Raw genomic sequence first — 45,008 nt, 5'->3', positions numbered from 1 at the left:
CCTCTCGGTTGTCGGTGCAGTTGTGGTAACCACACCGATACCGGAGGTCCTCACCTATCTGTCGCTGCCACGCCGTCCACAACGTCCCTGCTCATTACAGCTAGCGCTCGCAGGCGACGCCGTCGCTGTTGCCGTCGAGTTCCGGGCGGTATCCGGGTTCGCCAATATTGATATTGAACGCGCCCGCGGCTTTCGCAGCTGTGCAGTTTTTGTAGTAGACGCTCTCCGGCACCGCTGCCAACGGCGCGGGAACGGTGTAGACGGGCTCGGGTGTGTATACCGGCTCCGGGATGTAGACAGGTTCGGGAATGTAGACGGGCTCGGGATCGGGGATGTACTCCGACGTCGTCGGTATTTCCACGATCGCAACGACGGGCTCTGTTGTGGGTGCGGCCGTGGTCGTCGTGGTCGGTGCCGGTGTGGTGGTCGTCGGACGTGCGGAGGTCGTCGTCACGGTGGGTAGCGCGGGCACGGCCGCGACCGGGGTGACGGCCACCTTCTCGGGTTCGGTCGATCCCGTCATTCCCATGACGATCAATGCCGGAAGAACAGCGATCGCCGGTACGGCCCAACCCTTGCGTCCACGCTCGGGGGACAACCGCAGATACGCGATGCCCGAGGCGACCATCAACGCTCCGACGAGTACTGCACCGAATTCGAACGATGCGATCGCTCCGATCAAGAAGACGGCACCGAAAATGATTGCGCCACAGGCAATGATCACACCGATGAGAGGGCGTCGAGAAGGAGCTGGCTCGGGTGCGGGGCGCTGGAACGGTGGTGGGTAGGCACTGGTCATGTCGGATCGTCCTCGGGTCACGGGGTGTCGGCCTCGCGGCGAAGGGTGTCCGCGAGACGGGAGCAACCCCACGTTCTTCCGAACCGGGCGGTCGCATTTCCTTCCACCATGTCGCACCGCGTGCGAGCGTCGTTACACCTCGAGCCGAGACGGCACGCCCCGGCTCAGTAGTGCTCGCGAAAACCGCCGATAGCGGTGATGGAATTGCCGTCGAGATCCGTGGCCGTGGACAGCCGAACGCCCTTGTTCGCTTCGACGATGTCGGCGAAGTCGATTCCGCGCGAGTGGGCAGCCGACACGAACGATTCGAGGTCGTCGACCGCCACATTGAACAGCGACGAGCCTGCACGCTCGGAATCCACGGTCACCTGCACCCATGCTCCGGGAGCGGCCTGCCACTCCACCAGTGTCGACATCGGATTGTTGTCCGCCGGACGGTCGAACAACTTCTCGTACCAAGCGTTCGCGATATCGATATCCCGGACCGCCACGACCGCGAAAATGTATCTGAACATGCCGTTCTCCTCCGTTGCTGTCGGGTTCTGCACATACGGACCGGTGCCGAGGGCTCGACTCACCGGACAGAACTTGTCGGTGGCTCGAGTAGGGTCGTCACCAGTCCGAATTCGGGCGTTCTCAGACGAGCAGGCAGGGGACTTCGACCGTGTTGACGCTCCACCGCGCCGAACGTGCAGGAACGCTCGCTGCAGCCCTCGCCGATGTACTGTCCGAGCCGCTGCCCGATGCCTTCGTACCCGAAATCGTGTCGGTGCCGGCGAGAGGTGTCGAGCGGTGGCTCACCCAGCGTCTGTCGAGCGTCCTGGGTGCTCCGGACGGTGATGGAATAGCTGCGAACATCGAGTTTCCGAGCCCGGCGAGGTTGGTCGCGCGCACCATCTCCGAGGTCGACGGCATCGATCCCGACGACGACCCGTGGTCTCACAGTCGAGTGCTGTGGACCGCGCTGTCGGTGATCGACGACTGCCGCACCGAACCGTGGGCCGCGGTGCTCTCCAAGCATCTGGGTTCGGGGTCTGACGATCATCGGGTAGGGCGCCGCTGGTCGACGGCCGCGCACATCGCGGAGCTGTTCCGCGCCTACGGATCTCAGCGACCCCAGATGCTGCGCGACTGGCGCGCCGGACGATTCACCGACGGGCTCGGCCAGGAACTGGACGACGACCTGACGTGGCAACCGCGGATATGGAGCCTGGTACGCGAGCGGATCGGCAGTCCGAGTCCCGCCGAGCGCCTTCCCGATACGTGTTCGACACTGCGATCGGAACCGAACGCGGTGGACCTACCTTCCCGGTTGTCGGTGTTCGGTCCGACTCGGCTGACCGCCGACCAACTCGACATCCTGCACGCGCTCGCGCACCACCGCGACGTCCACATCTGGATCCCACACCCCAGCCCGTCGATGTGGGCCACACTCGCCGACATCCCAGCAGCCACCCGACGACGAGACGACGTGACCGCTCTGGCCGTCGAGCACCCGCTGCTGGCGAGTCTGTCGCGCGACGTGCGGGAACTGCAGGCAACCATCGGCTCGATCGCCGATCACACCGTGCACCACGAAGGGCCCGAACCAACGCGGACCTTGCTCGGAACGATCCAATCCGACATCGCCGGCGACGAAGTGCCCTCTCGCGCAACGACGGTCGGCGATCCGGCGCTCGCCGACGGCACCGTACAGATTCACGCATGTCATGGGCCTGCTCGCCAGGTCGAGGTGCTGCGCGAGTCTCTGCTGCATCTGTTCACCGACGACCCGACTCTCGAACCCCGTGACGTGCTCGTCATGTGCCCGGACGTCGAGACCTATGCGCCGCTGATCCGTGCCAATTTCGGCCAGGCCACATTGGTGCATCCCGGTCATCGACTGCGGGTCCGGCTTGCCGATCGGGGCCTGCGTCGCACCAATCCGGTACTGGATGTGGTGGCGACGGTGCTCGACTTTTCCGAGGGGCGAGTGACGGCCAGCGAACTACTCGATTTCGCGGCGAGCGGCCCGGTGCGGCAGAAGTTCTCGTTCACCGACGACGACCTCGAACGCCTCCGCGAATGGGTCGCCACGTCCGGAGCCCGCTGGGGCTTGACGGTGCGACAACGAGAATCCTTCGGTTTGAACAACTTTCGGCAGAACACCTTCAAGTCCGCACTCGACCGTATTCTCCTCGGGGTAGCGGCGGACGAGAGTGGGAACGACTATCTCGACCTCGCGCTGCCCCTCGACGACGTGGACAGTAACGACATCGGGCTTGCGGGCCGATTCGCCGAGCTGGTCGACCGGCTCGCCTCGGTACTACGGGCGCTGTCCGGGCGCGCCCCGGTGACCGAATGGACGCGGCAGCTCGGCCGCACCCTCGATCTGCTTGCCGACGTGCCCACCGCCGACGAATGGCAATTGGCGCAAGCGCATCGCGAGATCGCCGAGGCCACCGAACACGGCGACACCGCCGAGCTGCGGCTGGCGGACGTGCGCGCCATGCTCGGTGGCCGGCTGACCGGCCGCCCCACCCGAGCGAACTTTCGCACCGGAGAGCTCACCGTGTGCACGATGGTGCCGATGCGATCGGTCCCGCACCGCGTCGTGATCCTTCTCGGTCTCGACGACGAGGTGTTCCCCCGTGTCGGCAGCCTCGACGGAGACGACGTCCTCGCACGCGACCCGGCCGTCGGCGAACGCGACACCCGCAGCGAGGACCGACAGCTACTGCTCGACGCCGTGATGTCCGCCGAAGAAAAGCTACTGCTCTTCTACACCGGTGCCGACCCCGTCGACGGATCGACCAAGCCGCCCGCGATCCCACTGCGCGAGTTGATGGACGTCCTCGACGTGACCGCCGGCCGTAGCGTCGAACACCGGCATCCACTGCAGCCCTTCGATCCTCGGAATTTCGAGGCCCGACACCCGTTCAGCTTCGACACGGTGGCGTTGGCGGGCGCCGTGTCTCAGCAGCGACCGTCCGTACCGGTGCCGTTGTTCTTGCCAGATGCACTGCCCCCAGCGAATTCGGGCGACGTGGAACTCGCGGACGTGATCGCGTTCGTGGAGAATCCGGTTCAGGCGTTTCTGCGTCAACGTCTCGGGTTTCGAGTTCCCGAGCTCGAAGACAATCTGGCGGACAGTCTCGACATCGAACTGGATCCGTTGTCTCGGTGGAACATCGGCGATCGGATGTTGGCAGCGGTGCTGGCCGGCACGGACATCGGCGAATTCGCCGACGCCGAGTGGCGGCGAGGCACGTTGCCTCCGTTTCATCAAGGTCGACGCGAGATGTCCGACATCCGCCGAGTCGTCGGAATCATCGCCGACGCGGCCGCGCCGTTTCACGACGGCCCGGCCGAGACCACCGACATCGTGGTCGATCTCGGTGATGGGCGACGTCTGACCGGTACCGTCATCGGCATTCACGACCGGACACTCGTGCGTTCGTCCTATTCACGGCTGGCGGCCAAGCACAGGCTCGCGGCGTGGGTGCGTCTGCTGGCGGTGGCAGCGTCCGAGCCGGGGGAGTGGAGCGCGGTCACCATCGGGCGCGCCAGCGGAATGCGTCCGCCTCGCCGGTCCCGCCTGACGACCCCTCCGAATCCCCTCGCGGTACTCCGTGACGTGGTGGACCTGCGGGATCGCGGATTGGTTGCGCCGCTGCCGATCTCGACCGGGACGGCAGCTGCCTACGCGGAGAAGCGGTTCGGCGGCGGATCGATCGAGGACGGTTACGAATCTGCCGGTTGGGCGTGGCGCGGCGATTTCGGTGACGGCACCGACCGATCGTTGCGATACGTGCACGGCCCGTCGCTCTCGTTCGGAACGTTGCTCGATCCGAGCCCTCTCGACGACGAGACCGACCCCGCGAACGAGCAGAGCCGCTTCGGAGTTCTCTCCCGCCGGTTGTGGGATCCATTGCTGACCGCAGAGAACATGGGGAACGCATGACCGCCGCACGCGGATTCGACCTCCTCGGTCCGATGCCGACCGGGACGACCGTGCTCGAGGCCAGCGCCGGAACGGGCAAGACGTACGCGATCGTCGGACTTGCGGCGCGGTACATTGCCGAAGGACTGGCCGAGATCTCGGATCTACTGCTGGTGACGTTCAGTCGGGCCGCGACCCAGGAACTGCGCGATCGCACCCGCAGCCGGTTCGCGTCGATCGCCCGAGACCTCGGGGATCCGGACGCTGCGCGTGGTGCGCGCGACCCTCTCGTCGCCTTTCTCGCCGCGGCAGACGACGAGGAAGTGGACAGGCGGCGCCGGCGACTGCGTAAAGCGCTGTCGGACTTCGACGCCGGGACGATCGTCACCACGCACAGCTTCTGTCAACGCATGCTCGACGGGCTGGGTATCGCGGGTGAGCGCGAACCCGAATCCACGTTCGTCGAGTCGGTGTCGGATCTGCTCGAGCAGGTGGTCGACGATCTGTATCTGCAGATGTTCAGCGGCGATGACGAGGCACCACCGTTCGGGCGACGCGACGCCCAACAACTGGCCGCGGCTGCCGTCGGAGATCAACAGTCGATCCTGTACCCCGACATCGACGACCTCGACGGTGACGACGGCAACCGGGAAGCCGCCCTGCGGGTGCAGTTCGCTCGGGAGGCCCGCCGTGAGGTCGAGCGTCGCAAACGTCTTCTCGGCATCCGCGACTACAACGATCTACTCGGACTGCTGCACTCGGTGTTGTCCGATCCCGTGCACGGGGAGGCAGCATGCGCGCGCGTGCGAGACCGGTTCCGTGTCGTGTTGATCGACGAATTCCAGGACACCGACCCCATGCAGTGGGACATCTTGCGCCGGGCCTTTCACGGCTACACGACATTGATCCTCGTCGGAGATCCGAAGCAGGCCATCTACGCTTTCCGCGGTGCCGAAGTGCTGAGTTATCTGGATGCGGTGCAGTCGGCCGATCATCTGTACGAGCTGACGGCGAACTGGCGTAGCGACTCCGGGCTCCTCGACGCGTTGGACCATCTCTACGGAGGTGCCGCTCTCGGACACGACGATATCGTCGTCCATCGCGTCGAAGCGCGGAACCCGTTCTCGCGCATGGCAGGACATCCTCCGCTGCGGCTGCGCTATCTCCCGCGCACCGGAGCAGGGCCGTTACGTTCGGGATTTCCGGCGGTGGATCGACTTCGCTCTCGGGTGGCTGCGGATGTGGCGGCCGAGATCGTGACGCTCCTGTCAGGGAACGCCGTCATGGACCGGCCGGACGGGCCGAGGACGGTCGAACCGCGGGACATTGCGGTGTTGACTCGCACGACCAAACAGGTTGCGCTGATTCGAGATGCACTCGACGCAGTGGGTGTGCCGTCGGTGGTGTCGAGCAGCACCAGCGTCTTCGGCACCGACAGTGCTCGACACTGGTTGTGGCTACTGCAAGCGATCGAACAACCGCACCGCACCGACCGCGTCAGACTCGCAGCCCTGACACCTTTGCTCGGTTGGACTGCCGCCCAACTCGATTCCGGAGCCGAGGACGCTCTGTCGCAGGTGAGCAGCCGGCTGCGTGAGTACTCCGTGCTGTTCGACGAGGCGGGTTTCGCGGCAGTGTTCGAGCGGGTGTCGGCGCAGTCGGGTCTCGATGCTCGGTTGCTCGCGGTCGAGGCAGGGGAGCGCACGATGACCGACCTGCGGCACATCGCCCAACTACTCAATCGTGCAGCGGTATCCGAATCGTACGGAATCACCGCTCTCACTCGGTGGCTCACCGATCGAATCAAGGAACCGGCAGCCGGCGGGTCCACCGATCGCAGCCGCCGACTCGACAGTGACTCGGCGGCAGTGCAGATCATGACAACGCACGGGAGCAAGGGGCTGGAATTTCCCGTCGTCTACCTTCCGTACGCCTGGGACACGCTCTACTTCAGCTCACCGTCGACCCTGCTGCTGCACGAGGACGGCCACCGCATCCGGGACGTCGGCGGTCCCTCCGGGGCCGGCTACGCAGCACGGAAGCTCGTCAACGATCGTGAAGAAGCCGGAGAAGAACTACGGCTGCTGTACGTGGGACTCACCAGAGCCCAGTGTCAGGTGGTGTTGTGGTGGGCACCGGGACGCAACACTGCTACGTCGTCGTTGCACCGCATGCTGTTCGGCCGCATTCCGGGGATTGCGCAGCCGGAGCCGTCGTACAAGGTGCTCGACGACGCCACCACCGCCAACCGCTTGCAGTCCTGGGTCGGTCCGTCAGCGGATCTGATCTCGATCGAGGCAGTCGGCCCCACACCACCCTCGGATCAGCAGTGGGTGCGCCCCGAGGAGGAACACCGCGACGTCACTGCCGCTCGCTTCGGGCGTGCTCTGGATCTGCTGTGGCGTCGAACGTCGTACTCGGCCTTGACCGCTCACGCGCACGATGCGTCGCCCGTCGAGCCGGAGGTGGGGGTGACCAGTGAGGCCGAGCGGCCCGAGAAAGCGGATGAGCCTGTCGAACCTCCGCTGGGAAGCGCGAACCCGGACGAGCCCGTGGACGGGATCGCGTCACCGATGAACGGCATGCCGGCCGGTGCCGCATTCGGAACCCTGGTGCACGAGGCCCTCGAGCACGTCGATACCTCCGCAGCCGATCTACTGTCCGAACTCGAGCAGCGCTGCAGAGCTGCCGTTGCCTCACGAATGGCAGATGTCGATCCGACGGCTCTGGCAGCCGCCCTGTTGCCGGTGATGCAGACACCGCTGGGCTTCGGGACGCTGGGCGACATCGCGCCGAACGACCACCTGGCCGAGCTGGATTTCGAGCTACCCTTGGCCGGAGGCGACGACCCGGTGGACTCGAGCGTGACTCTGACATCGGTTGCGCAGCTGCTGCGTCGACATCTCGACCCGGCGGATGTCCTCGCGGACTACGCCGATCTGCTCGATGCAGTGGAAGTCACCCCACTGCGCGGCTTTCTCACCGGAAGTATCGACTCCGTTCTTCGGGTACCCGGCCCTCGCTACATCGTGGTCGACTACAAGACCAACCGCCTGGCCCGAGGCGATCTGACGACCGGCAATTTCACGCGCGAGAAGATGGCGCAGGAGATGATGCGGTCGCACTATCCGCTGCAGGCCATTCTGTATGCCGTTGCGTTGCACAGGTATTTGCGATGGCGGCAACCGAACTACCGGCCGGAGACGCATCTCGGCGGAGTACGGTACCTGTTCGTTCGGGGCATGGTGGGGCCGCAGACTCCGGCCGGCTGCGGTGTGTTCGACTGGGATCCGCCTGCGGCACTGGTGGTCGAGTTGTCGGATCTGCTCGCCGGAAAGGTACAACGATGACGAGTGTCTCGACGGCGCTGCGAGGCAGCGGAATTCTGCGGTCCTTCAACGACGCCGGTGTACTGACAGCGGCCGACGTGCACGTGGCGTTGCGGCTCGGTGCCCTGGCCGGGGAAGCCTCCGAACCGGTGCTGCTCGCCACGGCTCTGACAGTGCGCGCAGTGCGATCCGGATCGATATGTCTCGACCTGCAGCGCCTGCGGGATGTCACGGTGGACGAGGAATCGGACGTGGATCCAAGCCTTCTTCCCTGGCCCGATCTGTCCGACGTTCTCGACGGGTTGGCGGTCAGCCCGCTCGTGGTCGGCAGCGCCAACGGGCCGCTGACGCCGCTGAAGCTGGTGCGCACCGACCTGGGTGAACTGCTGTACCTGGATCGATATCACCTGCAGGAGAACACAGTTCGAGGCATACTCGACGCTCGATCGCAGTCGCACCCCGTCGTCGACGGTGCAAAGATCGACCGTGCGTTGGCCGAATTGTTCATCGACGAATCCGGCGCACCCACCACCCCTCCCGATCGACAGCGGATTGCAGCAGCCCTCGCGGCGACGCACTGGACCACGGTCATAGCGGGCGGGCCGGGCACCGGTAAGACCCACACGGTGGCTCGAATTCTCGCGCTGTTGGTTCGAGAACACGGCAGCGATGTGAGAATCGGTCTTGCCGCCCCCACCGGCAAGGCTGCCGCTCGTCTGCAGGAGTCGGTGGCCGAGCAAGCGGGACTGCTGGGTCTCCCGGCAGAACTGAAAGCAATGACTCTGCATCGCCTGCTCGGGTGGAAACCGGGCAGCAAGACCAGGTTTCGTCATGACTCCCACAATCGACTGCCCTACGACGTGGTGGTGGTCGACGAGACGTCGATGGTGTCGTTGACGATGATGTGCCGCCTGCTCGAAGCAGTTCGACCGGAATCGCGGTTGATACTGGTGGGCGATCCCGATCAGTTGACGTCCGTCGACGCCGGAGCAGTGTTGGCCGACCTCGTCGCACGGCCGGTCACTGGCACCGAGAACCCTGTGTTGGCGCACCTGGTCGACGCGGATTTCGACGCAGCCGAGGATCCGGACGAGGCGGCGCTCAGTGCATTCGAGCGAGACAGGTTGCGCGGCGGAGTGGTTCGGCTCAGCCGCGGTCGACGATTCGGTGGCGCGATCGCCCGTCTGGCCGTCGCAGTTCGAGACGGCCGCGGTGACGAGGTGATGAAACTACTCGAATCCGGTGACGACCAGATCTCGTTCCATGCACCCGAGGACACCGACGCATTGCGGGCCGACGTGGTCGACACCGCCGCCGAGGTCACAGCGGCGGCAACCCGCGGTGACGCCGCCGCGGCGCTGCTGGGACTGGAGAAGCATCGACTTCTGTGCGCGCACCGTGAGGGGCGGTGGGGCGTTGCGCTGTGGGATCGGCTAGCACTCGAGTGGGTGGGAGAAGCGAACAAGACCTTCCTCGACCCCGCCTACTGGTACCCCGGTCAGCCGCTGCTGGTGACGGCCAACGATCACGAAGCGCGAATCTACAACGGAGACACGGGTGTTGTGGTGTCGGGTGAGAACGGAACTCCGATGGCTGCCTTCGCGCGGGGTCGCGCCCACGTTCTCATTCACCCGAACGTCCTCTCTGCCGTCCAGACCGTGTACGCGATGACGATTCACCGGAGCCAGGGAAGTCAGTACGACACCGTGTCGGTTCTGTTGCCCGCCGAGGCATCGACTCTGCTCACTCGCGAGTTGCTCTACACCGCGATCACCCGTGCGCGGTCGCATGTACGGGTGATCGGCACCGAGGAGGCCATCCGAGCCGGAGTCGAACGTCAGGTCCTGCGGGCCAGCGGATTGCGGCGAAGGATTCTGTAGCAGTTCAGCGACAGGCGTGCCGGTCCGATCCGGCTGCAGCTGCGATACTGCGGGCAACCAACAGCCAGGTTCGGGCCAGTCCTGTCCACACCGCGATCGAGGTGCCTGTTCCCTCGGCTGCGCTGCGGTTCGAGTGTGCGGCAGCCGAGCGATGCAGGGCGAGCGCGTGTACACCGAGTTCGTCGATGTCCGCCCCCACGCACACCGAGTGCACTGTTTGCGCGTCGAGTTTGCGACCGGTCAATTGGCACAGGGTGTGCAGTGATCGCAGTTCGTCGGGAACGTCGGTGATGTCGAACGGGGGATCGGTCGGTGTCGAGTCGACACGGCTGTCCCAGGCAGTGCTGGACCGGACGCCGACGATTCCGCGCTGGAGGTCGATCGGCCCCGAGGCGGCTCCGTCTGCGGCGACGCCCCACACGCTGAGAAACGACGGATGGGGAACGTTCCACAGCTCGCGGAACGCCCGGGTCACCATCTCGGCGACGAGAGCAGCGTCGGCCCTCGAATCCGTTCGCGTGAGATCGATGACCGACCCGTCTGCGACGGGCTTGCCTCGGTCCAGCCACCCGAAGTCGAGCAATTGAACGTCGAGGGTGACCGACTCGGGTGCCTCTGGATACAGCAGCGAGGGCAGCGACGCGATCGACACCAGAGCCCCGTCTCGAGTTGCTGCGATGTCGATGTACGGCCGGAGCCCGCGCTCGCCCGGGCTGGCCTGCGCGGCCGTCACAGTGATGTAGTCCCGCATCGGCAGCGACCGCAGGTGCGCGTGCAGATTCTCGGTGAACGTGCCCCATGCACGCGCGGTGGTGGAGTCGAAATGGTCGTTCTGCACTGCGTTCACGGTGCACACCCTCTACTCGGACGAGAACTTCATTGCTGTGCCCGTGACGGTAGCGAGGGGGTCCGACAAGAACGGCCCGTCAGTAGACGTCGCGCAGATAGCGCTTGGCGCGCTTGAGGTCGTTCACGTAGTCCTCCGCGGCGTCGGAGGAGCGCCCACCGTGTTCGGCGACGACCTCGTGGAGTGCCTCGTCGACTCCCTGCGCCATGCGTGACGCGTCTCCACAGACGTAGATCTGTGCGCCTTCTTCGAGCCAGCCGTACAGCTGTTTTCCGGCCTCGCGCATGCGGTGCTGTACATAGATCTTCTCGAACTGGTCGCGCGAGAACGCCAGATCCAGCCTGGTCAACAGACCGTCACGCTCGAAGTCCGTGAGTTCGTCCTCGTAGAGGAAGTCGCTCGCTCGATGTTGGTCTCCGAAGAACAGCCAGTTTCGGCCCGAGGCACCGCGAGCCCGACGTTCATGCAGAAACGCACGGAACGGTGCTACTCCGGTGCCCGGACCGATCATGATGATCGGAGTGTCGTCGGAAGGAAGTCGGAACGACTTGTTGGCCGAAAGAAACACTCCCGCTTCCTGCGCGTCGCCGACACGATCTGCCAAGTACGTCGAGCACACCCCGCCGCGATCTCGCTCGGCCGATCGATATCTCACGGTCGACACGGTCAGGTGAACGCTTCCCTCGTGCGCTGTCGGCGACGACGAGATCGAATAGACGCGGTGCTGCAGGGGACGGAGCAAGCCCAGGAATTCAGCGGGGTCGAGAGCACCCGACCGATCGAGGTCGAGAACGTCGACGACGTCGCGTCCCCATGTCCACGCGTCGAACGACGCCCGGTCGCCGTTCTGCAGCACGTGGTCGAGTTCGGCGTCACCGGCCCGCTCGGCGATGGCTTCTATCAGGTCCATCGAGGGTATGCCGATTTCGTATTCGGTGGTCAGGGCCTGGGCGAGGCTGATTTCTCCGGACTTGGTGTGGACGGCCGTGTCTGCGGGGACACCGAGACGGTCGATGACGGCCGAGACCAGTGCGGCGTCGTTGACGGGTTTGACGCCGAATCCGTCTCCCGCCTCGTAGGTGATTCCGCTGTCACCGAGGTCGATCGAGAAGTGTCGTACTTCTTTTGCAGAGGTGGGACCGGACAGCAATCGGTTGCTCGACACCTGCGCGCGGTACGGATTCTTCCGATTCCACGGTGACCGCTTCGATGCTGTTCGGGTGGTGCCGAGGTCGCCGGTTCGAGCGTCGATGTCCTGTACCTGCCTTGCCGTAGCTGTCGTGATCGGTCGAATGTCGAGAGTTCGAGAACCCCGTGGTATCGAAATGCCCGAACTGATCGAAACCTTAGTAGGGACCGCTCAGTTGCGGTGCAGCACCTCGATACCGTCCACGGAGTAGACGACGTCGTATCCGGTGGTCAGTGCCCGGTCGATCGCCTGCCGATCGCCGCGTTCGTCGGTCGGCCAACCCGCGGGCCGTTCTCGGTTGACGACGATCCAGTCCGGGACGGTCGAGTCGGTCGGTCGCTGCGGAAACACCGAGACGTCGTGGTCGGCGACGAGTTGTGCCACGAGGTTGTTCGACGCTGCAACGCGGTCACCGGCCGGGATCCACGCCGAGATGTCGCGGGCAGTGGCTGCTTGTGGATCGACACGCCACTCCTCGGCGTGCACCATCCGCGACATGGGCAGGAACGGTAGCGCCACCAGTGCGAACGCAGCGACGAAGGCGACGATCGCTCGTCGACCTCGTTCGGTCAGCTGGGCGTGGCGCTCGCTGCGTGCCAAGGCGTCGATCAGGGCGACGAAGACGATCACCATCAGAATGGCGTTGTAGTGGTAGATCGGTTTCCAGAAGTTGGTGTTGTCGCTGAGGAAACGCCAGGCAACCGTCGGTACCGCGACCAACAGAAGTGGGGATCGCAGCGCGAAGAACCCCGTGACGGCAAGCAGCAGGAACGCCGTCGCGGCCCGGGAGTCCCCGGCAACCAGGCCGTGCGCGGTATCGGCGATCCCTTCGCCGATGGGCGGCAATTTCGAGCCCTGGCCGTACGAGTCGTCGGAGCTCAGCGCGGGAACGATCACCTTGACGGTCACTATCACCCAGGTCAGCCCCCACACCGCGGTCATCGCTCCCAGGATGCGCGGACGGCCGGTGGTGAACAGGGCAACCAGCGCGCCGATGACGACGACCGTCAAACCCATGTCCTCTTTGACGAACACCAGCGGAAGAGCCCAGGCCAGAGCGGGCACCCAGCGTTCGCGAACGAGAGCCACCAGGGACATTGCCAGTAACGGCATCGCGAAGGCCACTTCGTGGAAGTCGAAGTTCAGCGCGGCTTGTACGCCCCACGACAGGCCGAACGCGCCGGCAATCACTGTTCCGACGACAGTGCCGAATTTCTGCACCGCCAATCGACTGATCGGAATCACCGCGAGCGCGAACAGAACCGCCTGAGCGACGAGCAGCGTCTCGGCATGAGGGAAGACGCGGTACACCGGACCCAGCAGGGCCGTGATCGGCGAGAAGTGATCACCGAGGGTGTTGTAGCCGGTGCCCAGCAGATCTGAGGTCGGAGCCCGAAACTGCGAGTACGACGCGACCTGCTGCACGAATATTCCGAGGTCGAAGCCCGATGTGCGCAGTTGACGGTGGCCGAGAACGGACATCGTCGAGTACAGCGATGCAAGGAGTACGAACGCGACGGTCGGGACCATCACATCGGGAGACCGGAGTCTCCTGCGCAGACGGCCGATGACACGTGTGCCGGTCGTAGTTGCGGCGACGCTATCGCCGTCGGTGACGACCTGGGATTGCTCGGTAGTGGTCACGAGATGGCATGTCTACCGGACCGACGTGAGATCTTCCTGAGAAACGCCGGTCAGCGCTTGCGTTTCTTTCCTTGCGTGCGCCGCGGCGGCTGCGAGGTCAGGTGGTAGTACAGCGCGTCCTCGGAGTCTTCCACGACGACGTCGATGTAGTCGCCCACCTCGAGGTAATCGTTGACTGCGATGCGATCGGTCGAGCCGATCACGGCTTTGACCGACCGTGCGGGGACGAGCCCACGGCGCCCGTCCGGACCGACGGCCAGGGCGTAGCGGGGGCCGGTGCGCGTGACGCGTGCCCGGATGAAATCGGGGTCCTTGGGGATCGGGTCGGGTGCCACCACGCTGCCGTCCTTCGAGGCGGCGGTCAGCGAGTCGAGCTGCGCGGCGAGATCGTCGGCCATGGCGTCGACTTGATCGAGCAGGTGCGCCATGTGCGCGGCGTAATCGGTGTGCTTCTTGGTCGGTTTGAGTGCTTCACCGGGCTTGTACATGTCCTCGTGGGTCAGCTCGCCCCACGCGTCCTGCAGCCGAGTCTTGACCTGAACCTCCACCTTCACGTCGAGGTCGCCCTGATGAGTGGCCACTCGTACGACAAGCACAGCGTGATATGCCCGGTATCCGCTCGGCTTGGGAAACGAGACGTAGTCGGTGGGAGGCTGCGCGAACCGCACCGAGCATTTCGGATCGGTACACGCGCGCTCGAGTGCGGTGACGAACGAGAGCTGGTCCCGTGGGGTCTTGCACAGCACCTTGATGCCGACCAGATCGGGCAGTGCGTCGGCCACGGCGTCGGCGTCGTGGGGCTCGCTGATGCGTCCCTCGGACAGATAGCGACGGAGTTTGTCGGCAGATCTGCCGGGGTCCTTGATCCGCGCAGTCTGGGCATTGAGTCTGTCTCGGTCGACATCTTCGAGTATCTCGTCGGCGATGGTTTCGAGAAAATTCTGTGCGGTGACGAGTGCGGCTTCCCACGCGCGACGACGATGCAGATACAGCTCTTCTACCAAGTCGTCGATGCTGCTGAGCGATGTCACGAGCCGAGGTTAACCCAGAGGCCCGACCAATCCCGGCGGTGGCGCGCGATCGGCCGTCGATGCGACCGAACCCGGTTTAAGCTCTTCCGCATGACCGTGGCATCTGTGCAGAACGACGACTTCGTCGCGCAGTTCGATCCGTTCCGTCGCGAGCTGTTGGCGCACTGTTACCGCATGACCGGGTCCATCCACGACGCCGAGGACATGCTCCAGGAGACCTACATCCGGGCCTGGCGGGGGTACGCCAAGTACGAGGGCCGATCGTCGCTGCGCACCTGGCTGTATCGAATCGCAACGAACACGTGCCTCACCGCCCTCGAGGGGCGAGCCAAGCGTCCGCTTCCTACCGGGCTGGGCGCGCCGAGTTCGGGCCCGACCGACGAACTCGTGCAGAACAACGAGGTGCCGTGGCTCGAACCGATTGCCGACTCGGATCTGGCCGACTCGAACGACCCGGCCACGTTAGTGGTGGGGAGGGAGTCGGTTCGCCTCGCGTTCGTCGCGTCGCTGCAGCATCTGTCGTCGAGACAACGCGCAGTGCTGTTGATGCGCGAGGTGTTGCAGTGGAAGGCCTCCGAGGTCGCCGAGGTTCTCGCCACGACGACCACTGCGGTCAACAGCCTCCTGCAGCGGGCCCGCGAGCGACTGGAGGAGATCGCTCCGGAACTGGACAACGTGGAACCCATCGAATCTGCCGAACTGCGCCAGCTCCTGGCCCAATACGTGGAGTGCTTCGAGCGTTACGACATCGACCGGCTGGTCACACTCTTCACCTCGGACGCGGTGTGGGAGATGCCCCCGTTCGTCGGCTGGTATCAGGGAGCCGAGACGATCGGATCTCTCATCCGAAACAATTGCCCCGCACAGGGAGCGGGCGACATGCGGATGGTGGCGACATCAGCGAACGGCCAACCTGCGTACGGGCTCTACATGGTGGGCGAGGACGGAATACATCGACCGTTCCAACTACACGTTCTCGACGTCGACGCTCGAGGCGTCGGGCATGTCGCCTGCTTCTTCGATCTGTCGCTGTTCGATCGATTCGGACTGCCCGACCGCCTCTGAGCGACGTCAGCTCGTCGGAACGGCCGAGGGGTCCATCCACATCACTTCCCACACGTGATCGTCCAGACTGCGGAATGCTCGGCCGTACATGAACCCATGATCCTGCGGTTCCATCCACTTCGATCCACCCGCAGCGATGGCCGCGTCCGTGAGTGAGTCGACCTCGGCGCGGCTGTCGGCCGAAATACACATCAGTACCTCACGAGCCGACGTCGTGTCGCAGATCGAATCGGAGATGAAATCCCCGAACCTCGATGTGGCCAGAAACATCACCGTCGCCTGGTCGCTAACGATCATCGAGGCGGTGTTCTCGTCGCTGAAAATGTCGTTGAACTCGAAGCCGAGACCCTCGAAGAATGCGCGGGTGGCCACGACATCGCGGACAGGCATATTGGCGAACAGCAAACGGGACATGGATGACACCTATTCGTCGGGTACCGGCACTGTCAGTTTCAGAAGACGACTGCACTAGTTCAGAAGACGACTGCACTTACCCACCACACGGGAGCACCGGTCAGTAGCATTCATCCCGCCGAGCTACGCGTACAACCACCATATAGAACAGCTTCTGTGATCGAAAAGTCCTCGATCTACCAGTGAACATGATTGCCCTCGACACGTCGTGTGTGTTCCCTTGGAGTCTTTGACTTTGACGTAGCTCGTCACCGGTATGTTGAGTGCGCTTGTGCGCCAGACGTTCTATGCGTTCGATTCGAAGTATCCCGATTCACTCTCGACCTACTGCAGTGGGGTTAAATTGGGTGGCGCAGTTCATGTTCGAGTGTGGTCTAGTCGACTGCGTGTCGATGCGGCGTGGCAATGAACCTCGGTTCCGAGCCTGGTGCCCGCTCTGAGTTCGACGACAATGCTGTGTTCGGCGAAATGTTCAGCGTCTTGGTGACGCCGTGTGCCACGTACCCGTGTTGAGAAGATCGCGGTGGTCGGCGGATCGGGAATACCGGGCTTGATACGCGAACACAGGTGTCCAATCCGACCCGTTGCACGGCCGGTGCCGTCGTGGCCGGTGCCGTCGTGGCCGTTAGTCGAGCTCAACAACCGGGTTCGGTTGTTGAGCTGCAGCGCTGGCACATAGACACCTCGGCCTGCTGACCGAGAATCTCGAACGTACATCGGATCTGCTTGGGTCGATCCCTGGTCAGGCTATAGTGGTGTCCGGCGATGGATCTCCGCCGAGACCGCCCCGTAGGGGGTTGTCTGAACCGCCCCAACCCTGGGGCTGATGGCTCCTTTCCCTGAGTGGAAGGAGTCTGTCCATGAACGGCCATCACGACCCGAATCCGACCCTACCGGTCGATCCCGACAGTGCGCCCCCAAGCCCGCTGCATGCGCGAGCGTCCGCGATCGCCGCCGTCGGTGTCGGTGGATTGGTCGGGGCCCCGCTCCGATACCAACTCGGACTGTGGTGTTCCTCTGCCGCGAGTGGCTGGCCGGTGACGACCTTCGCTATCAACATCGTCGGGGCGTTCCTGCTCGGAATGCTGCTGGAGGGATTGGCTCGCCTGGGCCCGGACACAGGGTGGCGGCAGCGGGTCCGGCTGTTGGTGGGCACCGGGATGCTCGGTTCGTTCACTACCTACAGCACACTGGCCGTCGATACCGATCTGTTTCTGCGCAGCCATCAGTGGTGGGCCGCCGGCAGCTACGCGGCCGGCACCGTACTGGTGGGTCTGGTCGCCACCACCGCCGGAATCGCGATCGCCGCGCGACTGCGGACACGGCCCGCGGAGGCAACACAATGACGACACTCTGGATCGCCTGCGCGGGCAGTGCAGGGGCGATCGTCCGTTTTGTGCTCGACGGGGCCATCAGGCACCGCCGGGCGTCGGATTTTCCCTGGGCGACAGCGATCATCAACGTGACCGGATCACTGCTCCTCGGATTCGTCACCGGACTGATCCTTTTCCACGGACTACCCCAGGAACTTCAGCTGATCGTGGGCATCGGTTTCTGCGGCGGGTACACCACCTTCAGCACCGCCAGTTTCGAGACGGTGCGGCTGATCCAACGTCAGAAGTACATCGCTGGCGTGTTGAACGCGGTCGGCACCCTGCTGGTGACTGTCGTCGCCGGCGGTGCCGGTCTCGTCCTGGCTTCCGTATGAGGAGAAAACAATATGAGGAGAAAACAATGACCGAGGACGATCCCAGCCACGCCTCCTGCGACGACCTAGGGGACTGGCGCGCTCCGCTACAGGTGGACGGCCCCGCCGCCTCGGTAGAACCGGTGTGCCACCTGGTCGTGGGGTTCGACCGGCACCCAGCAAGCCACGCTGCCTTGACCTACGCGATGGACCTTGCCGGTCGACTGAACGCGTTCCTGCATGTAGCGCACATCGTCGACACCGATGACCTGCCGATCGACCCGGACAGCGACGACTGGGAACAACGCATCGCCGACGCTGTCGAACAAGAGCGCCGCGAGGCATGCGCGATGCTGGCCGCCATCCCCGGGAACTGGGCGTTCTACTCGAGGCGGGGCAACCCGGCTCGACTGTTGACCACGATCGCCGACGCCAACGACGCCCTGATGATCATCATCGGTACCACCCGCGGCGGGATGATGTCACTGGTGGAGAGGGCCGTCGGCGAATCGGTGTCCGCGACACTCGCCCGCCACGCCCACCGCCCGGTCCTCCTCGTCCCCGCTACCGATAGGCAGCATAGTGACGCAGCCCAAACACGCCGGTGACCCATCCGCCGCACCGGGTTCCCGCCGCGCGCTTCCAGAAAGAAATCCACCGAACCGCCACGACCATCGATGGGGGGCGTGTCGGTTCGTTGTCGCGTTCGGGACGGTCAGCATGCTCGCGGACTTCGTCTACGAAGGTGCCCGCTCGATCACCGGCCCCCTCGCCTCGCGGGGGGCTACCGCCTTCGTCGTCGGGGTGTGGTCACCGCATCCGACGAGGTCGCAGCGCTGATGGTGCGCTCGGTCTCCGGCCCGGTGGCATACACCAAGCCGCCGCTTCTGGGCGTCGACGTTTCCGGTTACGCCCACCCCGTCATCGCCGTGCACTTCCTCTGGATCGCCGGCGCACTGGCGCGTCTGCGTTCTCGTGATCGACGAACGGAGCGGCAAAGCCATCCGTTCCCCAGCCGAAAACCGATCTGCTCTACGACATTCGATTCCCGCGTCGCTCACCGTCGTTCCCGCAATCCAGGTCATCGCAGTGGCCGCCCTACTCGCCACCGGTCGTCGCCGCACCTGGCACCCCACCGTCCATCCCACGCAACCCAACCAAGGAAAGTCACCTATGTTTCCTGCTCGTCCGTGGATTCGGCCGTTTGCCGCCGCTCTGCTCGCATTTGCCGCACTGCTCGCCGCCGGCACTCTCGCCTCCACCACTGCTGTGACAGAGGCGGGTCTGCGGTTCCACGACCGTATCGCCCTTCATCGCGCCGGCTGGGCCACTGCCCTCGCCGAATTTGTCACGGACTGCGCACAACCGGTCGTCGGAATCGTGGTGGCGATCGGTATCGCCGCATGGCTCACGTGGAGAGGCCGACGGGTCGACGCGGCATGGGCCCTGGCAGTGATGGCATCTACCCTCGTCGTGTCGACAATCGCGAAATACAGCATCCGCGAACCCCGTCCCCCGCAACGGTTCTGGCTGATTCCTCCCGACACCGTGTGGTCGTTCCCGTCTGGACATACAGCGGTGGCTGCGGCCATGATCGGGCTTGTGGTCCTGCTCACCGCTCGGGCGCACGTAATTGTCCGGCGGTTGGCCCGCACGACATCAGTGCTGTTCGCGCTCGCCGTCGCTGCCTCCCGGCTGTACCTCGGCGTACATTTCCCGCTCGACGTCGCCGCGAGCATTCTTGCCGCCAGCACTGCGCTCCTCGCACTGTGGACCATGTGGTCGATCCCTCCGGTCCGACACTGGGTCAATGTCCGGCTCGGACCGACCCCTCAGGCAGCCTCACCCGACTGATCGCGGACCCACTCCGACTCCGAGCACTACGTGACGGGAAGGTGAATTCGAGTCCTTCATCGACGCGCCGGCGGCTGGTAGCGCAGGTGAGGATCGTTGCCCACAACTCGATACCCTCAGGTTGGTCAGCCGTTGAGAGCGTGCATGCAGACGGGGCCTTCATCTCGCTGAGAGGCGTCAGGTCTAGACGGATGAGCGCCCGGACGTCCGGGCGCGGTCTCGCTGGGAACATGGCCCGACGTTAGGCCCAGTAGCTGGGTGGAAGGTCAAGGATTTGACCTTCCACCCGACTCGAAGGTTTATCCTCGGCGCATGTCTGCTCTGCGCATTTCACAGCTGTCGTCGGTGACCGGCGTCCCGGCGACAACGCTACGGTTCTACGAAAGCGAGGGCCTGCTCCCGGCGGACCGTTCGGCGAACGGCTACCGCGTTTACGACGACCGCGCTCAGCAACGTTTGGCGTTCATTACCGCCGCCAAGAGCCTGAACTTGTCGCTGCCGGAGATCAAACTTCTCCTTCGTGTTTGGGAGAAAGACTCCTGCGCCGCAGTCAAAGCCGAACTCGGCCCCGCCATCGAATCGCACATCGCTCACGCGAACGAATCGATCGCTCAATTGACCGCACTGCGTGACAGTTTGACCGATGCACTGTCCCTCCTTGGGGACACACCCGACGCGTCGACGCCATGCAATCCGGAGTGCACCTGGCTGATCTCTGCGAACACCGCGGTGGGCACCTCGTGAACACATCGAGCGCCACCTCGGTGGTGGCCTGGATGGAGAAGTTCCAGATCCCGCTCTACCTGCTGGCCCTGCTCATCGGTGCCGTTGTCGGCTTGGGTGCGCCGTCGTCGGCGCATTCGTTCGAGATCGCCATCAACCCGGTACTGATCGTGTTGCTTTACGCCACGTTCCTCGTGGTTCCGTTCTCCGCCATCGGCGCATCGCTGCGCGACGGGAAGTTCTTGCTCAGTGTCGTGGTGCTGAATTTCGTGCTCGTCCCGGTCGTCGTGTTTGCTTTGACCCGGTTCGTCGCTGACAGCCAGGCGGTATTCGTCGGTGTGCTGTTGGTGTTGTTGGCTCCCTGCATCGACTACGTCATCGTCTTCAGCGGGTTGGCGGGCGCGGCATCGGAACGGTTGCTCGCGAGTGCGCCGCTGTTGATGTTGTTGCAGATCGCGTTTCTGCCGCTCTACCTGTGGTTGTTCGTCGGGTCCGAGTTGGTGGAAATCATCGACATTGCACCGTTTGTCGAAGCGTTCGTGCTGCTGATCGTTGTTCCACTGGTGTTGGCGGCCCTGACGCAAGCGCTCGCGCGTCGTCGCCGAATTGGCACCCGGATCATGGATGTGATGGCCGCGGCGATGGTGCCGGTCATGATGGCCACTCTTGCGGTCGTCGTGGCGTCGCAGATCGACGCGGTCCGCTCCGAGGGCTCCCAGCTGATTGCCGTGGTGCCGATCTTTGTTGCATTCCTGGTCGTCATGGCGGTTGTCGGATGGGCGACGGCCAGGGTGACGCGCCAGGACGTTCCCGCGACTCGGGCGTTGATTTTTTCCGGTGCCACCCGAAATTCGTTGGTCGTTCTGCCGCTGGCGCTCGCGCTGCCACCAGCACTGTCTCTTGCTGCCGTGGTCGTGGTGACGCAGACACTGGTGGAGCTGATCGGAATGGTCGCCTACGTCCGACTCATCCCCTGCCTTGTCCCAGCTCACGCTGCGAGAGCACCGGTGAAGTTCGAAACAACTCGCACGAACCAAGGCAATCCTGGGTGACGAGAACTGGATAAAAGCAGGTGGCGTCAGTGAGGGTGAACGAACCACGGGATCCAGTGCCGCGACCCCGTTCCACTTCCCGCGAGCATTGAGCATCGAATGGGGACTTTTCCGGCAAACGCGCCTGTGGGCTCCGCGCCCGCTACGACTGCAGTCTCTACGCTGGCACCGTGCCCCTGCCGACCCATGTGACCGACCTGATCAGCTACGAATTATTGCTGTCCGTCGCCGAGCTGGGAAGCATCGGACGCGCAGGGGAGGCGCATGACATGTCGCAGCCAGCGGCGAGCGCACGCCTGAAAGCACTCGAAAGCCGCATCGGGGTAGCACTCCTGCATCGCGGGCAGCGAGGTGCCACCCTCACCGCAACCGGCGAACTGGTCGCCGGCTGGGCCGAGCGCGTCATCGCCGAAGCCGCCGAGCTCGCCACGAGCATCGCAATGCTGCGCACCGACCGCCACAGCCACATTCGTATCGCCGCAAGCCTCACCATCGCCGAATACCTCATACCGCGATGGCTCATCACACTGCGCTCCCACGACACTTCCATCACACCGACTCTCACCTCCGGAAACTCTGTCGACGTAGCCGCATCGGTGCTCGACGGCCGCGCCGACATCGGATTCGTCGAAAGCCCCGATCTGCCCAGCGGACTCCACTCGAAGGACGTTGCCCGCGACGAACTCGTCGTCGTCGTCGCCCCCGATCATCAATGGGCTCGACGAACGATCACGGCGAGCGAACTGGCCGCGACACCGCTGGTCACCCGCGAACCCGGGTCCGGCACACGTCTCGCGCTCGAACGTGCGCTCCGGACTGCGGGCCCACTCGCCGCGCCACTGCTCGAGGTGTCCTCCACCACTGCCATCAAAGCTGCCGTCATCGGCGGCCTCGCACCGGCCGTACTCAGCTCCCTCGCGGTATCCGCCGAGATCGCCGCCGGAACGCTGGCCCGCGTTCACACAGAGGGGCTCGACCTGCGCCGGTTCCTGCGTGCCGTGTGGCCCGCGGGCCGTGAACTGCGAGGACCGTCGAGCGACCTGCTCGTCGTCGCCCTCAAATCCCCGCAGTCATAACCTGAGGTTGGGACCGGCCAGGTAATCGGTGTCTACCGGTGACGACTGTGTGCGAGGACGCTGGAAGTCATGACCACGACAGCTCTGCACCGCTCCTCCATCACGTCTCGGCGCGGCGACGATACCGAGCGGCCGCGCAAGTGGCCGGTGCTCTCCGACCTCGACCACCCGAGCCAGATCTTCGAACACATCACCCCCAACTGGTTCGCCTCGGTCATGGGCACCGGTATCGTCGCCAACGCCGCCGCCACCCTGCCCGCCCACATCCCCGGACTGCACGTGTTCGCAACGATCGTGTGGATCGCAGCGTCGGTCGCCTTGATCACACTCTCCGGTGCCTTCGCAGTGCACTGGATCCGACACCGGCAGTATGCGCGTGAGCACGCCGCGCATCCGGTGATGGTGCAGTTCTACGGCGCACCCCCCATGGCGCTGCTGACCGTCGGTGCCGGGACGATGCTGCTGGGCAAAGACGTCATCGGAGCGGCGCCCGCAACCGTGATTTTTGCCGTCCTGTGGACCGCTGGCACAGCCCTCGGGCTGATCACCAGCATTCTCGTGCCCTACCTGATGATCACCGCCCACGATCACCAGACCGCCGTCGCACTCCCGGCGTGGTTGATGCCCGTCGTACCGCCGATGGTGTCCGCCTCCACCGGTGCGCTGCTGCTCCCTCATATCGCGGATGGGCAATGGCGCCTGGCCATGCTGTCCGGTTGCTACGCGATGTTCGGGCTGTCACTGATCATCGGAATGCTGACCATGACGCTCATCTACGGACGGCTCGTCCACGGCGGAATCCCGCCGGTCCAGGCAGCACCGACGGTGTGGATCACCCTCGGCATGATCGGTCAATCGATCACCGCCGCGAACCTGCTCGGCAACGATGCACCCTTGGTGTTCACCGGCGAGACCGCCTCCGTCGCAACCGGCCTGCACGTGTTCGGCATTCTGTACGGACTGACGATGGGCGGCTTCGGCGTCTTGATGTTCACCCTCGCAACCGCCCTCACCATCCATGCCGCCCAGAAGGGACTGACATTCTCACTGACCTGGTGGTCGTTCACCTTCCCCATCGGCACCTGCGTCACCGGTGCCACTGCCCTCGGCGGCGCTCTGGGGTCGGCCGCGGTCGAGGCCCTTGCAATCGGACTGTATGCGGCCTTGCTCGCAGCCTGGGGCACAGTCGCCGCCCACACTCTCCGCGGCAGCGTGCAAGGAAAACTTTTTCAACCCAGCTGAACCGACCGCCGGGTAGTACCCACTCGGAACGCTGATACCGAACGAACAGCGTTGATCCAATCGACCACTGACCCCGGAAAGGACTCACGATCACGATGAACACACCGAATGCAGACACACCGACTTCCGATACCCCGAGACGGGGCAGCCGCGGACGCGTCTGGGCACGAGTCACCGAAAATTATCTGACCTGGCTGTTGCTGATGGCGGGAACAGCTGCTGCGGGGGCCTTTCTCACGGCCCTCGCCGGCGGGTTCGAGGGCTGGACCGTCGTCGCAGCGATCGTGACAGTGGTGCTGTTCGCGGGATGTTGGTTCTCATATCGAGACGGTGCACGCCGGGGTGCCGCCGAACCACACATCATCCAGTACCACCCCGACAGCCCGGACGAGGTGATCGACATCGACACCGACACCGGCGAACGCCAGCCCCACCAGGACTGACCGGTCGGAGGCAGCAGCAGCACGATCCGCCCTACCTCAGCACAGTGCGGGGTTCAGGTGCCTTCTCCAGGTGCGTTGCGACCGACAGTGCTGCGTTGATCAACCGCTGGCGAGCAGCCGCCGGTGCGTGTGCGTTGCGAGCCGAGGGGTGCGGTGCCGCTATCACCGGGAGGAGGCGGGTGGGAGCAGATGCAGTGATGACGCGCATGTAGCCATCGAGAGCCTTCGCACCAAGAACGAAAACCACCTCCAGTTTCGGCAGCAAGGCCATAAGCTCGCCGACATATGGGCCCGCCTCACCGAGAACGGATGCCGTCGGCGATACCGGATGACCGGCGTCATCGAGCACTGCCCACGGCACAATATTCCACTTGACGCACTGCACCCGGTCGATACCCGCGTCGGCGAACACCGATTTCAGCACGGGGTTCGTTCGATCTGGATTGTCGAACGAACACATGTTGGTCCCGCCCGGACGTATCGTTTTCGGCCCCGGAGACTCCAACAGCACCAGACAGCGAGCCGCGTCGCCGCCGTCGTCGGGATCGAACAGTGGAATGGACCGTGCAGTGTCGATCCTCCATCGCAACACCGACGCATTGAGTGAGCGGACCGGGGCATCGTGCGCTCGGGCGTGCTTTCCGGACCACACGTCATCATCTGTCATACGCCGCACTCACTGCTGACCCACGCCACACGTACTGCTGGCCATGGGGAAACGCACCGTGAGCCGTAGACGCCAGCTCTCGGTGGCTCGCCTCGACGACCACTGCTGAGCGTTTGACGACTCCGCTGCCTGAACACACCTATGAGATAACCACGACAGGCCGTGTGGTGCCTATTGCACCCGTCTTCTCATCGACTTCGATTCCAGATCAGGTCGGATACCCCCTAGGGTACTTACATACCCCCCTTGGTATATGCCACAGCGGGTACCGAACCGACCGAAAGTATGCACGACTTTTCTGGAATGAGTCCGGAAAACGAGCGACGGACCGATGCGGTGCGGCGAACGCAGAGCCAGCGCGTTCGGACTCGGATGTCGATCCGGGGTACGTCGTCAGCGTCCCGATCTCACTCGACCGCGGTCCAGCCGTTCGGGCGGCCACGCGACCGACACGCTGTCCGAGGCACCGCATCGAAACCTGCCCGTGTCCGTGACGACTCGGTCTCAGCGAGAGGCCCGCGCGATCGTGTTGCCCGCCGGATCGTCGATCACGATCGAGTGGATGTCCTCGACAGAAAGGGACGTTGCGCCGGTCACCGCTGCTGCTCGGCTCGCGGTGACCGACCATTGAGCTGCTTGTTGTCGAGTCCCGTCGTTGCCGACCACTTGCAGAGTGAGGATGCCTGCGCCGGGGAGTTGTTGAACGTCGACGTCGATCGATGTGCCCCAGGCTTTCGTGGTGAGCTCGAGGTCACCTGTGGCCCCGACGGTGCTCGACAGAACGAGCGGGCGGGCACCCGCATCGTTCACCGTTGTCGAATCGTCGGAGCGGGCGAGGGTACTGAGCGGGACGATCGCCGCAGCGACTCCCAGAACGAGGGTCGCCGACACCGCAGTCCACACTCGCCGCCGCCTCTTCTCGGAGGTCCGTTGATGCCTCATCGCGCTCAGCAGGTGGTCGAGTCGCTGGTCTGCACCGGCCGTCGAGTGCACCGGTGAGAGATCTGCTGGCTGCCTGCGACGTCGAAGCACTCCTGCGACGGGTGCCAGGACGTCGATTTCGGTTCGGCAGGCAAGGCAGTCGTCGAGGTGTCGTCGTACCGCTGCTCGGTCGTCGCGCTCGAGTCCGTCGAGTACGTACGCCCCGAGCAGTGGTCGGATCTCGTCGTGCGCTGAGCTCATGGAATCAATCCCAACTCGTCGAAGATCCGGCGTAGGGCACGCACAGCGTAATAGGAGCGGGACTTGACCGTGCCGACCGCGATATCGAGGTGCGCGGCCACTTCGGAGACGGTTCGACCCTCGTAGTAGATGAGCACGATGACTGCTCGATGCTCCTCGGACAACCGACGCAGCGACTCGTCTATGAGCCACCCGTCGAGGACCCCGCCCAATTCGTCGTCGATGCACTCGGCGGCGAGTGCGATCTGATCGTGGACGAGAGTCGGCCTGCTCGTGCTCGCCCGCCACTGATCGGTGAGTACGTTTCGCGCGATGGTCATGAGATAGGACCGCGTCGATGCTGCCGTCACATCGATGCGGTCGATCCCGCGCCACGCGCGCAACATCGTCTCCTGGACGATGTCCTCACACTGCTCGCGGGTCTGGGTGTAGCGGCTGACGAATCGAGTCACTGCGTGCTGGTGCTCGCGGAAGAGCGCCGACATGGCGACTTCGGACGCATCGACGAGCTGGTGGTTGTGCTGTGAGCCGGATTCGACACCGTCCACCTAACTGCCCGAGCCGGAAGCGGCATCGGTGAAACCGGTCGTGGCGGCGGCGACCATGTCGAGAACAGGATTGGTCGGCGAGATCGAATGCCGAGCGGCGAGTACACGGATATCGGGGTGAGCCACGTGAACGATCCCTTCGGCATCCTGCCACGCCACGTATCGGGCGGGGAGGTCGATCCCCATGGTCTGCTGCGCTCCGACCAGCGCAGTCGAGACCGCAGGATTACCGACGTAGGTGACCATGGTGGGCCTCAGAGGTGTCTCGGCAGCGGCGGACGCGAGATCGACGGTTGCGACTGTGGGCTGATTCTTGGCCGCGAACGCTGCCTCGTATCGGGCAATGGACGCTGCAACCGATGCATCACTGGTCTTCTCGACCAGGTATCCCGGCGCTGCGGACACATCGGTGCCCTCTGCGGCGGCCGCCGAGGATCCCGTCGCATCGGACGCGGTCGATGCCGAGCCGGCCCGGAGTCCGTCGAGGGCGTCGGACGAGACCGGGATGCCTGCGAGCGTCGCGATGTACTCGGCGGAGTTGTATGCCAGAAACACCGTTCCGTTGGCGGCCTGCCAGACCAGGTACTTCTGTGGAAGGTCGATCGCGGCCCGTTGGTCCGCGGCGATCAACGGCGACGCCGCTTTCGGATTCCCCCCGATCACCACGGTGGTCGGGCGGATCGTCTCACCTGCTCCCTGTGCCAACTTCTCGAAATCCACAGTGGCTGCCACAGCTCCCGCCGTCTCCAGCGCGCGCTGTACCCGAGAGACCGTGTCACTCACAGAGTAGTTACTGGCGTACACCACCAGTCCGGGTTCGGACGGTGCCACATCGGGTGTCGCAGCCTTCGCGTCCGCCGACGTGGACACCGGAGTGCTCGACACCGCCACCGAACCGGTGGGTTCGGTGGAACCGCACCCGGCGAGGGCGATCACCGCCGCCGACGCGAGCAGCGACGTTGCCATACGGAACCTTGAAGTGCTCATCACGTGTCCTGTCCTCGTGCCCACGCCAGCGGTGGGCTTCACTGTGGTGTACGCACACCGAGCCTGAGGGGTTCACCCGAACCGAAGTTCCCTCCGGCGATTGCTCCCGGAATGTCGGTGCACCGGAGGGCGACACAGTCGAGTTCACGCAAGCGGAGATCTGATCGATCGGTTCACCCCGGTCTCGTCGAGCGTCTCCACGCCACAGAAGCGGCCTGAACGGGTGCAGGGACCATCTTCGCGGCACGAACGGCCGACCTCACGGCGGCACTTCTGCCTCGACGAATTCGAGAAGCCGCTTCAACAGTGAATCCGCACGCTCTTCGACGTCGTCGAGCGTCGAATCGACGCCACCGAGTAGCTGGTGTGCGTCTCGGCGTGCCCGAGTCCCGTGTTCGTAGTAGCCGGGGTCGAGTAGCGAAGCCGAGGCGGGCTTGGGTACGAGATCTGTGCTCGGCTGCCGTGCCTGCACCGAATGGTGTCGGTGCACAGGTGCTCGTCCGTCCAGGTGCGCTCGAACGATGTCGGCGACCGCATGGGCGGTAAGTGCAGTCGCAGTCAGCGGGGTGTGACCCCACCGGTCGATTGCGGTCGACAGCGGCTGTCGACCGGCCGGATCGACGTACCGGTCGAATCCGCTGAGCCCGGTACCGCCCACGGCATCGAGAGCGTCGGCGAGCATTCGAGTGTTCGGGTACCGCGTGTGATGGCCCAGCACCTCCAACCAGCGCTGGAACACCGTCCGCGGCGAGATACCCGTCTCCATCAGTGCGAGAGGAGTGACGGTGCGAACGCCGCGGCCTGTGTCGATACGAAGGGCATCGATCCTCGGATCGGCGGTGACGTCGCAGGGCCGCAGGGCCGCGATCTGGGTGTACGGCAGACCGGTCGAGGCAAAGACCAGGACGAGGGCGTCTCGCCGCGCGAACAGTTCGGACGGCCAACCGGATTCGGGGAGGCGCGCGATGACGCCGCCGATCACGGCTGCCAGCTCGTGCAGGCGCGCCGTACGCGCCACGTCCAGCGCAGCCCGGACGACCTCCGCACGGCCCGGCTGGGGTAACAGGTGCCGGGAATGGGCGGCGTCGATCACCGCGATCCGGCGGCGCTGGGTCGTGGACGCCGCGGGGTGCGCCGAGAGGAACCGAGCAAGTGAATCCGGGGAGGCCGCCAGTGGTGTTTCGTCATGGGCGGTGCACCAGTCCTCGAACAGTGACCACGTGTGCCGATCCCGCTTCGGCACCGCCACGTTCGTGATATCCGCTGGTCGAATCGAACCGGTGCAGTCGTCGTGGTCAGCATCTACCCCGGTCGCCCTATCGGCGTTCACGGGTGAAGTCACACGCCCGGTCATAGACCGAGTTCGGTGACCGCGTTGCCGACCAGAGGGGCGTGCTCGCGGGCATATGTCTCGACCATTGCGGGTGTGGTGTGCCCGGTCTGGCGCATGATCGCATGTGCATCGGCACCGTTACGGAAGGCTTGGGTGACGAATCCTGCCCGCAGGGAATGGCCGCCGAGCTGCATGACAGTCTCGGGGTCGTACCCGGCGTGAGCTGCGCGGCGGCGGATCGCCGCATGGACCGCTGCCCCGGACAACACAGTGTCGGAGAGGTTGCCGTTCTTGCGGACAGACCGGAACAGCGGCGACCGTTTCTCGGCGGTCGGCAGGGTGCCGCGGCAGAGATGGGAGTCGAATTGTGCTGCGCGAGAAAGCAGTCGAATGACGGCGGCTCTGCCCCCGGTGTCGAACGCGGCGACGATCTGCAGCCATCGCACCCACGCGCAGACCGGGCAGGATTCGTGGCAGTCGGTGAACGGAAGCGCTTTCACCGTTCCGATGCCGGTTCCGTCCTGGTCGGTCTTCGATCTTCGGATCCGTACGTGCGCACCGTCGAGACGGTCGCGGCGCACATCGCGGCATTCCAGCGCTACGAGTTCGCTGCGTCGAAATGCGCCGGTGTATCCCATCAGCAGCAGCGCGGTGTCGCGGCGTTCGAGCACCTCCGACGCCCACCCCGCTGTAGTGCGTCGGGCGTGGTCGACGATCGTGGTGATGTCGGAGGTCAGCAGCGGTGCGCGCGGGTTGCGGGGCCGCTCCCCCGCCGACGCGTAGTCCCGCCGGATACCGGCGAGGGTGGCGCGCACCATCTCGTGCCCGCACGGGTTGTCGTGTCCGGTAGCGCGGTGGCGGTCGGCGATCGCCGCAATCCACTTGCCGAACGTCGCGGCCGCGTACGCCCGCGTCCCGTCGACGGTGAGCGTGTCGGCCGCGGCGACGAGGTAGGCCGCCACTGTCGCGGGATGCGCCGGCAACGCGTGGTGCCCGGCGACGGTGCACCAGGTCTCGAAGCGTCGCCACGCCGAGGTGTAGGCCCGGCGGGTACCGGTCGAGCGGGACGCGGCCATGGAACGCTCGATCCGAGCAGCAACCTCGGGCGGTAGGTCTGGAAACACCGCCGCGGCACCCGGCACGACAGCCGGGATCGTGGTCGGGCCGTCTACGAGCTGGCGATCTGTCATGGCTGGACTGTAGCGGGCCCTCCCGACAGACTTCTCAGGCCGAAAGCACGCTGAGCAGGCGTTTCCGCGGAGACGGTGCGGGAAGGAAAATTCTCGTCGGTCACCGCACAGATAACGTTGGTGACTATGACCCTGCCGCGAAAACGGGTGTCTCGGCTGTCACCGCGTGTGCGTCGCGGACGACCCCGCTCCATCGGGCGATAGCTATGTCGGCGGATGGTGCAGCGGGATCCCGTGGTCGAGGAACAGTTGCACCGTCTCATCCAGCTCCGCTGCGGTGCGGCACCCCCAGCGAAGGAAGTTGTACAACGAACTGGCGGATGCGGGATCGACGCGCGCTGCCGCGATGGCGGCCTCGGCCGCAGCGTGCGCGTCAGCCCACAGATCGCGCTCAGGTGCGGGATAGGACGAGCGCGTCGGAGCTGTCCCGGGATCGACCGGCTCATACTGTCGTGGGCTCAGCAGAGATGCGTGCGCACCGCCGGCATCGATCTCACCGCTCTCGACCATCGCAATGCCGATCGCTGCGGCCTCGAGGACTGTCGCCTGCTCGTCCCAGTGCAGGTCCTCGAACGGAACCCACGCGGCCCGGAGCGGGCGAGAACGACCGGCGGCCTTCCAGATCGCAACGAGTCTCGTCGCCCACCGTCCGGTGCGAACCAGTGGTGTAGACACTTCGTCGACGACGGTGCGCAGCAGTCGGAACCAGACTGCGGCATGTACCCGGCCTGGGCGCAGTTCCACCCATCCCGTTGTCAGAGCCTCGGTGCTGCGCCGATCGAGGTCCGCCACCGCTGAGGGAACCGGAACGGGCGAGACCCGTTCGTCCGAACCGAACCGGACCTGATCCCAGAAGATCGCATGACCAGGCAAAGCAGAGCAGGGTTCGAGTCGACAACGGTGGTCGAGGCAGCTGCTCAGTACCGGATATTGCTGCAGCAGAGCCATGTTGATACCAGCAGTGGATTCGAGGCTGTCGACACATGCCGGGCATGCCCGACTACGCGGAGTGCTCGCCCACGGCAACCATGCCTCGCTCGTGGGTGTGCGACGTCGTCGATCCTCCCTCGCGAGGTCGGCCGGTAGCAGGATCGAGAACTGGTGGACGTAGGTGTCGAAGTCGCAGCCGGCGGGGTCGGTGCTGTCGAGCAGCCACGGTGTCCACCCCGCCAACGTCATCATCCGCACCCTCTCTACCGGGACTGCACCGCGACCGGCCAGCTCGACGAGTATCGGCTCCGGTGTGTAGCGGTCGAGATTCTCGACAGCACAATTGATTTCGAGGTCTGCAAGCAGGTCAGAAGGCTTGATGTGCGGATACAGCTCGCATATCCGGGCCAACCAGGACGTGAGGGCCTCACCGGGCAGTGGCTGCGGGTGCAGCGGCCACGGGCGAACGTACGCATCATCGGGCATCGCCGCGAGCCGCGCGTTCACGCGAGGTGGCGTTCGAACTGGCGGCGTCGCTCGGTGGGACCGAGGTACGGAGTGCGCGTGAGCACCGATGAGGTGATCGCTTCCTCTCCGCTGTCGACGGCGGTCACTGCTGCGGCAGTGAGCAACGTTGCCAGTTCACCGATGGTGCCCTCGGAGCGAGTGAGGAGGTAGTCGGTCATCTCCAGTGATGTCACGTGCGAGGGTTTGCGGAGGGGGAAGCTCGTGGTGAAACTGGCCAGCAGTGATCTGGTGTCGGCTGTGTTGGTCCAGACCGGCAAAGTGATGGGGTGGAATCGATTCTCCAGCTGCGGATCGGTCCGGATGGCGAGGTAAGCATCACGGGTGCCGACAGCGACGAGAGGAATGCGTAGTTCGTTGCCCAAAAACCGCAGCACGTTCAAGAATTCGCGGCGCACGTTGTCGCGGCCGGCGAGAACATTGTGGAGCTCGTCGATGATCAACATCCGTACGCCGGTGACGCGGAGCAGCATCAATGCTTGCTGTTCGAGTTCGTGGACCCGATTGCGGGGCCTGGTCGGTGTTCCCAACGCTGTGAGCAGTGCGAGGTAGAACCGGCCGGGTGACGGGTCCGGGGGCATCTGCATGCACAACACCGGTATCTGCTCGCGATCGGACAAGCTGATCGGCGGATGAGTGCGCCGGAACTTTTCGATGATCATCGACTTGCCGTTGTTCGTCGGACCGAGCAACAGTAGGTTCGGCATACGCTGTCGGTCCGGCCACGACAACAACGTCTCCAGATGGTCGATGACCGTACGGGCCTGCGGATACCCAATCCACCTCTCCGACCGGATCAACCGGATCCTGTCCGCGTCGTCGAGTGCGGCGAGCGGACGAACCGACTCCCGCAGGTGCCCCAAATCCTCACCGGACGACTCGGTGGCTTCGTCGCTGCTTCCTGTCGATGCGGTCATCGGCTCACCATTCCTCGATATCGCTGAAGACCGGCGTTGCGGTGCCGCCGTCCGCTCGAGGCTCCACCGGCGGGTAGATCGCCGGGATCGGCGCAGACGCGGCGCCGGTGAGATGCATGCGGCGGGCACGGTTGCGCCGGGCTTTGCGGGTGGCTTTCTGCGAGCGGTCGGTGACCTCGCGCATCTGCTCGATCATCGAAAACAGTGCGCCCTCATCGACGTTCGACCGACCTTGTTCGCGGAGACGGGTGATAGCAGCTCTGTGCTCCCACAGTGTCACCGCGGGATGTGACATCGTCCGGTACGGCACCTCGACATAGCCGGCACCGTCTGGTTCGAGGACCCAGATTCTGCTCAAATCGCGTGGGTCACGTCGTATCACGAACCGCCCCAGATCCTCTCGCCGCGCAACCCACGGTTTGAGCGCGTTCGAGAAGTAGTGCACGTGATCGAGGACGAAGCCCGTGCGCGTCAGACGTCGCCGGATGACGGGAAGAAAGTCCACCAGGAACGCGGTTTCGCCGAGCACCACACGAGGGGCATGACCAACTGCGGCGACCCCGCCGGCCCACACCGCGGCCGGAGTGTTCCCGATCCCTGCGTGAACGCTCGCGTGATACGAGGCTATGGCCAGGACCAGCCAGCGTTCCAACTCACGCAATGTCAACGCCGCATGCTTGTCCGAGTCGTAGCTTCCTCGGTCCGCTGGGTTCGAGAAGGTGGTCCCAGGCAGCTCGTGCACCGCCGTCATCGCCGTCCCGATGATGCGTTCGACGATCCCGCCGTAGTGCGGTCGGCCCGGAGGACGGTATTCGAGGGTGATGGCGTGCTGGGCGCATCCGCGGCGCAGCGCTTCGCTTTTGAACTCGGAGGCGTTGTCGAGATACAACTGCTTCGGCTTCCCTGCCATCGGCCACTGCACCTGCTCAGCGAGCTCGCATGCCTCCAGCCATGTCTGCTTCTCGCAGCACACGCGGCCCAGGCACAACCCGACCGATATCGACGACGGCGGCTCCAGAGTGACGACGAACCCGAGTACGGAACGGCTGAAGACATCAATGGCGATCGTCAGGTAGGGGCGGCCGATCGGTTGCCGCTCGTACTCGTCGACGATCATCACATCGACGACGGTGTGGTCGATCTGGACCTGATCGAGAATCCCCGCAACTGTCGGTGGAACGTCGCCGGCGGACTGACGCGGGCGGGCGGCATCGGGTCCTCCGCGGGACCTGGCCACCGATGCCGGATGGAGGGCGGCGATTCGTGCGGTGACGGTGTTTCTGGCCGGCACTGGCAGACCCGCGCGGTGACACGCCAGCGCGATACGTCGATGCAGCGCAGCGACACTCAACTTCTGGCGATGAAGAAAATATCGGGTGAGATGGTCGCCGATCAATTCCTCAACCTCAGCCGCTACTCGGCTGCGGCCACGCCCTCCCGACGAGACCTTCGTAAGAAGATCGGTGACTGTCCCCGTCCCGTTCCTGAGCCTGCCGATCAACGTGTAGACCCGCCGCCTGGATAGTCCCAAGCGCTGCGCTGCAGCGTCGACCGCTTCCGAACGCACCGGATGCATCTCCAGCAAGGGAGCCAGGACACCGAAACGGGCCTCGGCCTGGGACCACCGCTCCCCCGACGCTGTCAGCACACCGGTCTCCACGATGGCGAGCTTGTCGGGGTCCATCACAAGCCTCCCCTATCACCGAGAGCCGAACGCGACCGTGCACCGCACTTCTGACATCAGAATGTCAGAAGACACGTGCACTCACCCTCGAAACGCCTGCAAAGAGTGCAGCCGTCTTCTGAAACTGACAGGCACGACCGTCGAACAACGGTCGTGCCGGTACTGACAACGGTCCGTCGACAAATTCACCGGTGCCGTGCCCAGACACAACGCGACCCCGCCGAGACGTGCTCGACGGGGCCGCGGACTGCGAAATAAAGGGGGAAGGACGTTACCGGGTGATCTGCGCGAGGCGGGAAAGCATCCGCGAGAAAACACGGCCGTCGTTGCCGAGATCGGCGTAGGGGTCTGCTGTGGTGTCCGACACGGTGGCGTCGGGCGTCACGGCAGCGAGGGTGCGCGCCAAGCGGGTGCGGCGCTCGATGGCGTCGAGGATGTTGGCGTCCAGCGTTGAAACTTCGTCGAAGAGTTGGTCGACGTCTGCGATCGCATTGTCGGCATTGCTGGTGCCGGCTGCGAGCGAATCGATCTGAACAGTCACATCGTCTCCTTTTGTTCGCGTCCTGAGGTGTGAGTCGTTCGTCCGAGCCGAACCGTTACAACCCAAAATGTGTGAACGCGATGTTTCGTCTCGCAAACCAAGATGCCCACTGGACGGGCCTGGGCCAACCTTTACGGGGTGTGATGCTGCATACAGTTCGTTCGGTTCGATTTGTTCCGGCCTTCCGAACCGAGGCGTCGGAGTGGTTGCGCGCACGCGGTTCCGGGTAGCCAGGTCGTCGATACCCCCACGTGCAAGGAGTGAGCGATGCGATACGACTACCTGATCATCGGCGGCGGAATGGTTGCCGACAGTGCTGCTCGTGGGATTCGTGAACACGACGCAACGGGTTCCATCGGGATCTTCGGAGCCGATTCCGACGAGCCGTACACGCGCCCCGCGTTGTCGAAGAAGTTGTGGACCGACAGCGATTTCGGCCGTGATCAGGTTCCGCTCGGCACCGCCTCGGACACCGGTGCCGAGGTCCATATGGGTACGCGTATCGCGTCGGTTGACCGGTCGAAGCAGGCGGTCACGACAGCGGCCGGCGAGAACCACGAGTACGGAACGCTCTTGTTCGCAACCGGCGCAGCGCCGACGCAGATCGACCTGTCGCCCAGTCCACGAGTGATCTACTTCCGCACCTTCGCCGATTACCGGATGTTGCGGGAACTGACCGAGACCGCGGAGCACATAGCGGTGGTGGGCGGCGGCTACATCGGAACGGAAATCGCAGCAGCGCTGTCTCAGCAGGGTGTCAAAGTCACCCTCGTCACGTCCGACGACGTCGTGGGCAGCCACATGTTTCCCCGCTCGCTGGCCGCCGGGTTCGACAAGGGGTTCTCCGATCACGGGGTCACCGTGCGCCGAGGAACCAAGGTCACGTCGGGTGCGGAGGCGTCGGCTCGTGTCCAGCTGCAATTGGACGACGGGTCAGCGGTGGAAGCAGATGGGGTCGTGTTCGGCCTCGGCGTCCGGCCCAGCACAGACCTGGCCGAGGCGGCAGGTCTCGAGGTGGACAACGGCATCGTCGTCGACGAGTTCCTGCGCACCGCGGACGAGCACATCTACGCGGCCGGCGACGTGGCCAACTATCCGGACGCCATTCTCGGTCGCCGACGCATCGAGCACGTGGACAACGCAACCGAGATGGGCAAAGCGGCGGGCCGCAATATGGCAGGTGCCGGCGCGGCCTACACCTACACCCCGTACTTCTATTCCGACGTGTACGACGACGGCTACCAGGCAATCGGAACGGTGGCAACGTCGCTGAACACGGTGGAGGACTGGAAGACGATCGGCAAGGAAGGCGTCGTCTACTACCTCGACGACGATGCCGTCGTGCGCGGGGTACTGATGTGGAATGTCTGGGAGGGGCTGGACGAGGCGCGCACCTTGCTGGCCGAGAAGAAGCCGCACACGGAGGAAACCCTGAAGGGGTTGATCTGAACTTTCTGGAACACTCGACGGCGAGCACGCCGGACCGCGGTGCGACCGAGGAGAAATGATGTCTCAGTTCGATGCAGGCGATTCGGCACAGCAGCGCGCTCGATTCGATGACCGGGTGCATCGCCTCTGTGCCGACTGTCGGCTACCCGGCCATTCCGAGCCGTTGTCCGACGCCGCCGCAACGGCAGTCGCGGCGGGCAGGGTCGATGAAGCAACCAGAACGGTGCTCATCGCTCGGTGGCGTGCGGGGCGTTCTCTCCCGTCGGTCGGGGGATTCGGAACCTTGCGGCAGTTGGTGGACGAGCGGGATCGATGGCGTGCCAAGGATTCGTCGGGTAAGCCCGGCGCGGCCCTGGTCTACAAGTTGCGAGTCGCGGAGTCGAACAAGCGGATCGAGCATCTGCGAACCACGGTGGTGATGTCGAACCGGCACTACGCCAACGGCGTCCGCGCGGCACGTAAGGAACGTCGCGAAGGTATTCATCTCGACCTGGAACAGCGCGACGCGGTCTTCGATGCACTGATGCACACGCCCGCACCCATCAAATACGGGGTGCTCGCCGAGCGAGGTCTGACGTTGGCGGACGCCGCAAAGGATCGAGTCAGCACGCTTGCACGTAGAACGCCCATCGACAAACGGGTGCAGTGGGCAGCCGGGGTGGTCGATCAGTTGATCGATCGCAAAGACGACCGATTCTCGGACCGCTACGACACGCTGCTGTTTCTCGCGGGCACCTCGTTCGATCGCATACATCGCTCGCCGGCGTGGCAGTCGACGTACTTCGAGTTTCAGCGAAGCCAGGTCGATCTGTTCGTCGAGCTCGCCGAAATCTCGGTCGATGCAACGTCTTTGCGCTCGGTAGGGGACGAGTTGATCCGTATAGGTCGGACGATGGTCGACGAGGACACGGCGGAACAGGTCGAATCACGTCGCCGCGCACTGGAAGTCGTATGGACCCAGTTGACGGGACGAGTGGCTGCGTTGGTTCGTTTGGCCGATCTGGTCGAGTCTTCGGAGGGTGAAGCACGTACGTCGGACGCCATGGCTCGCGCCCACAGCCTGGACGATCGAATAGACGATCTCGTCGGACGGTCGGGGAGCCGGGAGATGTCGGCAGAGAACACCCATTTCGTCGGTGATCAGGTGCACTCCCAGTGGCGCGATCAGGTGCCGACATCGACACCCGACCGCGCTGTCGGACTAGGCGATGATCGCGAAGAGAATGCCGGCAACCGCGAAGCTGACCACGGACAGAATCGTCTCGAGGACGGTCCACGTCTGTAGCGTCTGCTTGACGGTGAGGTTGAAGAACTTCGAGATGATCCAGAAGCCTCCGTCGTTGACGTGGCTCGCGATGATCGAGCCCGCTGCGATGGACATGGCGATCGATGCGACGGCGGGGGCCGAATAGTCCTGCGCTGCGACGAGTGGGCCCACGATGCCACCGGTGGTGACGATCGCGACGGTGGCCGAACCCTGTGCGACACGCAGTGCGCAACTGATGATGTACGCCAGGACGATGATCGGTAGACCTGCCGCCGCCATGGTGTCGGCCAGTGCAGTGCCGATCCCGGTGGCAGAGATGACCTTTCCGAAGAAAGCACCCGCGCCGACGACGAGCAACAGCATGCCCACCGGGCGCAGCGACTCACCTGTGAGCTTGCTCAGCTCCTGAACGGTGGACCCGCGGCGTATACCCAGAACGTAGAACGCGATCAGCACGGCAATGAGAAGTGCGACGGCCGGAGTGCCGAAGAATGTCAGCACTTCGAGCAGATTGCCCGGGTCGAGGAGGATGCTGCCGAAGGTGGCACCGAGGATGAGGACCAGCGGCACTGCGATGATCGCGCCGATGGTGCCCACCGAGGGAGGCGTCGTGACTACCGGTCGGGCAGTGGTGACGGCACCGGTGCCACCGTTCGAGTCGCGGGGCGAGTTGTCCCCATCGTTGATGAAGTCGTCCGGAACCTCGACGATGACGCGCTTACCGATCCAGTTTCCCCATACCAGGCCCGCAGCGATGAATCCGGGTATGCCACAGATGAAGCCGAACAGGATCAGCCAACCGAGATTGACCTCGAGCAGTCCACCGAGTGCCACCGGCCCGGGGTGCGGCGGCAAGAATGCGTGCGTCATCGACAAGCCGGCGAGCATCGGCAACGCGTACAGCACCAGCGACTTTCCGCCTTGGCGCGCGGCGACGTACACCAGCGGGGCGAGCACGAAGATGCCGATGTCGAAGAACACCGGGATACCGAAGATCAATCCGAGCAGGCCCATCGCGACGGGAGCGCCGCGCTCGCCGAATATTCCGAGCAACTTGGCGGTCAACGCCTGTGCGCCGCCGGACTTCTCGAGTATGGCCCCCAGTACGGTGCCGAGGCCGATGATGACGGCGATATGCCCGAGAATTCCGCCGAAGCCGGTCTCGAGCAACGACTCGTTGCTCTTGATCGCGGTTCCGACGATTTGATTGACCGGAAGACCGGCAGCCAGGGCCAGGCCGAGTCCGACGATGAGCAGTGCGACGAACGGTTCCAGCTTGATCTTGATGATCACGACGAGCAACACGGCGATTGCTATGCCGCACAGCACCAGAAGGCCGGGTGTCGAGGTTCTCAGCCAGTCGACGGCAGAATTCATGACAGTTCTTTCTCGTTGTCGGTTTCGATGGCGTGGACGAATGCCCGGGCTCGTGCTGCGATGTCGTCCCACTGAGCGGTAGCAACAGAATTCGGCGGCACCACATCCGTGCCGGCAGTTACTGCCACTGCTCCGGCTGCCAGAAAGTGCGCGGCATTTGCGGCGTTGACGCCGCCGGACGGGACGAGACGTGCATCCGGGAACGGACCGAGCAGATCCTTGAAATAGGCCGGTCCGACGGTGCGCGCCGGGAAAATCTTCACCGCGTCTGCACCGAGGTCGAGCGCGGTCATCACCTCGGACGGGGTGAGTGCCCCCATCATCAGCGGTATGCGCGCGGCGGTCACCACGGCGGCGACGTCTGACCGCAGCCCCGGTGTCACGACGAAACTGGCACCCGAGTCCAGGGCGGCCCGGGCTTGATCGGCTGTGAGGACCGTTCCGGCCCCGACGATGGCACCCGCATCGGATGCGGCGCGGATGAGGTCGAGGACTCCCGGCGTGGTGAACGTGAGCTCCACGGCGCGAATTCCGCCGCCGGCTAGGGCGTGTGCGAGTGCGGCGGGATCCGAGATGTGCGGCGCGCGCACCACGGCGAGTGCGCGGTCTTCGAGAATTGCCGTCAGTGCATTCACGACGTCTGCTTTCTGGCTGAGTCCATACGCAGGGCATGGCCTGCCAAGGAGTGGGTGGGAAGGAAATCGTCTATCGCGAACGAGCCGTTCACCATCACGTGGCTGATTCCCTCGGCCTGCTGTTTGGGCTCTTCGAACGTGGCGGTGTCTCGAACGGTATCCGGGTCGAACACCACGAGATCGGCAGCATGACCCACGGCGATCGTGCCGCGCCTGCGCAGTCGTAACCGTGCAGCCGGACGACCCGTGAGGTGATTGATGCACTCCTCGAGTGAGAGCAGTTGCTCGTCCCGCACGTAGTGGCCCAGATAGCGGGGGAACGTTCCCCACGCACGCGGATGTGGCTTTTCGCCTACGAGAATGGCGTCACTGCCGCCCATGTGGCGCGGATGCTGCATGATCTCGCGAACGTTCTCCTCGTGCCCGACATGCTGCAGGATGGTCGTGGCCAGAGCGTCGCGGCGTAGAAAGTCGAAGAAAACGTCGACCGGCTCGAGCCCTTCGTCCGCCGAGATGTCGGCCATCGTGCGACCGACGTACCGGTCGAGTTCCGGGTTCGATACTCCGCTGAGCTGAATCGTCTCCCACTCGACGGTGACTCCGTGGCAGCCGTCCGAGCCGTCGACATCGACGTCCTGCGCTATGCGGCGACGCTCGGCCGGATCGTCGAGTCGTTCCAGCGCTCGGTCCGGCCCACCCGACATCGCCCAACTCGGCAGCAGCGCAGACAGAGTCGTGGCCCCGGGTAGGTACGGATACGTATCGAGCGTGACGTCGCAGCCGTCGGCGATCGCGGAGTCGACAAGATCGAGAAATTCACGTGCCCGACCACGATTGACACCGAAGTTCATCGTTGCGTGGGTCAGGTGCAGGGCGCATCCGGTTTCTCTGGAGAGATCGAGCATCTCCTGGTAGGCGTCGAGTGCACCCGCGCCGTACGACCGGGTGTGGGGAGCATAGAACCCGCCGAAGTCTGCCACTACCTCACACAGTGCTCGTAATTCGCTTGTGTCGGCATACATTCCGGGTGTGTAGGTGAGTCCGCTCGACATTCCGACGGCACCGTCCTGCAGGCCCTGCGCCAGCAACTCCTGCATGTGGGTGATCTCGGACGGCGTTGCGGGACGTCGATCGGCACCGACGGCCAGGTAGCGCAGCGTTCCCTGCGGAACCAGATATGCAGCGTTCGGAGTGATGCCTCGGTCGAGTCGGGCGAGATACTCGGCAACCGTCCGCCAGGAGAAGTCCAGATCGACGGGATTGCCGTTCCACCCGGCGATCTGTCGCCGGATGACGTCCAACGTCGCATCGTCGATGGGCGCGTACGCGATGCCGTCCTGTCCGATCACCTCGGTGGTGACACCCTGGCTGATCTTGGCGAAGTGCCCAGGATCGGTCAGCAACCCCAGATCGGAGTGCGCATGCATGTCGATGAAGCCGGGGGACAGGACGTGACCTGGTGCTGCATCGACGATTCTGTCTGCACTGGAAAGGCTTCCGGGCTCGACGAGTGCTGCAATGGTGCCATCACGGACGAGAACGTCCCGACGCAGCCGCGCGGAACCGGTGCCGTCGATGACGTCGAACCCGCGAAATAGTGTGTCCGCCATCAAGTTCTGCTTCCTAGAAAAAGGTGTGTATCAGATCGACCACGAGTGGGTCGTCGCTGTCCGAGTCGTCCACGACGGGGATCAGACGCCATTTGTCGAACGCAGTGCAGGGGTGCGAGAGGCCGAGCCGCAGCACCGCCCCCACCGGAAGTGCGCCGGCGTCGTCTGCCGGTATTCGAAGAAAAGCATGCTGGTCGTTGAGTGCCGTCACCTCCGCGGCCGGATCCAGGACTTCATTACCTCGAACACGTTGCGGGACGGGCATTCCTTCGTCGAAAGGAAAGTCGCGCTTACCTGCGTCCAGCAATGCGAGGCCGGGCTCGGGGCGTGACACCACTCGGGCCCATCCGTGCATCGCAGAAACCAACGGCGTCTCGGTTCGGGCGGGAGTCAGCGGTGAGATCTGCGAATAGAAGCCGTCGTCGTGCGCCACATAGGCCCCGGATCGGAGCACGACGTCGGTGCGCACGCCGTTGCCCGAGGTCAGAGAATGCAGGCGTTCTACCACCAGATCCTGGTACGCGCTCCCGCCTGCGGTCACAATGGCGTGATCGCCGTACAGTCCTTCGGCATCGAACGTGCGATGCAGTGCGGCGAGAGTGTCGAGGTAGGTGCGTACTGCCGCGAGACCGGCCTCGGAACGGTCGTGGCTCAGGGCACCCTCGTAGCCGCCCACACCGGCCAGTTCGAGACGCGGTGACGCGGCGATCTCCCGTCCTACTGCGACGGCCTCCTCGGTCGTTCGCGCGCCGGTTCGTCCGTGCTCGCCGCCGAGTTCGACGACGACGGACACCGGTCGATCGCCGTGGTCGGCAAGGATGCGGTTCATCTCTCGCACCGTGGCGACGCTGTCCGCCCAGCAGTAGAACTCGAACTCGGGATGCGAGTCCAGTTCGGCGGCAACCCAGTTCAGAGCAACAGGATCGACTTCGGCATTGGCGAGAACGATTCTCTCCACACCGAATGCGCGTGCCACCTGAACTTGCCAACCGGTAGCGAGGGTGATGGCCCAGCAGCCCGCATCCAGTTGCTGCTTCCACAGTTGGGGAGCCATGGTCGTTTTGCCGTGGGGTGCCAGGAGGACGCCCGCCTTCGCGGTCCACTGCGCCATCACATCGACGTTCGATGCGATGCGTGTCCTGTCGAGGGTGAGTACTGGGGTGGTGAACTCCGACAGCCGCGGCGCGGTGGCCAGAAAGCTCTCGGCGCTCTGTCCCCACGATCTCGCTGGAAGCGATTTGTGTTCGGGCCCCAGGAGTCGTCGACTCAGCGCCTCGACTCCGGCAGTGTCGATCACGTCAGTCTCCTCGAGTTCTGCGTTGCGCTATATGCAACGACGGTTGCGTATCGTGTCTTTCATTTGTAGTCTGCATCCAACGATGCATTCCCGCAAGAGTTCGAGGAGACGGACATGGCAGCCCCCCGGGTGGTGTGTGTAGGCGAAGGCCTCGCTGTCCTCGTCGCGGACCCTGGCCCACTGGAACGGTCGGAGACGTTCCATCGGACGGCTGGAGGTGCGGAAGCCAACGTGGCTCGTGTCCTCGTCCAACTGGGAATCGAGGCTGCGTGGGTCTCGCGGGTGGGTGACGACGGGTTCGGCCGATATCTGGTCGCGGAACTCGACGCTGCCGGTGTGGACACGTCGGGCGTGATCGTCGATAACGGGCGGCCGACGGGCCTCTACATCAAGGAGCGCGGATCGGGGTCCGATCACCGTCACGACCTGCCTCTGGGAGACAGCGCGATGACGTACTACCGGTCTCTTTCGGCTGCTACTGCGCTCTCGCCCACCGATATTCACGACGAGGTGCGAGCGGCGATCGACTGCGCCGACATCGTCCATTTCACCGGCATCACCGTCGCCATCTCACCCACTGCGGAACAATTGACGCGAAGCCTGATGGCCGGCCCGTCCACTGTCAGCTTCGATCTCAACTATCGGCCGGCCTTGTGGGCCGGGCGTTCGGACGACGCGGCCCGCGTCCTCGGTGAGCACGTCCGCGGTAGCGACATCGTGTCGATGGGTGCCGACGAGGCCGCTTCGGTGTTCGGGACCTCGAGTCCAGTGGAAGTACGCGAGATGTTTCCCGAGCCCCGTCATCTGGTGATCAAGAACGATGCGCACACGGTGACGGCATTCGAGGGAGTCGCGCGAGTCGACGTCCCCGCATTGACACTCGACGTCGTCGAAAAGATCGGTGCAGGTGACGCTTTCGCCGGCGGCTTTCTGGCCGCGTTGCTGATGGGATACAGCGCGGCGCAGCGTGTGCGATTCGGACATCTTTGTGCCGCAGGCGCATTGACCGGCCACGGTGATGTGGCGAAAGTCCTGCCGCACGACGAACTGGCAGCACTGGCCGGAATCGACGACAATGCATGGGCGACCCTCGACTACGCGGCCGTGGCAGCGGTGCACACCGAGGCGGCGTTGTGAGCCAGAGCTTGTCGAGGGCGCTGACGATCCTGGGTTTGCTCGGGGACGGATCGAAGTCACTCGACGAACTCGCCGCAGTCCTCGGTGTACACAAGACGACGGTGCTGCGACTGCTTCGGACCATGGAATCGGACAGGTTCGTCAGCCATGGAGCAGATCACCGGTACCAACTCGGTTCGAGGCTGTTCGAGCTCGCAAATCACGCGCTCGAGCAGCGAGACGTGCGCACCGTCGCGCGACCGCATCTCGCTGCACTGAACTCCGACACGGGCCAGACGGTGCACCTGGCCACGTACGAGGCGGGGGAGGTCATCTACATCGACAAGTTCGACGCACAGCAGAGCGTGCGGATGTACTCACGCGTCGGCCGGCCGGCACCGCTGCACTGCACCGCGGTGGGAAAGATTTTGGTCGCAGGCCGCCCGCGCGCCGAACGAGAAGAGATCGCTCGACGCATCACGTACACGCCGTTCACGGAACGCACGATCAGCACACCGGAGCAGTACCTGCGCGAGCTCGAGCTCGTGGACCAGCAGGGTTTTGCGGAGGACCGTGAAGAACACGAATCTTTCGTCAATTGCATCGGCTGCGCGGTGCGCAACGGGACCGGAGACGTGGTGGCCGCGGTGTCCATGTCGGTACCGGACATGTTGCTCGACCATCAGCAGGTACTGGCTGCGCTGCCCGCAGTGCGCGGCACGGCAGCGGCAATTTCCGAGGGACTGGGCTGGCGGCCGCCCGATCGACATGACCGCCCACTGACAAACGACAGTTCGATGGAAGGAAAATCATGAGCGAAAAGATCGAAATCCGCACCACCGGTGCGCCGGCCCCGGCACACACCTTCTCCCAGGGGGTGCGGAAAGGGCCGTTCGTGCAGGTTTCCGGTCAGGGCCCGGTGGATCCGGCGACGAGCGAATACCTGTTCCCAGGTGACGTCGCCGCGCAGACCACTCGAACCTTGGAGAACGTCAAGGCAATCGTGGAAGCCGGCGGGGCGACGTTCGACGACGTCATCATGCTGCGCGTGTACCTGACCAAGCGTGAGGACTTCTCGATCATGAACGACGCCTATGGCGAGTTCGTCTCGGCGAACACGACAGGTGACGTGCTGCCGAGCCGGACGACCGTGTTCACGGGACTCCCGCGCGAGGAGATGTTGGTCGAGATAGACGCCATCGCCGTCGTCTGACTGCACGCTCGACCGAGAAGTTCACACGAAAATTACATCTGACCTGGCGATTTGCGTAAGCGTTGGTCTTCGCGTAACTTTTGTCGAGTCAGAGCGACACGGACACCGACCCGGTCTTCACAAACCGGGACAACGAGGTTGTACGGAGTACGTCCTGAACAACCCAGACAAGGCAGAGGTTATCAGCCATGTCTGGGGTTCGAGCGTGTAAGCCCCGGACGTTGCCGTTCACACGGTGACCATGGTGTGTGCGTGTTCTTTGAGAACTCAACAGTGTGTCGATGAATGTCAGTGCCGAATTTTATTTGGTGAAAGCATTCGATGTATCAGCCATCCGCTTGTG

At 64.4% G+C, this 45,008-nt stretch carries 38 protein-coding genes and 1 pseudogene; 18 read left to right on the top strand and 21 right to left on the bottom strand.

Features of this window, described 5'->3' with window-relative positions:
* Positions 1 to 100: 100 nt before the first annotated feature.
* The gene (locus CH285_RS12440) at positions 101 to 799 is read right to left on the bottom strand and encodes an excalibur calcium-binding domain-containing protein (RefSeq protein ID WP_081701635.1); all 699 of its coding nucleotides are present in this window, start codon (positions 797 to 799) and stop codon (positions 101 to 103) included.
* 164 nt (positions 800 to 963) lie between these two features.
* Complete coding sequence (locus CH285_RS12435; protein ID WP_027497699.1) at positions 964 to 1,314, bottom strand: VOC family protein; 351 nt, start codon at positions 1,312 to 1,314, stop codon at positions 964 to 966.
* Positions 1,315 to 1,463: 149 nt separating this feature from the next.
* Between CH285_RS12435 and recC the strand changes: the two genes are divergently transcribed.
* The 3 genes from recC to recD are packed head-to-tail and all read left to right on the top strand — an operon-like array spanning position 1,464 to position 9,930.
* A complete protein-coding gene (recC, locus tag CH285_RS12430) occupies positions 1,464 to 4,742 on the top strand; it encodes an exodeoxyribonuclease V subunit gamma (protein WP_094642852.1) in 3,279 nt (1,092 codons plus the stop codon).
* Positions 4,739 to 8,071: a UvrD-helicase domain-containing protein gene (locus CH285_RS12425; protein ID WP_094642850.1), complete on the top strand. Its 3,333-nt coding sequence runs from the start codon at positions 4,739 to 4,741 to the stop codon at positions 8,069 to 8,071. Before recC ends, CH285_RS12425 begins: the two co-directional genes overlap by 4 nt.
* Positions 8,068 to 9,930: an exodeoxyribonuclease V subunit alpha gene (gene recD / locus CH285_RS12420; RefSeq protein WP_094642848.1), complete on the top strand. Its 1,863-nt coding sequence runs from the start codon at positions 8,068 to 8,070 to the stop codon at positions 9,928 to 9,930. Before CH285_RS12425 ends, recD begins: the two co-directional genes overlap by 4 nt.
* Before the next feature lie 4 nt (positions 9,931 to 9,934).
* Here the strand turns inward: recD and CH285_RS12415 are convergent, their stop codons facing one another.
* From CH285_RS12415 to CH285_RS12400, 4 genes and pseudogenes are all read right to left on the bottom strand, one after another.
* Positions 9,935 to 10,777: a TY-Chap domain-containing protein gene (locus tag CH285_RS12415; protein ID WP_051365199.1), complete on the bottom strand. Its 843-nt coding sequence runs from the start codon at positions 10,775 to 10,777 to the stop codon at positions 9,935 to 9,937.
* A gap of 79 nt (positions 10,778 to 10,856) precedes the next feature.
* Positions 10,857 to 12,026: pseudogene (locus tag CH285_RS12410) on the bottom strand (sulfite reductase subunit alpha); the annotation flags it as partial.
* A 111-nt stretch (positions 12,027 to 12,137) separates the two neighbouring features.
* Positions 12,138 to 13,610 (bottom strand): DUF2079 domain-containing protein, encoded by a 1,473-nt coding sequence (locus CH285_RS12405; RefSeq protein ID WP_176458471.1) that lies wholly within the window; start codon positions 13,608 to 13,610, stop codon positions 12,138 to 12,140.
* 50 nt (positions 13,611 to 13,660) lie between these two features.
* On the bottom strand, positions 13,661 to 14,641 hold the full coding sequence (locus tag CH285_RS12400) for a GTP pyrophosphokinase (protein ID WP_027497694.1): 981 nt from the start codon (positions 14,639 to 14,641) through the stop codon (positions 13,661 to 13,663).
* Positions 14,642 to 14,731: 90 nt separating this feature from the next.
* On the opposite strand from CH285_RS12400, the gene CH285_RS12395 reads away from it, so the two are divergent.
* Entirely contained in the window at positions 14,732 to 15,706 is a 975-nt protein-coding gene (locus tag CH285_RS12395) for a sigma-70 family RNA polymerase sigma factor (RefSeq protein ID WP_027497693.1), read from the top strand.
* Between the two features lie 6 nt (positions 15,707 to 15,712).
* On the opposite strand, the gene CH285_RS12390 is transcribed toward CH285_RS12395, so the two are convergent.
* Complete coding sequence (locus tag CH285_RS12390; RefSeq protein ID WP_094642845.1) at positions 15,713 to 16,120, bottom strand: VOC family protein; 408 nt, start codon at positions 16,118 to 16,120, stop codon at positions 15,713 to 15,715.
* Positions 16,121 to 16,980: 860 nt separating this feature from the next.
* Between CH285_RS12390 and CH285_RS12380 the strand changes: the two genes are divergently transcribed.
* The 9 genes from CH285_RS12380 to CH285_RS12335 all read left to right on the top strand — a co-directional run bounded on the left by CH285_RS12380 (position 16,981) and on the right by CH285_RS12335 (position 24,197).
* Positions 16,981 to 17,466, top strand: coding sequence for a fluoride efflux transporter FluC (locus tag CH285_RS12380; protein ID WP_027494245.1), 486 nt, complete (start codon positions 16,981 to 16,983; stop codon positions 17,464 to 17,466).
* A complete protein-coding gene (gene crcB, locus CH285_RS12375) occupies positions 17,463 to 17,828 on the top strand; it encodes a fluoride efflux transporter CrcB (RefSeq protein ID WP_027494244.1) in 366 nt (121 codons plus the stop codon). The genes CH285_RS12380 and crcB overlap by 4 nt, the downstream gene beginning before the upstream one ends.
* A gap of 26 nt (positions 17,829 to 17,854) precedes the next feature.
* Positions 17,855 to 18,415 carry a universal stress protein gene (locus tag CH285_RS12370; RefSeq protein WP_027494243.1) on the top strand — a complete coding sequence of 187 codons (561 nt, stop codon included), beginning with the start codon at positions 17,855 to 17,857 and terminating at the stop codon, positions 18,413 to 18,415.
* A 367-nt stretch (positions 18,416 to 18,782) separates the two neighbouring features.
* Positions 18,783 to 19,661, top strand: coding sequence for a phosphatase PAP2 family protein (locus CH285_RS12360; RefSeq protein WP_051364869.1), 879 nt, complete (start codon positions 18,783 to 18,785; stop codon positions 19,659 to 19,661).
* Between the two features lie 312 nt (positions 19,662 to 19,973).
* Positions 19,974 to 20,405, top strand: coding sequence for a MerR family transcriptional regulator (locus CH285_RS12355; RefSeq protein WP_094642844.1), 432 nt, complete (start codon positions 19,974 to 19,976; stop codon positions 20,403 to 20,405).
* A 32-nt stretch (positions 20,406 to 20,437) separates the two neighbouring features.
* A complete protein-coding gene (locus tag CH285_RS12350) occupies positions 20,438 to 21,436 on the top strand; it encodes an arsenic resistance protein (RefSeq protein WP_373454731.1) in 999 nt (332 codons plus the stop codon).
* Positions 21,437 to 21,606: 170 nt separating this feature from the next.
* Positions 21,607 to 22,512 (top strand): LysR family transcriptional regulator, encoded by a 906-nt coding sequence (locus CH285_RS12345; RefSeq protein WP_230074817.1) that lies wholly within the window; start codon positions 21,607 to 21,609, stop codon positions 22,510 to 22,512.
* A 69-nt stretch (positions 22,513 to 22,581) separates the two neighbouring features.
* Positions 22,582 to 23,754: a TDT family transporter gene (locus tag CH285_RS12340; protein ID WP_080729195.1), complete on the top strand. Its 1,173-nt coding sequence runs from the start codon at positions 22,582 to 22,584 to the stop codon at positions 23,752 to 23,754.
* A gap of 95 nt (positions 23,755 to 23,849) precedes the next feature.
* Positions 23,850 to 24,197: a hypothetical protein gene (locus tag CH285_RS12335; protein ID WP_051364864.1), complete on the top strand. Its 348-nt coding sequence runs from the start codon at positions 23,850 to 23,852 to the stop codon at positions 24,195 to 24,197.
* Positions 24,198 to 24,228: 31 nt separating this feature from the next.
* On the opposite strand, the gene CH285_RS12330 is transcribed toward CH285_RS12335, so the two are convergent.
* The 10 genes from CH285_RS12330 to CH285_RS12285 all read right to left on the bottom strand — a co-directional run bounded on the left by CH285_RS12330 (position 24,229) and on the right by CH285_RS12285 (position 34,701).
* Positions 24,229 to 24,864 carry a uracil-DNA glycosylase gene (locus CH285_RS12330; RefSeq protein ID WP_051364861.1) on the bottom strand — a complete coding sequence of 212 codons (636 nt, stop codon included), beginning with the start codon at positions 24,862 to 24,864 and terminating at the stop codon, positions 24,229 to 24,231.
* A 504-nt stretch (positions 24,865 to 25,368) separates the two neighbouring features.
* Positions 25,369 to 26,046 (bottom strand): zf-HC2 domain-containing protein, encoded by a 678-nt coding sequence (locus tag CH285_RS12325; protein WP_027494239.1) that lies wholly within the window; start codon positions 26,044 to 26,046, stop codon positions 25,369 to 25,371.
* Positions 26,043 to 26,594 (bottom strand): sigma-70 family RNA polymerase sigma factor, encoded by a 552-nt coding sequence (locus tag CH285_RS12320; RefSeq protein WP_027494238.1) that lies wholly within the window; start codon positions 26,592 to 26,594, stop codon positions 26,043 to 26,045. The genes CH285_RS12325 and CH285_RS12320 overlap by 4 nt, the downstream gene beginning before the upstream one ends.
* A complete protein-coding gene (locus CH285_RS12315; protein WP_080729192.1) occupies positions 26,595 to 27,581 on the bottom strand; it encodes a DUF302 domain-containing protein in 987 nt (328 codons plus the stop codon). It abuts the gene before it with no gap.
* A 259-nt stretch (positions 27,582 to 27,840) separates the two neighbouring features.
* Positions 27,841 to 28,830 carry a hypothetical protein gene (locus CH285_RS12310; protein WP_052059180.1) on the bottom strand — a complete coding sequence of 330 codons (990 nt, stop codon included), beginning with the start codon at positions 28,828 to 28,830 and terminating at the stop codon, positions 27,841 to 27,843.
* A gap of 101 nt (positions 28,831 to 28,931) precedes the next feature.
* Positions 28,932 to 30,104, bottom strand: coding sequence for a site-specific integrase (locus CH285_RS12305; protein WP_027494235.1), 1,173 nt, complete (start codon positions 30,102 to 30,104; stop codon positions 28,932 to 28,934).
* A 204-nt stretch (positions 30,105 to 30,308) separates the two neighbouring features.
* Positions 30,309 to 31,541 (bottom strand): TniQ family protein, encoded by a 1,233-nt coding sequence (locus CH285_RS12300; protein WP_176458470.1) that lies wholly within the window; start codon positions 31,539 to 31,541, stop codon positions 30,309 to 30,311.
* A complete protein-coding gene (locus tag CH285_RS12295) occupies positions 31,538 to 32,476 on the bottom strand; it encodes a TniB family NTP-binding protein (protein WP_052067054.1) in 939 nt (312 codons plus the stop codon). Before CH285_RS12295 ends, CH285_RS12300 begins: the two co-directional genes overlap by 4 nt.
* A gap of 4 nt (positions 32,477 to 32,480) precedes the next feature.
* On the bottom strand, positions 32,481 to 34,160 hold the full coding sequence (locus tag CH285_RS12290; RefSeq protein ID WP_032390135.1) for a Mu transposase C-terminal domain-containing protein: 1,680 nt from the start codon (positions 34,158 to 34,160) through the stop codon (positions 32,481 to 32,483).
* 271 nt (positions 34,161 to 34,431) lie between these two features.
* Positions 34,432 to 34,701, bottom strand: a complete 270-nt coding sequence (locus CH285_RS12285; protein WP_032364406.1) for a hypothetical protein — start codon at positions 34,699 to 34,701, stop codon at positions 34,432 to 34,434.
* A 267-nt stretch (positions 34,702 to 34,968) separates the two neighbouring features.
* On the opposite strand from CH285_RS12285, the gene CH285_RS12280 reads away from it, so the two are divergent.
* Together CH285_RS12280 and CH285_RS12275 are read left to right on the top strand one after the other, a co-directional pair.
* Positions 34,969 to 36,150, top strand: coding sequence for an NAD(P)/FAD-dependent oxidoreductase (locus CH285_RS12280; protein ID WP_094642842.1), 1,182 nt, complete (start codon positions 34,969 to 34,971; stop codon positions 36,148 to 36,150).
* 58 nt (positions 36,151 to 36,208) lie between these two features.
* A complete protein-coding gene (locus CH285_RS12275; protein WP_094642854.1) occupies positions 36,209 to 37,435 on the top strand; it encodes a hypothetical protein in 1,227 nt (408 codons plus the stop codon).
* On the opposite strand, the gene CH285_RS12270 is transcribed toward CH285_RS12275, so the two are convergent.
* The 4 genes from CH285_RS12270 to CH285_RS12255 are packed head-to-tail and all read right to left on the bottom strand — an operon-like array spanning position 37,352 to position 42,336.
* The gene (locus tag CH285_RS12270) at positions 37,352 to 38,794 is read right to left on the bottom strand and encodes a GntP family permease (protein ID WP_094642840.1); all 1,443 of its coding nucleotides are present in this window, start codon (positions 38,792 to 38,794) and stop codon (positions 37,352 to 37,354) included. The genes CH285_RS12275 and CH285_RS12270 overlap by 84 nt on opposite strands.
* Positions 38,791 to 39,429: a bifunctional 4-hydroxy-2-oxoglutarate aldolase/2-dehydro-3-deoxy-phosphogluconate aldolase gene (locus CH285_RS12265; protein ID WP_094642839.1), complete on the bottom strand. Its 639-nt coding sequence runs from the start codon at positions 39,427 to 39,429 to the stop codon at positions 38,791 to 38,793. Before CH285_RS12265 ends, CH285_RS12270 begins: the two co-directional genes overlap by 4 nt.
* Positions 39,426 to 41,039 (bottom strand): N-acyl-D-amino-acid deacylase family protein, encoded by a 1,614-nt coding sequence (locus tag CH285_RS12260; protein ID WP_032364409.1) that lies wholly within the window; start codon positions 41,037 to 41,039, stop codon positions 39,426 to 39,428. Before CH285_RS12260 ends, CH285_RS12265 begins: the two co-directional genes overlap by 4 nt.
* Positions 41,040 to 41,052: 13 nt before the next feature.
* Entirely contained in the window at positions 41,053 to 42,336 is a 1,284-nt protein-coding gene (locus CH285_RS12255; RefSeq protein ID WP_094642837.1) for an alanine racemase, read from the bottom strand.
* Positions 42,337 to 42,450: 114 nt separating this feature from the next.
* Here CH285_RS12255 and CH285_RS12250 point away from each other — a divergent pair, with 114 nt between their 5' ends.
* From CH285_RS12250 to CH285_RS12240, 3 genes are read left to right on the top strand one after another with little or no spacing between them, the layout of a single operon-like run.
* On the top strand, positions 42,451 to 43,473 hold the full coding sequence (locus tag CH285_RS12250; RefSeq protein WP_094642836.1) for a sugar kinase: 1,023 nt from the start codon (positions 42,451 to 42,453) through the stop codon (positions 43,471 to 43,473).
* A complete protein-coding gene (locus CH285_RS12245) occupies positions 43,470 to 44,267 on the top strand; it encodes an IclR family transcriptional regulator (RefSeq protein WP_052068672.1) in 798 nt (265 codons plus the stop codon). The genes CH285_RS12250 and CH285_RS12245 overlap by 4 nt, the downstream gene beginning before the upstream one ends.
* The gene (locus tag CH285_RS12240; protein ID WP_032368924.1) at positions 44,264 to 44,665 is read left to right on the top strand and encodes a RidA family protein; all 402 of its coding nucleotides are present in this window, start codon (positions 44,264 to 44,266) and stop codon (positions 44,663 to 44,665) included. The genes CH285_RS12245 and CH285_RS12240 overlap by 4 nt, the downstream gene beginning before the upstream one ends.
* The last annotated feature ends 343 nt before the right edge of the window (positions 44,666 to 45,008 follow it).

The organism is Rhodococcus sp. 05-2256-B1 (genome assembly GCF_002258465.1).
Taxonomy (GTDB): Bacteria; Actinomycetota; Actinomycetes; order Mycobacteriales; family Mycobacteriaceae; genus Rhodococcoides; species Rhodococcoides fascians.
This window is presented reverse-complemented; position numbering and strand designations above follow the sequence as displayed.

Bases quoted from the DNA above. Each gene is read 5' to 3' on its own strand.
- CH285_RS12270 (WP_094642840.1), bottom strand. From the start codon at position 38,794: ATGAATTCTGCCGTCGACTGGCTGAGAACCTCGACACCCGGCCTTCTG.
- CH285_RS12350 (WP_373454731.1), top strand. From the start codon at position 20,438: ATGGAGAAGTTCCAGATCCCGCTCTACCTGCTGGCCCTGCTCATCGGT.
- CH285_RS12260 (WP_032364409.1), bottom strand. From the start codon at position 41,039: ATGGCGGACACACTATTTCGCGGGTTCGACGTCATCGACGGCACCGGT.
- CH285_RS12440 (WP_081701635.1), bottom strand. From the start codon at position 799: ATGACCAGTGCCTACCCACCACCGTTCCAGCGCCCCGCACCCGAGCCA.
- CH285_RS12340 (WP_080729195.1), top strand. From the start codon at position 22,582: ATGACCACGACAGCTCTGCACCGCTCCTCCATCACGTCTCGGCGCGGC.
- CH285_RS12280 (WP_094642842.1), top strand. From the start codon at position 34,969: ATGCGATACGACTACCTGATCATCGGCGGCGGAATGGTTGCCGACAGT.
- CH285_RS12355 (WP_094642844.1), top strand. From the start codon at position 19,974: ATGTCTGCTCTGCGCATTTCACAGCTGTCGTCGGTGACCGGCGTCCCG.
- CH285_RS12395 (WP_027497693.1), top strand. From the start codon at position 14,732: ATGACCGTGGCATCTGTGCAGAACGACGACTTCGTCGCGCAGTTCGAT.
- CH285_RS12390 (WP_094642845.1), bottom strand. From the start codon at position 16,120: ATGTCCCGTTTGCTGTTCGCCAATATGCCTGTCCGCGATGTCGTGGCC.
- CH285_RS12295 (WP_052067054.1), bottom strand. From the start codon at position 32,476: ATGACCGCATCGACAGGAAGCAGCGACGAAGCCACCGAGTCGTCCGGT.
- CH285_RS12240 (WP_032368924.1), top strand. From the start codon at position 44,264: ATGAGCGAAAAGATCGAAATCCGCACCACCGGTGCGCCGGCCCCGGCA.
- CH285_RS12325 (WP_027494239.1), bottom strand. From the start codon at position 26,046: ATGAGCTCAGCGCACGACGAGATCCGACCACTGCTCGGGGCGTACGTA.
- CH285_RS12425 (WP_094642850.1), top strand. From the start codon at position 4,739: ATGACCGCCGCACGCGGATTCGACCTCCTCGGTCCGATGCCGACCGGG.
- CH285_RS12315 (WP_080729192.1), bottom strand. From the start codon at position 27,581: ATGAGCACTTCAAGGTTCCGTATGGCAACGTCGCTGCTCGCGTCGGCG.
- CH285_RS12305 (WP_027494235.1), bottom strand. From the start codon at position 30,104: ATGACAGATCGCCAGCTCGTAGACGGCCCGACCACGATCCCGGCTGTC.
- CH285_RS12330 (WP_051364861.1), bottom strand. From the start codon at position 24,864: ATGACAGATGATGACGTGTGGTCCGGAAAGCACGCCCGAGCGCACGAT.
- CH285_RS12335 (WP_051364864.1), top strand. From the start codon at position 23,850: ATGAACACACCGAATGCAGACACACCGACTTCCGATACCCCGAGACGG.
- crcB (WP_027494244.1), top strand. From the start codon at position 17,463: ATGACGACACTCTGGATCGCCTGCGCGGGCAGTGCAGGGGCGATCGTC.
- CH285_RS12290 (WP_032390135.1), bottom strand. From the start codon at position 34,160: ATGGACCCCGACAAGCTCGCCATCGTGGAGACCGGTGTGCTGACAGCG.
- CH285_RS12250 (WP_094642836.1), top strand. From the start codon at position 42,451: ATGGCAGCCCCCCGGGTGGTGTGTGTAGGCGAAGGCCTCGCTGTCCTC.
- CH285_RS12370 (WP_027494243.1), top strand. From the start codon at position 17,855: ATGACCGAGGACGATCCCAGCCACGCCTCCTGCGACGACCTAGGGGAC.
- CH285_RS12380 (WP_027494245.1), top strand. From the start codon at position 16,981: ATGAACGGCCATCACGACCCGAATCCGACCCTACCGGTCGATCCCGAC.
- CH285_RS12435 (WP_027497699.1), bottom strand. From the start codon at position 1,314: ATGTTCAGATACATTTTCGCGGTCGTGGCGGTCCGGGATATCGATATC.
- CH285_RS12275 (WP_094642854.1), top strand. From the start codon at position 36,209: ATGTCTCAGTTCGATGCAGGCGATTCGGCACAGCAGCGCGCTCGATTC.
- recD (WP_094642848.1), top strand. From the start codon at position 8,068: ATGACGAGTGTCTCGACGGCGCTGCGAGGCAGCGGAATTCTGCGGTCC.